Raw genomic sequence first — 57,671 nt, forward strand, 5'->3', positions numbered from 1 at the left:
GGAGCAGGTCGACGTCGACCTGGATCGGCTCGCCGATGCGCTGCAGGACGACGCGGACCTCGCCCGCGTCGCGACCGCGCTCGACCAGGTACGACGGCAGCGCGACGACGCCGTCGAGGAAGCCGACGGCGGGCGGCTGCTCCCCCAGCTCGGGCAGGCCCGGGATCGGGTTGCCGTACGGGTCGAAGTGCGGGTGGTCGAGCAGACCGAGGAGCCGCTCCTCGACCAGCTCGCTCATGACGTGCTCCCAGCGGCACGCCTCCGTGTGGACGTGCTCCCAGTCGAGCTTGATGACGTCGGTGAGCAGGCGCTCGGCGAGGCGGTGCTTGCGCATGACGCGGGTCGCCTTGGCGTGGCCGGTGGGCGTGAGCTCGAGGTGCCGGTCGCCCGTGACGACGACGAGACCGTCGCGCTCCATGCGCGCCACCGTCTGCGACACCGTGGGACCCGAGTGACCGAGACGCTCCGCGATGCGCGCGCGCAGGGGGACGATGCCCTCCTCGACGAGCTCGTAGATCGTCTTCAGATACATCTCGGTGGTATCGATCAGATCGGTCACGTCACGCTCCCCGTTCGCTCGTCGGCTCCGCGCGCCCGGTCGTCGCTCCCCGCGGGCGCCTGCCCGCACCACGGGCCGCCGGGGACAGTCTATGGCGAACCCGTGACCGGGCCTGGGGGCCGTCCGGGCACACCCGTGGCGCACCCGCGGACACGGCTGCCGGCCACGCCCCCGCGCGCGTAGGGTGACCGCGTGCCCGATCCCGCCACCGCCCCGATCACCATCCCCGCCGACCTCCTGCCCGCCGACGGCCGCTTCGGCTCCGGGCCGAGCAAGGTCCGCGCGGAGCAGGTCCGCGCCCTGTCCGACGCCGGCACGTCCCTGCTCGGCACGTCGCACCGCCAGGCGCCCGTCCGGTCCGTCGTGCGGCGCGTGCGCGAGGGTCTCGCCGAGCTCTTCTCGCTCCCCGAGGGATACGAGGTCGTGCTCGGCAACGGCGGATCGACGACGTTCTGGGACGTCGCGACCGCGTGCCTCGTGCGGACCAAGGCCCAGCACGCGGCGTTCGGCGAGTTCGGGGCCAAGTTCGCGGCCGCGACGACGGCCGCGCCGTTCCTCGAGGCGTCGCAGGTGATCGCCGCCCCGCCCGGCACCGTCGCCCTGCCCGCACCCGCCGACGACGTCGACGTGCACGCGTGGCCGCACAACGAGACCTCGACCGGGGCCATGGCGCCCGTCGTGCGCGTCCCGGGGTCGCGCGAGCGCGGCGCGCTGACGCTCGTCGACGCCACGTCGGGCGCCGGTGCGCTGCCCGTGGACGTCGCGGAGACCGACGTCTACTACTTCGCCCCCCAGAAGGTCTTCGGGTCGGACGGCGGCCTGTGGCTCGCGCTGTGCTCCCCCGACGCGCTCGCGCGCGCCGAGGAGGTCGAGTCGAGCGGCACGCGCTGGGTCCCGGAGTCCCTCTCGCTGCGCGCCGCCGCGGCGAACTCGCGCCAGGACCAGACGCTCAACACGCCCGCCATCGCGACGCTCGTCATGCTCGCCGAGCAGGTCGAGTGGATCCTCGGCCACGGCGGCCTCGCGTGGGCCGCGGCCCGCTCCGCCGAGTCGGCCGCGCACCTCTACGGCTGGGCCGAGGAGCGCGAGTGGGCGACGCCGTTCGTCGCCGACCCGGCCGAGCGCTCCACCGTGGTGGGCACGATCGACCTCGACGAGACGATCGACGCGACCGCCGTCGTGTCGACGCTGCGCGCCCACGGCGTCCTCGACGTCTTCCCCTACCGCAAGCTCGGCCGCAACCAGCTCCGCGTCGCGATGTTCCCCGCGATCGACCCCGACGACGTCCGCGCCCTCACCGCCTGCGTCGACCACGTCGTGTCCCGCCTCGCCTGACGACGGCGCGGTCCGGGCCAGCGCGAGGCGGACCGCCTCGGCAGGTGACGGGACAGCGGCGGTCGCGGCGGCCGTGCCCCGTCAGCCCTCCGCGCGACCGCGCGGGCTGTCGCGCACCGGAAACGAGCGCGACGCGGCTCAGGCCGCGCGGGCGATCTCCTCCGCGTCCTCGACCCCGAGCCGGCGTCGCGTCTCGGCGCGGGCGGACCGGTCGACGGGGGTCCCGGCGTCGAGGTAGCGCACGACGAGGTGCGGGCGCTGCAGGACGCGGTAGCGGACCTCGAGGCGCCAGTTGCGGACGGCCCACGCGGCGGCGCCGACGGCGACGAGGCCGGCGGTGATGGAGCCGACGCCGATGGCCCAGCGGGGGCCCCACGCCTCGGCGATCCAGCCGACGAGCGGCGAGCCGACGGGCGTCGCGCCGAGGAACACGATCATGTAGAGCGACATGACGCGTCCGCGCATGACCGGGTCGACGGACATCTGGATCGTGGAGTTGGCGGCGGTCATCATCGTGAGCGACGCGAGGCCGACGGGGATGCACGCGAGCGCGAAGCTCGCGTAGGTGGGCATGAGGGCCATGACGCCGGTGGCGACGGCGAACCCGAAGGCGGAGCCGATGACGAGCCGGACGCGCGGCCGTTCGCGCCGCGCGGCGAGCAGGGCGCCGGTGAGGGAGCCGATGGCGAGGACGGACCCGAGGATCCCGTACTCGCCGGGGCCCATGCCGAACTCGACCTTGGCCATCATCGCGGACGTGAGCTGGAAGTTGAGGCCGAACGTGGACACGACGCCGACGACGACCATGATGACGACGATGTCGGTCCGCCGTCGCACGTACCGGATGCCCTCGCGGATCTGGCCCTTCTCGCGGGGCGCGCTGGGGAGCACGTGGAGCTCGCGCGTGCGCATGGAGGCGAGGGCGAGGATGGTCGCGCCGAAGGTCACGCCGTTGATGATGAACAGCCAGCCGGAGCCGACGGCGGCGATGAGCAGGCCGGCGACGCCGGGGCCGACGAGGCGTGCGGCGTTGAACGACGCGCTGTTGAGCCCGACGGCGTTGGACAGCTTGTCGGCGGGGACCATCTCGGCGACGAACGTCTGGCGCACGGGGTTGTCGAAGGCGGTGACGACGCCGAGCAGGCCGGCGAACACGTAGACGTGCCAGAGCTGGACGTGCCCGGAGAGCACGAGCGCGCCGAGGCCGAGCGCGAGCAGTCCCATGGCGCCCTGCGTGGCCATGAGGAGGCGGCGGCGCGGGAGGCGGTCGGCGAGCAGCCCGGCCCACGCGGACAGCGCGAGCACGGGCGCGAACTGGAGCGCGGTGACGACGCCGACGGCGATGCCGGAGCTGTCGGTGAGGTCGCTGAGGACGAGCCAGTCCTGCGCGACGCGCTGCATCCAGGTGCCGACGTTCGCGACGAGCGCGGCGCCGAACCAGATCCGGTAGTTGTGGTGCTTGAGGGAGGAGAACGTCGCGCTCATCGGGCGGCGATCCGGGTCAACAGGTCACTGGCGCGGGCCAAGGTCTCTCTTTCGTCGGGGGTGAGGGAGGACAGCTGCTGCGTGAGCCACGCGTCCCGGCGGCGGCGGGTCTCCTTGACCTCGCGCACGCCGGCGTCGGTGAGGCGGACGACGACCTGGCGGCGGTCGGTGGCGTGCTCGCCCTTCTCGACGAGGCCCATCTCGGCGAGGGCGTTGACGGCGCGGGTCATGCTCGGCGGGCGGACGCGCTCGTGCGCAGCGAGCTCGCCGGGGGACATCGCGCCGTGCTTGTGGAGCACGGTGAGGACGCCGAACTGGCCCTCGGGGAGGTCGGCCTCGCCGCGCTGGGCGCGCAGTCGGCGCGACACGCGCGTGAGGGCGACGCGGAGCTCGCCGCCGAGGGTCGCGGGCCGGCACTGGTTCCGGGTGGGCGCAGTGGGGTCCGCAGCAGGCATATACTTACCTTAACTCATTACCTTGGGTAATGAAAGAGACGCAGGTCACCCCGGGTGGCGCGGGTGGGCGGCCGCGGGCGCCGTCAGGGCACGTAGGCGACGACGACGCGGCCCTCGCCGCGCACGGCGACCGCACCCGTCGCGTGGGGCACGAACACCGACTCGCCGCGTGCCAGGACGGTCCGGACCGACGCACCGTGGTCGGCCCCGGCGAGCGACACGGAGCCGTCGAGGCACAGCACGACGCGCGGGCCGGCGTCGGGCAGGGGCACGGCCTCGTCGCCCGCCACCCGCCCCGCGCGCAGCGCGAACTCCGCGACGGGCGGGCGGTAGGTCGTGAGCCCCGTGCCGTCGTCGATGACCCGCGGGCGGGCGGCGGGCCCGGGCGTGCACGTCGCGCACTCGAGCAGCGCGTCGACGTCGACGAGCTTGCGCGTGAGCCCGGCGCGCAGCACGTTGTCCGAGCTCGCCATGATCTCGACCGCGCACCCGGACAGGTAGGCGTGCACGTGCCCCGACGGGACGAACATCGACTCGCCGGGCGCGAGGGTCACGCGGTTGAGCATGAGCGAGACGACGGCGCCCGGGTCGCCCGGGTGCTGCTCGGCGAGCGCCAGGACCGTCGTGTCCGCGCGGCGCGACGACCGTCCCCGGCCGCCGTCGTCCGGCCCGCGCTCGGCGCGCGCCCGCACGGACGCGACGGTCCGCGCGAGGTCGGCCGCGAGGTCGGGCTCGGAGCGCGCGTGCAGCGCGAGCGTGAACGCCTCGCGGACGCCCGCCTCCGTCGGGCGTGCCTCGAGCGCCGCCCGCATCCGGGCGACGAGCCCGCCGTCGAGCCCGTCGAGCAGCTCGAGGATGCGCCGGGGCCGCCGGAAGCCCGAGAGCCCCTCGAAGCGCGTCAGCGCGACGACCATCTCGGGCTTGTGCTGGTCGTCGTGGAAGCTGCGCAGCGGCGAGTCGCGCGCGACGCCCTCCCGGTTCTCGCGGTTGAACCCTGCGCGCGCGAGGTGCGGGCGCGGGTGCACCTGGAGCGAGAGCGCGCGCTCGGCGGCGAGCACCTTGAGGAGGAACGGGAGGCGCGGGCCGTACTGGTCGAGCACCCGCTGCCCCAGGACCCGCACCGGGTCCGTGCGCACGAGGTCGACGAGCGTGCCCGGACCGGCGCCGGAGGGCGCGCCCTCGCCGGGGCGCAGCGCGCCGTCGGGCACGACGCGCGACGGCGCGAGCGGGTGCGCGCCCATCCAGAGCTCGGCCGCCGGACGGCCGTCCGGTTCCACCCCCAGGAGGTCCTGGATGGCCGACGTCGAGCCCCAGTCGTACGGCTGGACGGTGTTCTCCAGCCGGTAGAACGCGGGCGGACGAGCCGCGGCGGAGACGTCGACCGACGCCGGTGCGCCGGTCGGCTCGCCGCGCTCGTCCGCCTCGCTCGTCATGTGCCGAGCCTAGAGGCCCAGGACCTCCCGGATCGGGCCGAGGAGGAAGTAGACGAGGAACATCACCGACGCGACCCACATGAGCGGGTGGATCGCACGGACCTTGCCGAGCGCGAGCTTGATGACGACGAACGCGAGGAAGCCCGCGCCGATGCCGTCCGCGATGGAGTACGTGAACGGCATGACGATGATCGTGAGGAACGCCGGGATGGCGATCTCGACGTTCTTCCACGAGATGCCGGCGATCTGCGTCATCATGAGGAACCCGACGAAGACGAGCGCGGGCGCGGCCGCCTCGTAGGGCACGAGCGCGACGAGCGGCGACAGGAACGTCGCGAGGAGGAACGCGACGCCCGTGACGACGGACGCGAGACCCGTGCGCGCGCCCTCGCCCGCGCCGGTCGTGGACTCGACGAAGCTCGTGTTCGACGACACCGAGCCCGCACCTCCCGCGGCGGCGGCGATCGAGTCGACGACGAGGATGGCGCGCGAGCGCGGCGGGACGCCCTCGGCGTCGTTGAGCCGCGCCTCGGCGCCGACGGCGACCATGGTGCCCATCGTGTCGAAGAAGTCCGCGAGCAGCAGCGAGAACACCAGCAGGATCACGGTGACGGTCGCGATGTTCTGGAACGAGCCCAGGAGCGAGAACTGGCCGAGGAGGCCGAAGTCCGGGACCTGCACGACGCCGTCGAACGTCGGGGCGTTGAGGTTGAAGCCGTTCGGGTTCGAGCCGTCGGGCGCCTTGGCGCCGATGTGGAGGGTGTTCTCCAGCGCGACGGCGAGCGCGGTCGCCGTGAGGATCGCGACGAGCAGCGCGCCCTTGACCTTGCGGACCCACAGCACGATCGTCAGCACGAGGCCGACGACGAACACGAGGATCGGCCACGTGCCGAGGTTGCCGAGCGCGAGGAGCGTGCCGCTGCCCGCGGTGACGAAGCCGGCGTTGACGAGGCCGATGAGCGCGATGAAGAGGCCGATGCCCACGCTGATCGCCGTCTTGAGCTCGACGGGGACCGCGCGGAAGACCGCCTCGCGGAAGCCGGTGAGCACGAGCAGCAGGATGATGAGGCCCTCGATGACCACGAGGCCCATCGCGTCGGCCCACGTGACGCCGGGGAGCGAGGCGATCGAGTACGCGACGACCGCGTTGAGGCCGAGCCCGGCGGCCAGGCCGAGCGGGAAGTTCGCGAACACGCCCATGGCGATCGTCATGACGCCCGCGACGAGCGCGGTGGCCGCCGCGATCTTGCCGAAGTCGGGCGCGTCACCCCCGCCGAGGAACTGGCCGGTGCCGTCCTGGACGGTCCCGATGATCAGCGGGTTCAGCACGACGATGTACGCCATCGCGAAGAACGTGACGAGACCGCCACGGATCTCGGTGCCGATCGTCGAGCCGCGCTCGGTGATCTTGAAGAAGCGGTCGATCGCGCCGGTCGCAGGGGGCAGCGCCTGCTCGTCCTCGTGGACGGAGGTGGGGGTGGACATGGGGAGAATGCTGCCAGAACCGTGTCACCGCCACGTAAACGCCCGCACTCCGGCGTGCGGCGCGCGAGGGCGTCTGCCCACGTCAGGCGGCGCCGACGGCGGCGAGCGGCACCCCGGGTGTGCTCGACGCCACGCCCCGCGCGTCGCCGTCGTCCGCGCCCGCGAGCACCGCGTCGCCCGGGCGCGGCGTCCCGTGGCCGTGGCCCAGGTCCTCCGCGGTCGCAAGATCGGTGACGAACCGGGGCGCACCCGTCGCGAGCTGGACGGCGTGGAGCGCGTCGAGGATCGCGCTCGCGCGCTCCCCCGCCGGGCCGTCCGGCACGCCGTGCACGAGGCGGGCCGGCCGCAGGAGGTCGACGACCGCGTGCCCCGGCCGGTGCTCGTCGGGCACCCAGGCGACGGTCGCGCGGACGCCGTCGGCGGCGAGTCCCGCCGCGAGCCGCTCGGCCGTGCCGGCGGGGACGCGCGCCCGCCCCACGACGAGCTCGCCCGGGCCGAGGTGCGGCGCGAGGTCGTCGAGCGCGTCGCGGAGCGCCGCCACGCGCGACGCGCCGTCGAGGCCCGCGCCCGCGCCGACGCACAGGAGGTGCACCCGCGCCCCGGCGACCGCCGTCCGGTCGGTCGTGGGGCGCAGGCGTCCGCTCACGAGGCCCAGCGCGAGGAGTCGGTGGAGCCGCGGCTCGGCGGTGGTCAGGCCGGTGCGGAGCGCGTCGAGCGCGCGGGCGTCCGTGTCGTGGAGGACGACCTCATGACCCGCCGCCGCGAGGCACGCGGCGTGGAGGACGCCCCGACGACCGCATCCCGAGACCGAGACCCGCACGGCGCACCTCCTCCCACCGGTTCCGCACCCTCGGCCGGCCTCAGTAGGCCCCGGATCCGCCGAACACCGCGCGCGCGGTGCGCGCGAGGATGAGGAAGTCGCCGAACATCGTCCAGTTCTCGACGTAGTAGACGTCGAGGCGGACGCTCTCCTCCCACGACAGGTCCGACCGTCCGCCGACCTGCCACAGGCCCGTGAGACCCGGCTTCACGAGGAGCCGCCGGCGGACCTTCTTCTCGTACTTCTGGACCTCGCTCGGCAGCGGCGGCCGCGGACCGACGAGGCTCATGTCGCCGCGCAGGACGTTGAAGAGCTGCGGCAGCTCGTCCAGCGAGTAGCGGCGCAGCACGCGGCCGACGGGCGTGACGCGCGGGTCGTCGCGCATCTTGAACAGCGGCCCCGCGCCCTCGTTGCGCTCGGCGAGCTGCTGGACCTCGCGGTCCGCCCCCACGCGCATCGAGCGGAACTTGTACATGGAGAACGTGCGGCCGTTGCGGCCGACGCGCTCCTGACGGAACAGGACCGGGCCGCGGCTCGTGCACCGGACCGCGAGCGCGACGATCACGAGCACCGGCAGCGCGGCGAGCGTGACGAGGAACGCGCCGGCCCAGTCCACGACCGACTTCACCGCGAACTTCGGCCCGGTGAAGCGCGGGGCGTCCACGTGCAGCAGCGAGACGCTCTCCGCCGGGGTGATGGTGATGCGCGGCCCCGCGACGTCCGCGAGCTCCGCGGTGAGCATGAGGTCGACGCCGTACGGCTCGAGCTCCCAGCCCAGGCGGCGCACGACCTCGGCCGTGATGGCGTCGGAGCCGGACACCGCGACGACGTCGGCACCGACCCGCGTCGCCACCTCGCCCGCGTGCCGCAGCTCGCCGAGGACGGGGACCCCGTGGATCTCCTCGTCGGCACCGAACCCGCCCGACGGGACGCACACGCCGACGACGCGGTAGCCCGACTCGTCGCGCCCGTTGAGGTCGCGGATGAGGCGCTCGGCCTGGTCGCGGTGCCCGATGGCGAGGACGGCCGAGCGCATGCGGCCGCGCGCACGCTGGCCGTGCAGCCACTGCCGCCAGGCGTACCGGCCGACGAGCAGCCCGCCCAGGCCGAGGGGGAACGCGAACGCGAGGTAGCCGCGCGCCTCCGGGAACCGGAAGAGGAAGGCGAGCACGGCGAGGATCGCGAAGAGCCGCCACGACCCGTCGAAGACGCGGTGGTACTCGGTGGGCCCGCTGCCCATGACCCGCGGGTCGCGCGACCGGCTCGCGACGAGCGACACCGACCACGCGACGCCGACGAGAAGGCTCAGCACCACGTACGGGACGCGCGCCTCGCGGACGGGCTCGTTGATGAACTGGTCCCAGCGCAGGAAGTAGGCGACGAGCACGGCGACGACGATCACCGCAGTGTCGGTCAGGACGAGCCGGCGACGGTACGCGACCTCCCAGCCCTGCGCGGCGAACGCGGCGCGCGCGGCCCGGACCCGGGCGGCGGGAGAGCTGGTGAGAAGGGTGCGCAGGCCACGCCTGGCGTCCTCGGTGACGCTGTGGGACATGCGTCCACCTCCGGTTGGCTCCACACCCTGCATGGCGACTCATCCTAGGGTCGAGAAACGGCGATAACGAGACCTGTTGATGGGTTTCACCCGGGTGAGACGACGCGTCGGTCCGCGCCGTCCAGGATGGCCACGACCCGCGGAATCCTGCGGGTCTCGGGACCGCGTCCGTTGCCCGGGGAAAAACATTGGACGGGTGTCCAGATATCGCGTTCTCCGGACGGCGCACGAGCACCCGCAGAAGCTCTGCGTGCGAAACGCGGCACTGCGTGGAGCGCGAGAACCTGGACAGGTGACCACGTGCGAGAGCCCGCAGCGCGGCGCATGCATCCTAGCGTGCGGTTGCGAGAGGACCCGACGTGTGCTCACACCAGGAGGAGAAGCGACGCAGGTCACAGCCGTGACAACGGGGAGCGGGTGAAAAATCCGGGCCTCGCTACGATGCCCTCGTGCCCTCGTTCGTGACGCTCCTGCTCCACCCCGACCGCCGACGCCCGGACCCCGCGCCCTGGCGCGTCGACCTGCGCGTCGTCATCCTCGTCGGCATGGGGCTCTGGGCGGCCGCGCTCGTCGTGTGCGCGGTCCTGCTCGCCACGGGCGCGCTCGGCCCGCGGGCCGTCGCCACGTGCGCCGCGGGACTCGTGCTCGGCCTCCTCGGCCTGGTGTGGGAGCGCCGCAACCGGACCCGTTACCGGGCGACGTCCGGCGACTGAGCGTCGTCCCACGCGGTCCGCGCGAGCACGCCCTCCACGGCCTGAGGCGCGCGCAGGACCTCCTCGACCACGTGCCGCGCGCCGTAGCTGCCCGCCGCGACGGCGAGCCCCGCCGCGAGCCCCGTCGGGTCGGTCGCGTGCACGACCGGGGGCGCGTGCTCCTCGCGCTCGACCCACCACGCGACCTCCGCCCCTCCGACGCGCAGGTCGTCGTGCCGCTGCCAGGTGCGCGGCGCACCGTCCCCGAGGACCGCGACGACCGCGGCCGGCACCTCGACGCGCCGCCCGGGCTCGTCCGGACCGGGCGCGGCGACGGGGACCGTCGCGACGTCGAGGAGGTCGGCGACGTCCTCGACGAGCGCCGGTGACGCCGGGACGACCGGGCGCACAGGAGCCCACATCGGGTCCGGGGCGACCGCGGCGTCGTCCGCGGCCACCACCACGACCGCGCCGCCGCGGAGCGCCGGCACCCGGTCGGGCGCCGGGTCCAGGCGCTCGCCCCGCGCCGCGAGGACGCCGAGCGCACGCCACAGCGCGACGGCCGCGCGCGCGTCGACCGCCTCCCCGACGGCGGGGAGGTCGTCGAGCACCTCGACCCACGTGTCGCCGTCGAGGTCCGCGAGGTCCCGCACCCCGCCGAGCGCGGCCAGCACCTCGTCGTCGAGGCCCGCCACCTCGGGCGGTGCGGGCCGCAGGAACGGGACGGTCGGCGCGTCCTGCGCGAGCGCGAACGGCCCGCCGAGCTCGTCGCGCAGCCACCACGCCGTGTAGGAGAGCGCCGTCGCGACCGGTCCGCCCTCGGCACGGACGGGCGCGAGCAGCGCCTCGCGCGTCTCCCGGTCCGCGGCGACGCGCGCGAGCACCCCGGGCCACGCGTCGTCGGCCACGGCGTCCAGGTCCGCGACCGCGAGCACGTCGCCGACGTACGCCTCGGGCCCGAGCGCCGTCGCCAGGTACGCGAGGTAGCCCGCCCAGTCGGAGAGCCAGCCCTCGGGCGCGTGCGGGTCGAGGTCGGGCTCGTCGTCCTCGGACGGCGGCGTGAGGACGTCCCGCACGCGCAGCACCGTGGGCTCGGCGGCCACCCCGACGGAGCGGAGCACGTCCGTCCCCCACCGGCTCGCGACGTCGTCGTCCACCGCGTCGAGGCCGTCGAGCACGTCGCCCGCCCACGTCCCCGGGAGCACGCAGCCGCGCGCGGGCGACCAGCCGCCGTCCGCCGTCGGGAGCGGCAGCTCGCCCCACCAGAACGGCAGGCCGCCCGGCTCCGCACCCGTCGCGCGCGCGGAAGCCGCGACGAGCGCGAGCAGGCGCTCCACCTCCGCGGCAGGGTCGTCGTCCGCGTCGACCGCGTCGGCGGCGGCGAGGACGCGCTCGCGCACCGCCGCGTCGGCGAGCACGCTCCGCAGGTCCGTCGCGCGGGCACCGAGCCGCTCGAGCAGCGGGTGGGCCGCGCGCGGGTCGACGACGCGCAGGCCGAGTCCGGCCACGTCGCGGGCGTCGAGCGCGGCGTCCTGCGCCGCGACGTCGAGCAGCAGGAGACCGCGCGCGCCACGCATCACGCGCCCGTCGACGAGCGGGACGGGCAACGCACCGAGCGCCTCGACGACGGTCCGGTCGCCCGCGTGCGGCGCGAGCGCCTCGTACAGCGAGCGCCACCGCGCCGGGTCCGCGACGAGCGGGAGCTCGTCCACGACGTCGGCGAGGTCCACGACCTGCGCGCCCAGGGACCGCGCGACGGCGCGCAGCGGCCCGGGGACGTCCACGAGGTGCGCGACGCCGAGCGCGGAGCGCACGCGCGCGTCGCCGACGTCCCCCGCGAGCACGCGCGCCTCCGCGGGCGTGACCAGGCCGTGCGCGGCGGCGCGACCGCCCGCCTCCTCGACCGCCTCCGGGTCGAGTGCCGTGTCGACCGGCACGTCGGGCGCGCCGGACGGCTCGTCGGACGGCGCGTCGAGCGGCAGGAGGGGCGTGCCGGCCAGCGCCGCCTCCGCGGCGTCCCGGACCGCGGCGTCGACCGCGCTCGCCGGGAGACCCGTCGGCACGAGCGCGAGGACGTCGACGCCGCGCACGGGCGCGAGCGCGCCCAGGAGCTCCGCGTAGGCGGCCCCGGCCGCGCGGGCGACGTGCGTCGTCACCGGCCCCGGCGGCACGTGGCGCCGCGCCGGGTCGAGCGGGAACGTCGCGAGCAGCAGCGCCGGGAACGTGAGGCGCTCGTCGGTCGGGGTCGGCGCGTGGAGGACGTCCGGGCCGGCGGGCTCGTGGGGCAGCGCCCACGTGACCGACCACCGGGTCGTCGCACGCTCCTCGACCGGGCGGTCGGCGAGCAGCGCCGGGTCCAGCGCACCCTCGCGCCGCAGGACCGTCCACCGGTCGTCGACGTCCGCGACCCGGCGCTCGGACCCCGCGGCGTCGACCACGACGACCTCGACGAGGGCGGGCAGCGCGAGCAGCAGCGGGTCGCCCACCGCGTCGAGCTCGGCGCGGACCGCGGCGACGGCGTCCGCGTCGCGCAGCTCGACCTCGACGACCGTGTCGTACCCCGCCGGCACGTCGACGTGCGCGGGGAACGGCAGGCGCAGCACGGGGAGGCGGTCCGCGCGGCGCGCCACCTCGGCCGCGAGGTCGGGCCGGTCGGCGACGACCTCGCGCAGCGCGTCGCGCGTCCGGTCGAGCGAGAGCTCCACGGCGCGGTCGCCCGCGCCGACGCGCACGCGGTCCGCGACCGACCGGACGGCCGCGAAGCCCACGCCGAACCGCCCGACGGTCCGCGCCGCGCCCCCGGTCCGGGCACCGCCCGTCGCCGACGCCCGCATCGCCACGAGCGACGCGACCCCCTCGGCGTCGAGGGGCTCGCCCGTGTTCGCCGCGCGCAGCACCCAGGACCCCGCGTCCGGACCGGTCGTGCCCGACGGCGCGTGCAGGCTCAGGCGCAGCCGTCCGGGGACCCCGGCGCGCGCCGCCGCGTCCGCCGCGTTCTGCGCGAGCTCGACGACGACGCGCCCCCGGTACGACCCGTGGGCGTGGTCCTCCTCGGTGTTGGCGTCCTCGCGCAGGCGCGTCGGCGAGGACCGCCACGCCTCCAGGACCGCACGGCGCAGCGCGGCCGTCCCGAAGACGTCGTCCGTCACTCCTGCGGCTCGTCCGGCGCGGCGTCGGCGGCCGGGTCCCCTGCCTCGGCGGGGGCGGGCTGCTCGGCAACGTCGTCCGTGGCCGTCGCCCCGTCGCCCACGGACCCGGCGTCCGCCGGGCCGTCGGCGGCCTCGGCCGTGGTCCCGGTCTCCGCGGCCCCGGCGGCGGGGTCGGTGCCGACGGTCACCTCGACCGTCGAGACGACGGACTCGGTCACCGTCGCGGTCTCGGCGGCACCCGGCTCGGGCGCCGTCCCGTCCGTGGCATCACCGGGCTGGGGCCCGGCGTCGCCGGGCTCGGCCGCGGCGTCCCCGGGCTCGCCGGTCCCGGCCGCCGCGGACTCGAGCAGCGAGACGATCTCGACGTGCAGCTCGTCGACGAGCGGGTCGGGGTCCGGCCACTCGCTGCGCTGCGGCTCGACGTCGGTCTCCGAGTGCGCGCCGCAGCCGTGGTCGAGGCTCACGACCTTGCCGTCGTCGGGCGACCACTCGTTCGCGCACACGCCGAACACCTGTCCGAGGCTGCCCTGGAGCGGCACGAGGAACCCGCACGACCCGCACTCCGCGGCCGACGCCACGGCACCGCGCGCCGTCGGGCCGCGCGACCCGCGGTACCAGCGCTCGGCGGCCTCGTCCCGGCCCTGGGGCGACAGGACGCGCGCCCGTGCGAGCGCGAGCTCCTCGATCGCGACCGCGTCCTGCTCCTCGTCGCCCGTCGGCACGTAGCCCGGCTCGAGGCGCGGGTCGTCGGCGCGGAACGGGAGCACGTCGCCGGGGCCGACGTCGCCCGGGCGCAGGCGCTCGGCCCACGGGAGCCACGGGGGCGCGAGCAGCGCGCCGTCGCCCGGCAGGAGCTCGACCTCGCACACCGTCGCGGTGCGCCCGCGCGGCACGCGGGCCAGCGTCACGGTCCAGTGCCACCCGCGGTAGCCACGCATCGTGCACGCGAACCGGTGCGAGATGAGACGTTCCGCCTCGGCGACCGTCCCCAGGTGCTCACCCACGTCCTGCGGGCTCTCCGCGACCTCCTCGGCCGCGGCGCGCGCGAGCTCGACCGCGCCCGTGAGCACGGCGTCCCGCGCGGCACGGGCGGAGACCCCCCGGACGCGCTCCTCGGCGGCTGCCACGGCGACCATCGTCAGGCCTCGATCTCGTCCGCGACCGCGCGCAGGACCGCGGCGACCTTGGTGGCCTTGCCCTTCTCCGGGTACCGGCCGCGGCGCAGGCCGTTGCCGATCCCGTCGAGCTCCTTGATGAGGTCCTCCACGATGACCGCCATCTCGTCCGCCGAGCGACGCTTCGCCTTGACGACCGACGGCGTCGGGTCGAGGAGCGTGACGGCGAGCGCCTGCGGGCCGCGACGCCCGTCCGCGACGCCGAAGTCGACCCGGGCGCCGGGCTTCGGCGCGGGCGCGTCCGCAGGCAGCGCGGAGGCGTGCAGGAAGACCTCGCCGCCGTCGTCGTTGGCGATGAAGCCGAACCCGCGTTCGGTGTCGAACCACTTGACCTTGCCGGTGGGCACGTGAACCTCGTTCGTGCTCGTAGGAACCAGAACCCCCAGGTTACCGGCCGGACGGCATCATGGCCGCATCCTCGGTGGGGGCGGGGGCGAGGGAGCCGCGCGGCACGCGACGGCGTCCGCCGGTCAGGGCGCCGCGGAGCGCGGCACCACGCCGGCGTCCGCGCCGACCCGCAGGGCGACGGCGTCGAACCAGTCGTCGTAGTCCGCCACGGTGCGGTGCAGGTGGCCGAAGAGCTCGAAGGACACCGTGCCGAACAGCGTGGTCCAGGCCATGAGGGTGCGCGCGACGGCCTCGGCCGGGGCGTCGGTGCCGACGAGACCACGTGCGCTCACGAACACGAGGGCCGGGGCGACCAGCGCGGCCGCGTCGCCGCCCGGCCCGGGCGCGGGCGCGGGGCTCCCGCCGGACTCCCACGAGTCCGCGACGATCCGGACGAGGGCCTGCACGACGCGCGTCGCCGGCTCGACCGTGTCCTGCGGCGCCGCGTACCCGGGGACGGGCGTCCCGTAGAGCAGCGCGAAGTCCCCGGGACGCCGGACGCACCACGCCCGCAGCGCCCGGCACGCCGCGAGCCACCTGCCGGGCAGGTCGTCGCGCGCGACGGCGGCCTCGGCCGTCTCGACCGCGGCACCGAGCTCGTCGTAGCACTCGACGAGGAGCGCGGTGAGCAGCGCGTCGCGGCTGGGGAAGTACCGGTAGACGGCCGACGACACCATGCCGACGTCCCGGGCGACGGCCCGCAGCGAGAGTGCCGCGGGGCCGTCGGTCACCAGCCGCGCCCGGGCGGCGTCGAGGATCTCGCGCGTCAGGGTCTCGCGCGCCAGGGCGCGCGCGGTCCGGGGTGCCGTCATGCCCTCCAGGCTCGCAGAGGAGAGCGCTGACCACAAACGAGAGCAGTGCTCTTGCTCTGCGCGACGTCCCGTGCCAGGCTGCTCTCGAAGCGAGAGCACTGCTCTCGGAAAGGAGCCCCTCATGCCCAGCACCCCGTCCCCCACGGACCGGCACGTCGTCGTCGGCGCCGGACCCGTCGGGCGTCACGTCGCGGCCGAGCTCGCGGCCCGCGGGTCGCACGTCACCGTCGTGACCCGGTCAGGGCGCGACACCGGCGTCGACGGCGTCACGCACGTGGCCCTCGACGCCTCCGACGCCGACGCCCTGACCCGCGTCGCCGACGGCGCCGCCGTGCTCTACAACTGCGCCAACCCCGGCGACTACACCCAGTGGGAGAAGGTCTGGCCGCCGCTCGCCACGGCGCTGCTCACCACCGCGGAACGGACGGGAGCGGTCTACGCGATCACGGGCAACCTCTACCCCTACGGCCCGGTCGACGGGCCCATGACCGAGGACCTGCCGGACGCCGCGACCGACCACAAGGGAATCCTGCGCACCCGGCTGTGGGCCGACGCCCTCGCCGCGCACCGCGCCGGCCGCGCGCGCGTCGTCGAGGTCCGCAGCTCCGACTTCGTCGGGCCCGGGGTCGGCCGCAACGGGCACGTCTCGCGCGTCGTGCCGACCGCGCTGCGCGGCCGGGCCGTGACCATGATCGGTCGGACCGACCAGCCGCACTCGTTCACCGACGTCCGCGACGCCGCGCGCACGCTCGTCGCGGCGGCCGCGGATCCCGGCGCGCTCGGCCGCACGTGGCACACCCCGAGCAACGCGCCGCGCACCCAGCGCGAGGCGCTGACCGACGTCCTCGCGAGCGTCGGGCGTCCGCCGGTCCGGGTCCGCTCGCTGCGCGGCGCCGGGCTCGCCGCCGCCGGGCTGGTCTCGCCCCTGCTGCGCGAGCTGCGCGACCTCGCCTACCAGTGGGAGCGCCCCTACGTCCTCGACGACACCGCCGCGCGCGCCCGCTTCGGCATCGAGCCGACGCCCTGGGACGAGGTCTGCCGCAGCACCGCCCGCGGCTGAGCACCCCGTCGGCACGCCCTGCCCCGCCCGCCAGTCGCACGCGAGGTCGGCAGTCGGGGGTGAGGTCGGCAGTCGCACGTGCCGATGTCGGGTGGAACTGCCGACGTCGGGCACGACTGCCGATCTCGCGTCGTCCACAGATCCCGGCACCGGGTACCGCGACGCCGCGCGGGACGGCACGATCGCTCGTCATGCCGAGACCCGAGCCCGAGCACACCCTGCACCTCGCGCAGGAGCACCTGCCGGACGCCGTCCGACGGCACCTGGCCGACGGCGCGTGGGAACGGGTGCGGCGCGGTGCCTACCGGGACGCGCCACCGCCCGGCGTCCCGCCCGTCGTCGCCGCGCGGACCCTCGCGGTCGACCGGGCGCGCGCGGTCGGCCGTGGCCTGCGCCGCGACCCCGTCGTCAGCCACGCGTCCGCGGCGCTGCTGCACGGGCTGCCCCTGTGGGAGCTCCCCGCGACGACCCACGTGGTCCAGCCGTACCGCCGGTCGGGTTCCGCGGCGCGCGACGTGACGCGGCACGTCGGCGAGGTCGGCGCCGAGGACCGCGAGACCGTCCTCGGCGTCACGACGACCTCGCTCGTGCGCACGGTCGCGGACTGCCTGCGCACGATGCCCGCGCTCGACGGTCTCGTCGTCGCGGACGCGGCGCTGGCGAGGGGCGTGCGACGCTCGGAGGTCACGGCCGTCCTGGACCGCCGGCCGGGCGGTCGGGGGTCCCGCCGCTCCCGGCACGTGCTCGGGCTCGCGGACCCGGGCGCGGAGTCGGCCCGCGAGACCTGGCTGAGATACGTCCTCCTGCGGAGCGGTCTGCCACGACCGGAGACGCAGGTGCCGCTGCGCACCGAGGTCGGCCCGGTGCGGGCGGACCTGGGGTGGCCGCGCTGGCGCCTGCTGCTGGAGTTCGACGGCCTCCTGAAGTACCGCACCGGGCCGGGCGGCGTCGCACCGCACGAGGATCCGGGCGCGTGCTCGTGCGGGAGAAGCTGCGGCAGGAGGCGATCGAGCGCACGGGGCACCGTCTGCTGCGCGTCACGGCGCGCGACCGGCCGTCGGACGTCGTGGCGCGGGTGCTCCGGCACGTCCCGGTCGACGTCGTCCGCGGCCTGCGACCCGACCCTCGCCTACCCCCGGCGTGAGATCGGCACTCCGGTCCGACGTCGGCACGCGCTGCCGAGATCGGCGGTCGGGACTGCCGATCTCGCTCGCGACCACCGATCTCGTGGGACCCGGCCGACGCGTAGCATCGGACGGATGGCCTCTTCCCGGCCCGAGCGGGCTCCGACGTACAGCGAGTCGCTGCGCCAGCGCGACGACGCCGCGCTGGTCGCCCTGCTCGCACGCCGTCCGGACCTCGCGACGCCGTCGCCCTCGACGCTGCTCTCCCTCGCCGCGCGCGCGATGAACCGCACGAGCCTCGAACGGGCGCTCGCGTCGCTGGACGAGCTCGCGCTGCACGTCCTCGAGTCGGTCCTGGTGCTCGACTCGGTGGGCACCGCCGCGACCGCCGCGGCCGTCGCGCGCGCGACGGGGGTCGACCGGACGACCGTCGCGACGACGCTCGGACAGCTCGACGAGCGGGCGCTCGTCTGGTCACCGGGGCCGCGGTCGGCCGGGTTCCGCCCGGCACCGGGGATCGCGGAGGTGCTCGGCCCGCACCCCGCCGGTCTCGGTCCGGTCGACGCACCCCCGGGCGGCGCGTCGGCACCCGGCGGCGGGGCGCCGGGCACCCGGCCCCCGGGCGGCACGCGCGCGACACCGGACGGCGACCTGCCCGACGACGCGCCGCCGGGTGCGCGCGCGATCCTCGACGCCTTGGCCTGGGGCCCGCCCGTCGGCGTGGCGCCGCGCTCGGACCCGGCGGCCCGCCGCGCGACGGAGTGGCTCGTGGAGCACGGGTACCTGCGCGCGACGGACGAGCGGCACGTCGTGCTCCCGGGGGAGGTCGGGCTCGCGCTGCGCGGCGGCCGCACCCACCGCGACGTGCGCACGACGCCGCCCGTCCCCGAGGTCCGGGAGCTCCCCGCGGCGACGGTGGACGCCGAGTCCGCGAGCGCCGGCATCGAGGCCGTGCGGCTCGTGGCGCGCCTCGTGACGCTCTGGACCGAGCACCCGCCGGGCGTCCTGCGCGCGGGCGGGCTCGGCGTGCGCGACCTGCGCCGCGCGGCCGTCGCGCTCGAGGTCGACGACCCGACGGCGGCCGCGGTGGTCGAGCTGGCCGCCGCGGCGGGCCTCGTCGCGGACGACGGCGACGACCCGCCGACGTTCGCCCCGACGCTCACGGCGGAGGACTGGCTCGACGACGACCTGGGCGACCGGTGGGCGACGCTCGCGCGCGGCTGGTGGCGCTCGCGCCGCACGCCGTGGCTCGTGGGGAGCCGCGACGAGAAGGGGGCGCTGCGCGCCGCGCTGGACCCGGAGCTGTGGCGCCCGTGGGTGCCGCGGCTGCGCCGCTCGGTGCTCGACGTGCTCGCGCTCGCGCCGGGGCGCCCGCTCGCGGCCGCGGACGTGGTGGCGGTCCTGCGGTGGCGCACGCCGCGCGCCGTGCCGCCCGAGCAGGCGGTCGCGGGCCTGCTGCGCGAGGCGGCGCTGCTCGGGGTGACGGGCGCGGGAGCGCTCGCTCCCCCGGGCCGCGTGCTCGTCGCCGGCGACGACCCGGCGTCGTCGGAGCCCACGGACCTGGGCGCGGCGTTCGAGGCGGTGCTCCCGCCGGAGGTCGACGACCTCCTGCTCCAGGGCGACCTCACCGGCATCGTCCCCGGCCGCCCGTCCCGGGCGCTGGAACGGCTCGTGGAGGTCGCGGCCGACGTCGAGTCGCGCGGCGCCGCGACGACGGTGCGGTTCACCGCCGAGTCCGTGTTGCGTGCGCTCGACCGCGGTGCGACGGCCGACGAGCTGCTCGCCGACCTCGCCTCGCACTCGCGCACGCCGGTACCCCAGCCGCTCGAGTACCTGGTGCGGGACACGGCGCGGCGGCACGGGCGCGTGCGCGTGGGGACGGCGTCGTCGTACGTGCGTGCGGAGGACCCGGTGCTGCTCGCCGGGATCGCGGAGGACCCGGCGCTGCGCGGACTGGGGCTCGTCCTTCTCGCGCCGACCGTCCTCGTGTCGTCCGCCCCGGCGGGCGAGCTCCAGGAGGTGCTGCGCGCACGGGGCGTGCCGTCCGTCGTCGAGGGTCCGGACGGCCGCGTGCTGGTCGCGGAACGGGCGGGGCGCCGCGACGCGGCCGACGGCGCGGGGTCGGCCCGGCGGGGCCGGGTCGGTCGGCGCACGGCGGGGCGTTCGCGGACGGGCGTCGTCCCGGGGTCGGGCGTGCGTGCGGAGGAGCCGGCGGGCACCGGCGAGCAGCGGTTCGCCGACCTCGTCGCGCGCCTGCGCGCCGCCGACGCGCGGGGGGCCGAACAGGCCGGTCCGGGCCGCGCGGGCGAGGCCGGGAACGGTGCCGCCCGGTCGCGCGGGCTCGCGGCGGGCGGCGGTGGCCGCACCGCGGACCCCGGCCCCGAGGGAACAAGCGACCCGGTCGCGGCGTTGGGGCTGCTGCGCGAGGCGATCGCGGACGGGGCGATGGTCTGGCTCGAGGTGGTCGGGCCGACGGGCTCGCCGGACCGGCGCCGCGTGCGACCCCTGACCCTCGACGCGGGGCGCCTGCGCGCGCAGGACCCGGCGCGCGACGCCGAGCTCACGGTCGCCGTGCACCGCATCGCGTCGGTCACGCCCGACGCCCCGCCGCGCTAGCGACCCCACCGACGACCGCCCCCTCCCGGGCACCACGGCTCGACCTCGGCAAGGAGACACATGACCGACGGACCCCTCATCGTCCAGAGCGACAAGTCGCTCCTGCTCGAGGTGGACCACCCGCGCGCCGACGACGCGCGCCGGGCGATCGCGCCGTTCGCCGAGCTCGAGCGCGCCCCGGAGCACGTCCACACGTACCGGCTCACGCCGCTGGGTCTGTGGAACGCGCGGGCCGCCGGGCACGACGCCGAGCAGGTCGTCAACACGCTCATCGAGTACTCGCGCTACCCGGTGCCGCACGCGCTGCTCATCGACGTCGCGGAGACGATGTCCCGCTACGGGCGGCTCACGCTCGCGCAGCACCCGACGCACGGGCTCGTGCTCGAGGCCACCGACCGCGCCGTGCTCGCCGAGGTGCTCAAGTCCAAGCGCACCGCGGGCCTCGTGGGCGACCGGATCGACGACACGACCGTCGTCGTGCACCCGTCCGAGCGCGGCCACCTCAAGCAGGTCCTCGTGAAGCTCGGCTGGCCCGCCGAGGACCTCGCGGGGTACGTCGACGGCGAGAAGCACCCCATCGCACTGAGCCCGACGACGCCGCCGCGCGCCGAGGGCGAGGAGCCGAAGCCCTGGGAGATGCGGCCGTACCAGGCGCAGGCGGTGGACGGGTTCTGGCACGGCGGGAGCGGCGTCGTCGTGCTCCCGTGCGGTGCGGGCAAGACGATCGTCGGCGCGGGCGCGATGGCGAGGTCCGGGACGACGACCCTCATCCTCGTGACGAACACCGTGAGCGCGCGCCAGTGGCGCGACGAGCTCGTGCGGCGCACGACGCTCACCGAGGACGAGATCGGCGAGTACTCCGGCGCGCGCAAGGAGATCAAGCCCGTCACGATCGCGACCTACCAGGTGCTGACGACCAAGCGGAAGGGCGTGTACACGCACCTCGAGCTGCTCGACGCGCGTGACTGGGGCCTCGTCGTCTACGACGAGGTGCACCTGCTGCCCGCGCCGATCTTCCGCATGACCGCGGACCTGCAGGCGCGCCGCCGCCTCGGGCTCACCGCGACGCTCGTGCGCGAGGACGGCCGGGAGGACGAGGTGTTCTCGCTCATCGGGCCCAAGCGGTACGACGCGCCGTGGAAGGACATCGAGGCGCAGGGGTACATCGCGCCCGCCGACTGCGTCGAGGTGCGCCTCACCCTGCCGGAGTCCGACCGCATGACATACGCCGTCGCCGAGCCGGAGGACAAGTACCGCCTCGCCGCCACGGCCACGGGCAAGCACCGGGTCGTCGAGCAGATCGTCGCGCAGCACCCGGACGACCAGGTGCTCGTCATCGGGCAGTACCTCGACCAGCTCGAGGAGCTCTCGAACCACCTCGACGCGCCGCTCATCACGGGCGCGACGACCGTCCGCGAGCGCCAGCGCCTGTTCGACGCGTTCCGCACGGGCGAGATCTCGCGGCTCGTCGTGTCGAAGGTCGCGAACTTCTCCATCGACCTGCCCGAGGCGTCCGTCGCGATCCAGGTCTCCGGGTCGTTCGGGTCGCGCCAGGAGGAGGCCCAGCGTCTCGGCCGCGTCATGCGCCCCAAGGCCGACGGCCGGACGGCGCACTTCTACGCCGTCGTCGCGCGCGACACCGTGGACCAGGACTTCGCGGCCCACCGGCAGCGGTTCCTGGCGGAGCAGGGGTACGCCTACCGCATCGTCGACGCGGAGGACCTGGGCGTCGTGCAGTAGAGGGTGGGGGCCGCAGCGGAGCAAGGCACCCGCCCGGCACGGAACGACGCCCGGTCCGACCACGAGCCCGAACCGCTGAGCACTGACGGCCCGCCCCCTCTCCGGGGCGGGCCGCGGCGCGTCCGCAGCGATTGCGGGACCTGGGAGCGTGGGAAAGGATCGGGCCGTGAGCACGGCCGAACGTCCCTCGCGCCCCCGCACGGCCGCGGATCGAGGCGCCCCTGCGGCCCTGGTGCTGCTCGTGGCGCTGCTGGCTCTCCTCGCGCTCGTGGTCCCGGCGGGCTCGGCCCGCGCCGTGCCACCGATGGACGTGGCGGGTGAGATCACGGACCCGGACGGCGTGCTCGGCGACCGCACGGGCGCCGTGCAGGACGCGCTCGACCGTCTCGCCGAGGACACCGACCTGCAGCTCTTCGTGGTGTACGTCCCGAGCTTCGACGGCATGGACGGCGTCGACTGGGCGAACGCGACGGCCAACGCGTCGGGGCTCGGGGTGGACGACCTCCTTCTCGCCGTCGCGACCGAGGAGCGGCGCTACGGGCTGTCGTACGACAACAACGTGTCGCTGTCGGACGCGGAGCTCGACCGGATGGTGTCCGCCGTCGAGGACGAGCTGCGCGACGACGACTGGGCGGGTGCCGCGATCGCCGCGGCGGAGGTCGCGCGCGGCGCGGGCCAGGGTTCCGGCGTCTCCTGGTTCTGGGTGCTCCTGGGCCTCGGCGCCGTCGTGCTGGTCGTGGTGCTCGTCGTGCGGGCGGTCGCGAAGCGGCGCCGCACCGGGTCCGCGGCGGCTCCGGACGGCGACGAGCTGGCGGCCCTGCCCACCGACGAGCTCAACCGCCGGGCGAGCGCGGCGCTCGTCGCGATCGACGACGCCGTGAAGACCTCCGAGCAGGAGCTGGGGTTCGCGCAGGCGCAGTTCGGCCTGGAGGCGACGCGGCAGTTCTCCGCGGTGCTCGCCGAGGGCAAGCAGAAGGTCTCCGAGGCGTTCGCGCTGCGCCAGCAGCTCGACGACGACCAGCCGGAGACGGAGCCGCAGGCCCGGCAGATGATGGCGCGCATCGTCGCGCTGTGCGACGAGGTCGCGGACGCGCTCGACGCCGAGTCCCGGACGTTCGACGAGCTGCGCGACCTGCAGGCCCGCGCGCCCGAGGTGCTGGAGGAGACCGACCAGCGCGCGGCCGAGGTGCTCGCGCGCGTCGAGCCTGCGCGCGCGACGCTCGAGGGTCTCGCTCGCACGTACCCGCCGGCGTCGCTCGCGTCCGTCGTGCAGAACCCGGAGCAGGCGCAGGCGCTCGTCGCGGGGGCGCGCGAGTCCGTCGCCCGCGGGCGCGAGGCGCTCGCCGGCAAGGACCGCGCGACGGCGGTCGCGCTCGCGCGGGCCGCGCAGAACGCCGTCGGCCAGGCGGTGACGCTGCTCGACGCCGTGGACCGCGCGGGCTCCGACCTCGCCGAGTCGGGCCCTCGCCTCGACCGGGGGCTCGCGTCCATCACGTCGGACATCGCGGATGCCGGCCGGCTCGCGCCCGGCGACCCCGGGGTCGCGCCCTCGCTCGCCGAGGCGCAGGACGCCGTCGCGGAGGCGCGTGCCGCGCGCGAGGGCGGTGACCCGCTCGCGGCGTTGCGCCGCCTCACGGAGGCCGAGGCGGCGCTCGACGCGGCGCTCGCCCCGTTCCGTGAGCGCGCGGAGCAGGCCGCGCGCGCGAACGCGCTCCTGCGCGACACCCTCGCGCGCGTCGACTCGCAGGTCCGCGCGACGAACGACTTCATCGAGACGCGGCGCGGCGCCGTCGGGCCGGAGGCGAGGACGCGCCTGTCCGAGGCGATCCGGCTGCTGGGCGAGGCCCGGGCGCTCCAGCCCACCGACCCGGTCGCCGCGCTGGAGCGCGCGCAGCAGGCCGACGCCCAGGCGCAGTCCGCGGCGCAGCGCGCCCAGCAGGACGCGTCGAGCTGGCAGTCGTCCCAGGGCGGCAGCGGCATGTTCGGCGGGGGCGGCGGGAGCAACGTCGGCGGCATGGTGCTCGGCGGGATCCTGCTCGACTCGATCCTGCGGGGCGGCGGGGGTGGTGGCCGCTCCGGCGGGTTCGGCGGCGGCAGCTTCGGCGGCGGCTACGGCGGCGGCGGGTTCGGCGGCGGACGGTCGGGCGGACGCTCCGGCGGCCGGTCGTCGGGCGGACGCTCGGGCCGTGGCGGTCGCTTCTGACACCACGACGCACGGCCCGGACCACGACCTACCGACGGACGGCACCACACAGCACCGACCAGCACGAGACGGTTCACCAGAGAGGGACGACCATGGCGGAGAAGCAGAGCATCTTCGGACGGATCGCGCAGCTCGCGCGCGCGAACATCAACGCGCTCCTCGACAGCGCGGAGGACCCGCAGAAGATGCTGGACCAGCTCGTGCGGGACTACACGAACAACATCGCCGACGCGGAGCAGGCGGTGGCGCAGACCATCGGCAACCTGCGCCTCGCGGAGCAGGACTACAACGAGGACGTCGCCGCCGTCCAGGAGTGGGGCCAGAAGGCGGCCGCCGCGTCCGCGCAGGCGGACCGCTACCGCCAGCAGGGCGACGCGGCGAACGCGGACAAGTTCGACAACCTCGCCAAGGTCGCGCTCGGCAAGCAGATCGCCGCCGAGGCCGAGGTGCGCCAGGCCGAGCCGCTCATCGCCTCGCAGCGCGAGTCGGTCGAGAAGCTCAAGTCGGGCCTCGCGATGATGAAGGACAAGCTCGGTGAGCTGAAGTCGAAGCGCGACTCGCTCGTCGCGCGGCAGAAGAGCGCCCAGGCCCAGCAGACCGTGCAGGGTGCGATCAGCTCGATCAACGTGCTCGACCCGACGAGCGAGATCTCACGCTACGAGGAGATCGTGCGCCGCGAGGAGGCGCAGGCGATCGGTCAGGCCGAGGTCGCGGCGTCGAGCATCGACGCGCAGTTCGCCGAGCTCGAGACGTCCGGCGAGGCCGTCGAGATCGAGGCCCGTCTCGCGGCCCTCAAGCAGGGGTCGTCGCCCGCGCCGCAGGTGTCCCCCACCCAGGTCACGCCCGCGATCGAGTCGGGCACGAGTGCGCAGGACGCCCCGACCAGCGACTGGTGACCACCGACACCGCACCACCCTCGCGCCGAGCATGCGGTTCTCGCCCGTCCTGACCGCAGGACGGGCGAGAACCGCATGCTCGGCCGTGTCGTGAGGGGGCGTCAGACGAGGATGCGGTCCTCGGCCCGGGCGCGGACCTCCGCCACGAACGCCTCGGCGAGCCGACGCCCGCCGCCGAGGAGGTCGTCCGCGTGCTCGTCGAACGTCGCGAGCGTCGCCGCGGTGTCCACGTCGTCGTCCGCGTCGCACCACGCCGCGAGACTCGCGCGCGTCGTCTCGGGGTGGAACTGCACGCCGAGCGCCGAGCCGAGGCGGAACGCCTGGTAGGGGTACACGTTCGAGGACCCGAGCCAGACGGCGCCCGGCGGCAGCTCGACGACCGCGTCCGCGTGCCTGCTCGTCACGTGGCGTGCCGGGTCCTCGCCCGCGGCGAGCGCCGCGAGCACGGGGTCGGTCTCGGCCTCGGCGCGCCAGAAGACGCGCGTCACGCCGACCTCGCGCCCGGGCGGTGCCGCGACCGCGACCTGCCCCCCGCCCGCCACGGCGAGGAGCTGTGCGCCGAGGCCGATGCCGAGGGTCGGGACGCCGGCCGTCGCGGCGGCGAGCAGCGTCTCGCGCAGCGCGGGCAGCCAGGGCGCACGCTCGTCGTCGTGGGCGGACACGTGCCCGCCGAGGACGACGAGGCCGTCGCCGAGCGCGTCGACGCCCGGGACGGCGTCGCCGTCGTGCGCGCGCACGACGTCCAGGTCGGCGGCGAGGTGCCCCGCGAAGGCGTCGAGCGTGACGTCCGGGGAGTTCTGGACGACCGTGATCCGGACGGTTCCGGTCGCGGCCGTGGCGTCGGTGTGGTAGGTCACGAGGTCCGACCGTACCCACTCCGGGGCGCGGTCACGCAACCCCTCACCTCGTGGACGCTCCGGCGCGGGCCCCACCGCCCGAGCGACGCGCCCCCGCCCCACGGATAGGCTGACCGGCATGTCCGACCTCCAGACCCCCGACGGCCGCTCGCTGACGACGCCGCGCCGCACCTACCTCGTCGTCGACGGCGAGAACATCGACGCGACGCTCGGCATGAACGTCCTCGGGCACCGCCCCGCGCCGGACGAGCGCCCGCGCTGGGACCGCATCGTCGAGTTCGCGCGCCAGGCCTGGGGGCAGGACGTCACGCCGCTGTTCTTCCTCAACGCGTCGTCGGGCCAGATGCCGATGTCGTTCGTGCAGGCGCTGCTCGCGATGGGCTACCGCCCGATCCCGCTGGCCGGGTCGGGCAACGAGAAGGTCGTGGACATCGGCATCCAGCGCATGCTGGAGGCGATCGCGGGCCAGCCGGGCGACGTGCTCCTCGCGAGCCACGACGGCGACTTCCTGCCGCAGGTCGAGACGCTGCTCGACGACCCGGACCGGCGCGTGGGCGTCCTGGCGTTCCGCGAGTTCGTCAACGTGCGGCTCGGCGAGCTCACCGGCCGGGGACTCCAGGTGTTCGACCTCGAGGACCACGCGGGCGCGTTCACGACCGTCCTGCCCCGCGTGCGGATCATCCCGCTCGAGGAGTTCGACCCGATGCGCTACCTCTGACGCGCCGGCCGCGGGCTGCGCGTTCTCAGGCGTGCAGCTCGCGGTACAGGGGCGTGGGGAACGACGCCGTCACGCCGTCGCCGCCGAGGAGCGACGCAAGGCGCGCGGCCTCTGCGGCGACGGCGCGCTCGGCGTCGGCGCCCACGTCCTCCAGGAGGCGGAACGCGGGTTCGCCGCCCGGCCGCACGGCCCACGCCCCGACGATCCGGCCCTCCCACCAGACGGTCGCGCCCGCGTTGCCGATGGTGTCGAAGATCGCCGCCTTGTGCGGGCCGAGGTACCAGCCGCGCTCGGCCCAGCCCATCGTCGTCGGGTCGAGCGACGGCAGCAGCGCGACGCTCCCCTCGAGCGGCGACTCCGCGGCGCCCGGCAGGTCCGTCCCGACGAGCATGACGCCGGGCTGCGGGGCCGGGTCGTCCGGCGCGCCCGTCTCGACCTCCACGTCGACGACGTCGAGCTCCGCGAGCGCCGCCCGCGTGTCTCGCTGGTTCCAGCCCGTCCACCACGCGAGGTCCTTGACCGTCGCCGGGCCGAACACCTCGAGCCAGGACCGGGCGAGCTCGGTGCGCGCGGCCGCCTCGTCCATCGCGGGGATCCCGCCTGGGAACCAGTCCTCGACCGGGGACCAGACGTGCCGGTTGGACGACCACGACCCGCGCGGCTCGCCCCGCACGACCGCGCCCTCGGCGGAGAGGAGCGCCGTGAGCGGGGACGTCAGGGTGCGGCGCACGTCCCAGGTCTTGGCGGTGGTGGGCAGGAACGCCGTCCGCAGCAGCGGCGCGGCCCGCGACAGGCTCGCGCCGTCGAGCGGTCCCTGCGATGCGAGCGCGTCGTGCACCTGCGCCTCGACCGCGGCGAGGAACGCCTCCGCGTCGTCGACGGGAGGGTCCGTGGGCAGCGTCGCGAGCTCCTTGAGCAGCCGGGTGCGCAGGCGGCGCGCGACGGCGAGCGCCGCCGCGGCGTGCACGACCGGCACCGTCTCGCGGCGCACGACGAACATCGTGCGCCGCATGGCGAGCACCTTGACGAGCGTGCGCCGCCCGAACAGGGCGTCGCGGACGTCGTCGAGCACGAGGCCGGGCACGCGCGCGAGCACCGAGAGGTAGACGCTCGGGGCGTCCGTCGCGTGCAGCGCGAGGAGCCGGTCGACGACGTCCTCCGGGCTCCGTGCCGCGGGTCGCCCGGGCAGGTCCGCGGCGAGCGCGAGCTGCTGGGCGACCAGCCGGCGCCGTCTCTGGTCCACCGTGATCCGCACTCCGTCATCCTGCCGCGGGCCACCCACGGCGGGCCGCGGGGCGCGCCGCGCCGGCCCGGGACGGTCGAGCCCCCTCCCAGGCGCCTCCCAGACCGGGGGAGGACACTGGGACCCATGAGCACCACCCCCGAGGCACGCCTCGTCGTCGTCGACGACGAGCCGAACATCCGCGAGCTGCTGGCGACGTCCCTGCGCTTCGCCGGGTTCGAGGTGCACGCCGCCGCGGACGGGCAGAGCGCCCTGCGGCTCGTGCGCGACGTCGACCCCGACCTCGTCGTGCTCGACGTCATGCTGCCCGACATGGACGGGTTCACCGTCACGCGCCGCCTGCGTGAGAAGGGGCAGCACACGCCCGTCGTCTTCCTCACCGCGAAGGACGACACGCGCGACAAGGTCACCGGCCTCACCGTCGGCGGCGACGACTACGTGACGAAGCCGTTCAGCCTGGAGGAGGTCGTCGCGCGCATCCGCGCGGTGCTGCGCCGCACGCACGCCGAGCCCGTCGACGACGCCGTGCTGCGCTTCGCCGACCTCGAGCTCGACGAGGACTCGCACGAGGTCCGGCGCGCGGGCGTCGACGTCGACCTGTCCCCCACGGAGTTCAAGCTCCTGCGGTACCTCATGCTCAACGCGGGGCGCGTGCTGTCCAAGGCGCAGATCCTCGACCACGTGTGGCAGTACGACTGGGGCGGAGACGCGAACATCGTCGAGTCGTACATCTCCTACCTGCGCCGCAAGATCGACAACCTCACCGTGCCCGGCCCCGATGGCGAGCCCGTCGCCCTGCCGCCCCTGATCCACACGAAGCGCGGCGTCGGCTATCTCCTGCGCCAGCCGCCGACGGCGACATGACGACCGGTCCCGACCGCACGACGTCGGGCTCCCGCCCGGTCCCGCCGCCCCCTCCCCAGCCGCCCGGGTCGCGCGCGGGCGACCCCGCGCCGTCGGGCACGGGCGGCACCGCCCCCGCGGCGGCGACGCCGGCAGGACCGGGCGACGGCGGGCCGACGGCGGAACGCCCCTTCGGACGCCCCGTCCCCACCGAGGGGTGGGGCTGGTTCGCGCGCGTCCCGCTGCGCGCCCGGCTCGTCGCCATCACCGTGCTCCTCCTCGCCGCGGGCCTCGGGCTCGCGTCGGCGGTGACGACGACCGTCGTGTCGAGCTACCTGGTCGGGCAGGTCGACTCGCAGCTGCGCACGTCGGCGGGCGGCATCGGGGCGTCGCTGCTCAACAGCCCGTCCGCGGCGAGCCAGCTCCCGAGCGACTACTTCGTGCTGTTCCGCGACCCGTCCGGCACCGAGCAGGGGCTGAGCTGGAAGGCCACGATCTCCCGCTTCGGCGAGCCCACGATCCCCGCGCTCTCCGACCAGGAGGTCGAGCTCCTGGCCGGCGAGCCGTTCACTGTGCGCTCGACCGGGGGCACGGACCCCGCGGAGTGGCGCGTCGTCGCGCAGCCGTTCTCGGTCGGCAGCCAGAACGTGGGCACCGTCTTCGTCGCGCTGCCGCTCACCGGCATCCACGAGACCGTCAAGGTGCTCGGCCGGGCGCTCGCGCTCTCGGCGCTCGGGATCGCGCTCGTGGGCGGCGCCGTCGCGTACCTCGCGGTGCACCGCGCGCTGCGGCCGCTGCGCGAGATCGAGGAGACCGCGGCGGACATCGCCGCGGGCGACCTGTCGCGTCGCGTGCGACCCGCTCCGCCGACCACGGAGGTCGGGTCGCTCGCGCTGTCCCTCAACGCGATGCTCACCCAGATCGAGGAGGCGTTCGCCGTCCAGGAGGCGTCCGAGGAGCGGATGCGGCGCTTCGTGTCGGACGCGAGCCACGAGCTGCGCACACCGCTCGCGACGATCCGTGGCTACGGCGAGCTCTACCGGATGGGCGCGCTCGACACGCCCGCGAAGGTCGACGACACGATGGGTCGCATCGAGGACTCGGCCACGCGCATGGGCACGCTCGTCAACGACCTGCTCGCGCTCGCGCGCCTCGACGAGGGCCGCCCCCTGCGGCACGAGCCGGTCGACCTCGTCTCGCTCGCGCGCGACTCCGCGCAGGACCTGCACGCGCTCGACCCGACGCGCGAGGTCGGGCTCGTGGGACTCGCCCCCGGCGCGTCCGCGCCGGCGACGCTCCGCGCCGTCGGCGACGAGGACCGGCTGCGACAGGTGCTCGCGAACCTCGTCGGCAACGTCACGCGCCACACTCCCGCGGGCACACCGGTCGAGATCGCGCTGGGCACGGTCGGACCGGCCGCCCCACCGGACGCGCGCAAGGACGGCGCGGCCGTCGACGCGGTCGCCGTGCTCGAGGTACGGGACCACGGGCCGGGCGTCCCCAGCGAGCAGCGCGGCCGGGTGTTCGAGCGGTTCTACCGCGCGGACTCCTCGCGCAACCGCGCGTCGGGGGGCTCGGGCCTGGGTCTGGCCATCGTCGCCGCGATCGTGGGCGCGCACCGGGGACGAGTCTCGGTGAGCGAGACGACGGGCGGCGGGCTCACCGTGCGCGTCGACCTCCCGCTCGCCCCCTGACGGTCCGCACCGCGCCCCACCTGCGCGTCCGCCGAGCGCCCGGCCAGGCATGCCCCGAGCGCCCGGCCAGGCATGCCCCGAGCGCCCCGACGGCACCGGTCCCGTGCACCGCCGAGTGCGGGCTACGATGGCGGGTCGTCCCGCGCGACCTAGGCTGGTGGTGAGGCCACGCGGCGACGCGGGGGCCTCCGCGTCAGGTACCACCCTGGCGACGACGACCTCCGTCATCTCCTCGTCACCGTCGAAGAAGGCTGAAGTTCATGGGCGTCAACAGCGCCGACGCACCGCAGTGGTTCCTCTCCTCGTTCGTCCGCAGCGCCCGTGGCGCAGGGGCGACCGCCCCGGACGACGAGATCCGCGCCGTCGGGCAGGGGCTGCTCGACCGCTGGGACCAGCCGGACCGCCACTTCCACAACCTGCGCCACCTCGCGGACGTGCTCGGCCGGGTCGACGAGCTCTCCCAGGAGACGCACGACCCCGACCTGGTGCGCCTCGCCGCCTGGTACCACGGCGCGATCTTCGACGCGAAGGGACGAGCGACGTACGCCAACAAGGGCGGCGAGGACGAGTCGGCGAGCGCCGCGCTCGCCCACACGGAGCTCACCTCGCTCGGGGTCCCGGAGCCGGCCGTCCGCCGCGTCGCCTACCTCGTCAACGCGCTCGTGCGGCACGCACCCGACGCGTCGGACTTCGACTGCGCGGTGCTGTGCGACGCCGACCTCGCGATGCTCGCCGCGGAGCCGCAGCGCTACAAGGAGTACCTCAAGGACGTGCGTGACGAGTACGCGCACATCCCGAAGCCCGACTACGTGCGGGCCCGCATCGCGATCCTCACCAAGCTGCTCGACCGCCGGTCGCTCTTCTCGAGCCCGCTCGGCGCGGCGTGGGAGGAACCGGCGCGGCAGAACCTGGACGCGGAGCTCCAGCGGCTGCGCAAGGAGCAGCTCAAGCTGGCGGAGGCATCCACGCCGTCCACAGGCCCCACTTCCTGATCTGCCGTCCACAGGGGCGTCGCCGTGCACACGCCGCCCGGCGTCCCGTGGCTAGCGTCGTCGTCGCACCGGCGCCCGCCGCGTGCAGGGCGGTCCGCGGACCGAGGAGACGACGGAGGACGACATGAGCCGGTACGAGGTCGACAGCGCACGGGTCGCCCAGGCGAGCGCGGCGGTGAACGGGTCGGTCACCGCGATCCGGGCGGAGGTCGGCGCCATGATGCGCCACCTCACCGACCTGCAGGCGTCGTGGCGAGGCGGCGCGGCGACGTCCTTCACGGGCGTGATGGCGCAGTGGCAGACCACGCAGAACCAGGTCGAGCTCGCGCTCGACGACATCACGGCCGCGCTCGGCGCGGCCGCCCAGACCTACGCCGACGCCGAGTCCCAGGCCGCGCGGCTGTTCACCACGCGATAGCCGCACCGGGCGACGACGCTCCGCGTCACGCGTCGAGGTGCACGACGGCGAGCGGATCGCCGGCGCGCACGTGGTCGCCGGGACGTACGGGGACGTCGACGACACGGCCGCCGGACGGCGCCAGGACCGGCAGCTCGAGCTTCATCGCCTCGAGCACGACCACGGGTGCGCCCTCGGTGACGCGCCGCCCCGGCGGCGACTCCACGCGCCACACGACTCCGCCCAGTGGCGCGCGCAGCACGACGCGGGACGGGTCGTCGACATCGGTGGAGCCGCCTCGGGCGCCGTCCGTGCCGGTGGCCGCCGCGGCCGGTCCGCCGCGCGCGGTCGCGCGGGCGGGGGACCCGACGAGCTCGCCCGCTTCCGCCCAGGCGGCGGCCTCGCGCTCGAACGCCGCGCGGCGCGCCGCCGCGACCGCGGCGATGTCGTCGGCCTCGCGCGCGAGGAGCGCGGCATGCTCCCGGCCGGAGAAGACCCCGTCCTCGACCGGGACCTCCAGGACTCCCGCGCGCGCCGCCGCGCGACGTTCGCCTAGCTCGTCCGGGTCGACCGGTTCCCACACGATCCGGTCGAAGTATCGGAACAGCCACGGGACGCCCGGGCGGAACGGCGGGCGCTGCACGTGGGCCGACCAGACCGGGACGGTCCGGCCCACGAGCTGGTAGCCCCCGGGGCTCGCCATGCCGTACACGCACAGAAACGCCCCGCCCAGGCCGACCGCGTCCGACGGGGTCCAGGTGCGTGCCGGGGTGTACTTGGTCGTGAGCAGGCGGTGCCGAGGGTCGACCGGCACCGCGAGCGGGGCGCCGAGGTACACGTCGCCCAGCCCGAGGACGAGGTACTCGGCGTCGAGGACGGTACGCCGCACGTCCTCGACGCTCGCGAGCCCGTTGGCGCGCCGGACGAAGTCGACGTTGGACGGCAGCCACGGCGCGTCGGACCGGACCCCGGCCGCGTACCGTTCGACGGCGTCCCGGATCGCCGGGTCGTCCCAGCTCAGCGGCAGGCGGAGCACACGGCTCGGGACCTCGATCTCGGTGCTCGGGGGGAGGTCCACCTCCAGCTCGCGGAGCAGCCCCACCAGGGTGGGTACCGGCAGCACGTCGGGGTCGACGTGCAGGTGGAGCGTGCGCACCCCCGGCGTCACGTCGCGCACCCCGCGCGGAGCCGCCGCCTCGAGCCCTCGCGCGAGAGCGTGGACGCGCAGGCGGTCGTGCAGGTCCAGTCCGCCGCCGCCGTCGTACTCGACGAGCACCGCGTCGTCCGCGCCGCGCAGGTAGCGGACCGCGGGCCGGCCGTCGGCGGGCGACGTCGGCCCGCCCGTGGCGCGGACGTCGTCACCGTCGAACGCCACGGCGTCGCGACCGCGCGCGGCGCGCACCTGCGTCGGGACGCGTGCCGCCGCCCGGGCCGTGTCGTCGCGGCGCAGCCGGTCGGCGCCGTCGTCGTGGACGGTGACGAACCGCACGACGTCGCCGGGCCGCATCTGTCCGAGCTTCCACCGGGAGCCGGCGACGACGGTGAGGGCGCACACGAAGCCGCCGAGGCTGGGCCCGTCCGGGCCGAGCAGGATCGGGGTGTCCCCGCTGATGTTCAGCGCGCCGACCGAGTACGGGTTGTCGAGCACGGTGGACGGATGGAGGCCCGCGTCGCCGCCGTCGGGCCGCGCCCACGTGAGCGGGGGCCCGGCGAGCCGCACGCCCGTCCGGTCGGCGTGCGGCAGGACGCGCCACCACGACGTCCGCAGCCGCCCGAGGGCGGCGGCGGTGAGCGCCGCGGACTGCGGTCCCGTCGTCACCGCGAGCTCCCACGAGTGGCCCATCCGGGGGCGGGCGTCGGGCGGCACCGCACCGGCCGCATCGAGCCCGGGAGCGCTCGCCACCTCCTCGCCCCTGCGACGTGCCGTCCCTGGACCGGTGGTGCGAGGGTGCAGCGCGTCGCCCGCGACGAGCGCGCGCCCGGCCGGGCCGCCGACGGCGCCGAGGACGAAGGTCGCCGCCGACCCGAGGTACTCCGGGACGTCCAGACCGCCCGCCACGAGCACGTACGTCCGCAGCCCGACGGCGTGCGGGGCCCCGACCGCGAGCACGCCGCCCGCGGGGACCGCGACCGGCTCCCACTGTCGCACGGGCTCGCCGTCGACCGTCACCGGCGCAGGCGCCCCGGTGACGCACACCGTCGCCTCGTGGGAGAACCGCAGGGTCGGACCGGCAAGGGTGCACTCGAGCCCCGCCGCGCCCTCGGGGTTGCCGAGCGCGCGGTTGCCGGTCCGGAACGACAGGTCGTCCATCGGACCCGAGGGCGGGATGCCCACGCCCCAGTAGCCCGTGCGTCCCGGCCAGTCCTGGACCGTCGTGAGGACTCCCGGGTCGAGCACGTCGATCCAGGGTGCGGGGTCCCGCACCGTGGCGAGGGTCGCCGTGGTCGCCGTGCCTGCGACCACGGCAGGGTCCGCGAGCGCCGCGCGCAGCAGCGACACGTTCGTCGGGACGCCGTCGACGCCCACGTCGCCCAGCGCGTCGCGCAGCCCCGCGACCGCGGCCTCGTGCGACACGGCGCGCACGACCACCTTCGCGACCAACGGGTCGGCGTGCGGACCGAGCTCGTCGCCCACGCTCGCGCCGGTCTCGACCCGGACCGCGGGCCGCCGGTCCGCGGTGGTGCCGCCGTCGTCCGTCGCCGCGCGCCCGGCCGGGAGGTCGAGCCGCGCGAGCGTGCCCGCGACGGGTTGGCCGTGCCGCACGTCCTCGGCGTAGACGCGCGCCTGCGCCGCCGCCCCCCGGACCGCGGGTCCCGACGGCGGCACGTCGTCGAGCACGGTCGTGTCGCCGAGGGCGAGGCGCAGCATCCAGCCCATCAGGTCGACACCGGTGACCTCCTCGGTCACGGTGTGCTCGACCTGGATCCGCGGGTTCACCTCGAGGAACGTGACCTCGCCGGAACCGACGTCGAGCAGCGCCTCCAGCGTCGCGGCGGAGCGCAGCCCGACGCGCGCCGCGAGGCGACGTGCGCCGTCGTGCAGGGCCCTGCGGACGCCGGGGTCGAGTCCGGGCGCGGGCGCGACCTCGACGACCTTCTGGTGGCGGCGCTGGAGCGAGCAGTCCCGGTCCCCGAGCGAGACCACACGACCCGCGCCGTCGCCGAAGAGCTGCACCTCGAGATGCCGCGCCCGGTCGACGTGGCGCTCGACGAACAACCGCCCGGACGACCCCGGGCGCGACGACTCCCGCCGCCACGCCGCGGCGAGCGCCTCCGCGTCGCGGCACACGTGCACGCCCGTCCCGCCCCCGCCGCCCGCGTCCTTGAGCACGAGCGGGAAGCCGATCTCCTGCGCCCAGCCGAGCGCGTCCTCCAGCCCGCCCAGCACCGGCGACCCGGGCAGCACCCGGAGGCCGCACTCCTGCGCGAGCACCCGGGCGCGCGCCTTGTCGCCGAGGACGCGGAGCTGCTCGGGCGTCGGCCCCGCGAACGCCACACCCGCCGCCTCGACCGCCGCGGCGAAGTCGGCGTCCTCCGCGCGGAACCCGTAGCCCGGGTGCAGGAGGTCCGCGCCCGCGGCGAGCGCCGCGTCGAGCAGCCGGCGACCGTCGTCGTAGGACTCGGCGACCGGAGCGGGACCGATCCGCACCGCCTGGTCCGCGAGCCGGACGTGGCGGGCGCCGCGGTCCGCGTCGGAGTGCACGGCGACGGTGCGCAGCCCGAGCCCCCGCGCGCTGCGCAGCACGCGGCAGGCGATCTCGCCGCGGTTCGCGACGAGCAGCGTGGCGGCCATCGCCCTCCCCGGGCCGGTGCGCGGACGAGGCCGCGCCTCGCCGTCGGACAGAACGGCCCCAGCCTAGAACCCGTCCGTGCCGCCCGGGCGTCGTCCGCACGACGTCAGGTCACCACGTCCGAACAGGCGACCCGGCAGGCCGAACAGGCGATCCCGGCGCGTCGGCCGAGCAGGAGGAGCCCGGACCACCTGTTCGGCGCAGGGCCCTCAGACCGCGAGGGCCATGCGGGAGAGGGCTCGGGCCGCTCGTTCCATGACGACGGCGAGCGACTCGCCCACGTGCAGGTGGAGCGCGGTGCGGGCCTCGGGGAGGCGGTCGGCGAGCGCGAGCTCCAGGATCTCGATGTGCTCGTCGATGGTGATCCGGATGCGCTCGGACTCGACGAAGTCGTACATGCGCACCGCGCGCACCTTCTCGTTGACCTCGACGAGCGCCTCGGTCAGCCGCTCGTTCCCCGCGGCCCGGGACAGCACGGTGTGGAAGCGCTCGTCGAGGAGCACGAAGCTCGGGTCGGGCTCGGGCGGCGCGGCGCGCAGCTCGACCCACCGGGCGAGCTCGTCGCGCAGCGCGTCGGCGTCGTAGCGCAGCTCGGTGTTCTCGATGATGCGCTCGACCCCGCGCAGCTCGAGGGTCACGCGCAGCTCGTAGAGGTCGCGCAGCTCGGCGAGGCTCGGCACGACGACGGCGTACCCGAAGTCGGTGCGCTGGATGAGCCCGTCGGACAGGAGCCGGGACAGCGCCTCCCGCACCGGCGTGCGCGACACCTCGAACCGCCGGCTCAGCTTGGGCTCGGTGAGCCGCTCGCGCGGGTCGACCCGGCCGTTGAGGATCTCGGCACGCAGCCGCGTGTAGACGGCGTCGCGCAGCGAGGTCGCGGCGGGTTCCGGCGCGGTCACGATGTCCATGCGGGGTCTCCTGGTCGTCCGTCCCGTGCGTCGTCGTCCTGCCCTGCCATCATCCCGCACCGCGGCCCCGCAGCGGTGCCGCCGGCACGCCCCACGGATCGACGCGACGTCCCCTACACGGCCATCGCCGCACGGACGCTCTCCTCGGCCGCCTCCCCGCCCGCACCCCGGCTCGTCACGCGCCCGGACTGCAGCACGACGTAGTCGCGCGCGGCGCCGAGCGCGAACCCGACGTGCTGCTCGACGAGCAGGACGGACAGCCCGCCGGCGTCGGTGAGCGTGAGGATCGCGTCCTCGATCTCGGTGACGACGGACGGCTGGATGCCCTCGGTCGGCTCGTCGAGCACGAGCACGCGCGGGCCGGTGATGAGGGCGCGCGCGATGGCGAGCTGCTGCCGTTGGCCCCCGGACAGGAGCCCGGCGCGACGGCCGAGGAGGCCGCGGAGCGCCGGGAACAGGTCGAGCGCCTCGTCGAGGCGCCGCGGCCCTTCGCGCGACGTGTCGGCGACGAGCTGCAGGTTCTCGCGCGCCGTGAGGTCGCCGAACGACTGCTGCCCCTGCGGCACGTACGCGAGCCCGCGCCGCACACGCTGGTGGGTGGGCAGCCGGGTGACGTCCTCGCCGTCGAGCACGACGCGCCCCGACCGGGCCTTGAGCAGCCCGAGCGCGGTCCGCAGGAGCGTCGTCTTGCCGGCGCCGTTGTGCCCCAGCACGGCGGCGACGCCGCCCGCGGGCACGGTGAGGTCGACGTCGTGCAGCACCATCGTCCGGCCGTAGCCCGCGTGCAGTCCCGTCAGCTCGAGCATCACGCCTCCTTCTCGTCGGTCGTCGTGCGCGGCGACGCGTGCGCGCCCTCGGTCGTCGACGCCGAACCTCTCCGTCTGGCGCCGCGGGTCGCGCCCGCGCTGCCGAGGTAGACCTCCTGCACGCGCGGGTCGGCCTGGACCTCGGCGTACGTGCCCTCGGCGAGCACCTGACCCAGGTGCAGCACGGTCACCGAGCTCGCGAAGGCCCGGAGGAAGTCCATGTCGTGCTCGACGACGACCACGGTCCGCTGGGCGCCGATGCGCTGCAGCAGCTCGCCCGTCTGCTCGCGCTCGGCCTGGCTCATGCCGGCGACGGGCTCGTCGAGCAGCAGCAGCCGGGCGTCCTGGACGAGCAGCATCCCGATCTCGAGCCACTGCTTCTGCCCGTGCGCGAGGATCCCGGCCTGGACGTCGCGCAGGTGCGCGAGCCCGACGGTCTCGAGCGCCTGCTCGACGGCCTCGGGCGTCGAGGACCGGCGGCGCAGGAGCGTCAGCGGACCGCGCCGAGCGCCCGCCGCGATGTCGAGGTTCTGCAGCACGCTGAGCTCCTCGAACACGCTCGCCGTCTGGAACGTGCGCCCGACACCGGCCCGCGCGATGCGGTGCGTCTTCCTGCCGAGCAGGTCGACCCCGCCGAACTGCACCGATCCCGACGCCCTGGCGAGACCGGTGATCGCGTCCACGATCGTCGTCTTGCCCGCACCGTTGGGCCCGATGAGGAACCGGAGGTCGCCCGCGGTGACGGTGAGGTCGACGCCCTGGACGGCGACGAACCCGTCGAACTCGACGCGCAGCCCGCGCACCTCGAGGTAGTCGTGCCGGAAGCGCGAGTCGTCGACGCCCAGGACGGACTGCGCGGCCTCGAGGTCGAGCCCGTCGCCCGCGACGCCGGTCTCGAGAAGCGTCTCTCCGGTGCCCGGCACCGGCCCGGTGGGTTGCGTGGTCATGCGGTCCTCCCGGAGGTCGCAGGGTCGTGGTCGACGGCGGTCTGTGGTTCGACCGTCGGGTCGCCGCTGCCCGGCTCACCCGTGCGCGCCGCGCCCGGGCGACTCCCGTCGGAGGTGCCGTCGTCCCCTGGGGCGGGCGCACCGCCGTCGGGCACGGAGCCGCGGCGCGAACGGCGCCACCGCGTGAACAGCTCGGCGAGCCCGCCGGGCAGGAAGGCGACGACGAGGATGAACAGAGCACCCTGGGCGTAGATCCAGCCGGACGGGAACGCCTCGGAGAGGCTCGTCTGCGCCCAGCTCACGGCGATCGACCCGAGCACCGGGCCGAGGAGTGTCGCCCGACCGCCGATCGCGACGCCGATGAGGAACCCGATGGACGGCACGACGCCCACGTCGGCCGGCGAGATGATGCCGACGATCGGCACGAACAGCGCGCCGCCCACCGCGGCCATGAAGGCCGCGACCGCGTACGCGACGACCTTGACCTGCGCCGGGTCGTAGCCGAGGAACCGCACGCGGTTCTCCTGGTCGCGCACGGCGACGAGCAGCTCACCGAACCGCGACACCATGAGCTGGCGCGCGACGGCGACCATGACGAGCAGCGCGCCTGCGGCGAGGAAGAAGAGCATGCGCTTGTTCACCGGGTCCGCGAGGTCGTACCCGAAGAACGACCGGAACCCGTTGAGGCCGTTGGTGCCGCCCGTCGTCGCCTGCTGGCCGATGAGCAGGATCGCGAACGCCGCCGCGAGCGCCTGGGAGAGGATCGCGAAGTACGCGCCGCGCACGCGCCGCGTGAAGACGGCGAACCCGAGCAGCGCCGCGAGACCGGCAGGCACGATCGCGATGGCGAGGATCGTCACGACCGGCGACCGGAACGGCTCCCACCAGCCCGGCACCTCGCCCGAGCCGTACAGCATCATGAAGTCCGGCACGCCACCGGATCCCTCGACCGGCCCGGCGTCGGCAAGCTTGAGGTGCATCGCCATGAGGTAGGCGCCGAGGCCGAAGAACACGCCCTGCCCGAGCGTGAGCATCCCCCCGCGGCCCCACGCGAGGCCGATGCCGACGGCGACCATCGCGAGGCACAGGAACTTGCCGAGCAGGCCGAGCCGGAACGTGGAGAGCGTCGCGGGCGCGACGGCGAACAGCAGGACCGCGGCGACGGCGAACCCGACGATCACGCGGGCGCGTGACGAGCGGTACAGGGCGGAGAGCCGCGACGGGCTCTCGGTGGTGACGGCGCTCATGCGAGGCTCCTCGTCCGGACCGACACGAGGCCCTGGGGTCGCACCTGGAGGAAGACGACGATGACGACGAACACGAGCACCTTGGCGATGCTCGCCGTCGTCGAGTACTCGAAGGTCGCCTGGAGCAGCCCGAGCGCGAACGCCGCGATGACCGTGCCCTTGATCTGCCCGATGCCGCCTGCGACGACGACGAGGAACGCATCGACGATGTAGCTCGTGCCGAGCGTGGGGCCGATGGACCCGAGGAGCGTGAGCGCGACCCCCGCGATGCCGGCGAGACCGGACCCGATGAAGAACGTCAGGCGGTCCGTCGCCCGCGTGGAGACGCCGCTCGCCTCGGCGAGGTCGCGGTTCTGCACGACGGCGCGGATCCGCCGCCCGAGCGGCGTCACCTTGAGCACGACGGCGAGAGCGACGACCGCGACGACCGCGAGCGCGAGGATGAAGAGGCGCGTCTTGGGCACGGCCAGGCCGAACAGGTCGACGGCGCCGCTCAGCCAGGCGGGGGCCCGCACGTCGACGTTCGGGGCGCCGAACACGTCGCGCGCGACCTGCTGCAGCACGAGCGCGACGCCCCAGGTGACGAGGAGCGTGTCGAGCGGCCGCTTGTACATGCGGTGGATGAGCGTCGCCTCGAGGAGCAGGCCGAGCAGACCGCCGACGAGGAACCCGAGCGGCAGCGACACGAGCAGCGAGACGCCGGCGTTGCCGACGACCCCCTGCACGACGAACGCCGTGTAGGCGCCCGCCATCATGAACTCGCCGTGCGCCATGTTGATGACGCCCATCTGGCCGAACGTGAGCGCCAGCCCGAGGGCGGCGAGGAGCAGGACCGAGCCGAGGCTCAGCCCCGCGAAGAGCTGCGAGAACAGCACATCCATGGGCGTCGTGCCTTCCGGTGGGTGCGTAGCAGGACGGGTGACGTGACCGCCGAGGTGGGGGCCGGGGGTGTGCGTGCCGGGTCGTGGCGGGACTGGCGGGAGCCCGCGAGGAACGAGCGGGCGGATGGTAGACCCTGCACGCACACCCCCGGTCCCCGCCGGACTCAGCGGGTCGGGAGCGACGAAGTCGTCAGGAGAGGCCCTCGGCCCAGTCGTAGCCCTCGAGGTACGGGTCGGGCTCGATCGGCTCGCCCGAGCTCCACTCGGTGTAGATGAGGCCGTCGGGGCCGATCTTGCCGATGAGGGCGGTCTTGGCGATGTGGTGGTTGTCGCCGTTCACGGTGACGGAGCCCTCCGGCGCGTCGAACGTGACGCCGTCCGCGGCCTCCTGGACGTCGGCGACGTCGAACGACTCCGCCTTCTCGACCATGCCCTTCCACAGGTAGAGCGACGTGTACGCCGCCTCCATCGGGTCGGACGTCACGCGGTCGGCGCCGTACTTGGCCTGGAACGCCTCGACGAACGTCGCGTTCTCCGGGCTGTCGATGGTCTGGTAGTAGTTCCAGGCCGTGAACTGGCCCTCGACGTTCTCGACGCCGACGCCGCCCACCTCCTCCTCCGCGATCGACACCGACACGACGGGCATGGTGTCCGGGCCCAGGCCCGCGTTCTTGTACTCCTTGAAGAACGCGACGTTGGAGTCGCCGTTGAGCGTGTTGAACACGGCGTCCGCCCCGGCTGACTTCACCTTGTTGACGATCGTGGAGAAGTCGGTGTGGCCGAGCGGCGCGTACTCCTCGCCGAGGACCTCGATGCCGTTCGCCTCCGCGTAGGCGTTGATGATCTTGTTCGCCGTGCGGGGGAAGACGTAGTCGGAGCCGACGAGGAAGATCGACTCGACCCCCTGCTCCTTCAGGTAGTCGAGCGCGGGGACGATCTGCTGGTTGGTCGTGGCGCCGGTGTAGAAGATGTTCGGCGACGACTCGAGGCCCTCGTACTGGACCGGGTAGAAGAGCAGCGAGTCCTGCGCCTCGAAGACGGGGAGCATCGCCTTGCGCGACGCGGACGTCCAGCCGCCGAACACCGCGGCGACGCAGTCGCTCGTGATGAGCTTCTCCGCCTTCTCGGCGAAGACCGTGGGCTCGGACTGACCGTCCTCCTGGACGATCTCGAGCTGCTTGCCGAGCACGCCGCCGTCGGCGTTGATCTCCTCGGCCGCGAGGGCGAGGGAGTCGGCGACGGTCTGCTCGGAGATCGCCATGGTGCCGGACAGCGAGTTGAGGAAGCCGATCTTGACGGTGTCGCCGGAGGTGTCGACGCAGCTCTCGGCGGCGCTGGTCGCGGCGCCCGCTCCGTCGCCGGTCGCCGTCCTCGCGCCGCACGCGGTGAGCGTGAGCGCGAGGGCGACGAGAGCGGCAGCCGGGGCGAGACGGGTCGTGGCGCGTGAAGGTGTCACGAGAGTCCTTTCAGCGAGGGTCGCACAGCGGGAGTTCTCCGCAGGTTTCTCAGCAGGGAGCCGGCGGCCGCCGGGCAGGCGGTCGCTCGCCGCGAGCACCGGGTACAGGCATGTATACGTTGATGTGCCCGTAGCGGTGCCCACTGATGTCGACGCTAGTGACGCCGTGTTTCGGCCGATCTGCCCGTCCTGTTAACGGCACGTGTCACACGGTCACGATCCGGTCACGCGCCCGAGAACGTCTCTCGAGGCAGACTCCCCGGTCGGCCGAGGTAAAGCCCTGGTCTGCCGAGGTAGAGCCTGGGTCTGCCGAGGTAGAGCCGTGGTCGTGGAGCGTTCTCGAACCTCGTCTCTACCTCGCGGGACCGGAGCTCTACCTCGCGACTACGCTCGCCCCGTACTGCTCCGATCCGCCGAGCCCGACGACGCCACGCGTCTCGCGCTCGTGCACCACACCGTGTGGCGCGCGACCTACGCCGACCTCGTGCCCGACTCGTTCTGGCAGACCGCCACCCTCGAGGAACGCACCTCGTCGTGGAAGCGCCGGCTCGGGCCGGAGGCTCCGCCTGGCCGAAGCCGGATCATCGTCGCGGAGGTGGACGACGCGGTGGTCGGGTTCGGCATCGGCGGCCCGTCGCGGGAAGTCGGCGGCCACGCGCCTGTGCGGGACGTCGAGCTGTACGCCCTGTACGTGCTGCCCGAGCCCCACGGGACGGGGACGGGACAGGCCCTGTTCGACGTCGTCGTCCCGCCCGGGCCGGCACAGGTCTGGGTGGCCGAGGAGAACCCGCGCGCGCGGCGCTTCTACGCGCGCAACGGGTTCGAGCCCGACGGGCCTCGGCATGCCGACACCCGCTTCGGCGGGATCGTCGAGCTCCGGTTGGTCCGGTAGGGCGAGGCCGAGGAGCGGCAGCGCGGGGGCGCCAGGTGCAGCGTGCTCATCAACCGATGCCGACCAGGGCTCTCCCTCGGTGGTCTTCCGCGGGTGCGCACGCTCGTCAGGCGGCCGGTGCGGTCGCCGCGCGGCGGGTGGTCGCGCGCAGGGCGGTGGCGAGGAAGCCGGCCGTGAGCGCGACGACGAGGGCCACGCCCACGAGGCCCGCCACGCCGACGAAGATCCCGCCGGCCTCGCCGTAGTCGGCGAGCGGCATCCCCGCGAACGCGTGGTCGCGCGCCGCGTCGGCGAAGCCGACCGACGCGGCCGTCGCCTCGAGGCCGTCCGGCGTGGCCGCCGCGAACGACGACACGACGACCGCGGCGAGCAGCGCGCCCGAGCCGAGCGCGAGGACGGCGCGGCGCACCGCGCCGGCGGGTGCCGCCGCGAGCGACCCGACAGGACGAGGCGAGATCGCTGTACCCGGCGAGGCCGCGGCGTCGGGCACGACGGCGCGGCTCGCCGCGGAGCGCGCCACGCCCTCGACCGCCGCGGCTCCCGGGGCGACGGCGAGCACGAGCCCGACGACGCCAACCGTGATGAGCGCCTCGCCGAGCCCGATCACCGCGTGCACGGAGAGCATCTGGCCGACGAGCTCGCCCACCGGGACCGGCACCGTCCCGCCGACGGCGAACAGCCCGGCGAACACCGCCGCGGACACGGGGACGCTCACAAGCGCCCCGACGCCCGCGGCACCGGCCGCGCCCCGGCCGCGCGTCAGGCGCAGCACCCCGCGCGTCGCCGCCCAGCCGACGAGGGTCCCGACCACCGCCATGAGCAGCACGTTCGTCCCCAGCGCGGTGAGTCCGCCGTCGGCGAAGACGAGGGACTGGACGAGCAGCACGAGCGTCACCGAGAGCACGCCGAGCCACGGCCCGACGAGCGCGGCGGCGAGCGCCCCGCCCATGAGGTGCCCGCTCGTGCCCGCCGCGACGGGGTAGTTGAGCATCTGGACGGCGAAGACGAACCCGGTCGTCGCCGCCGTGAGGGCGATGCGGCGCGGGGTGAGGTCCTCGCGCGCCCGGTACGCGGCGTAGCCGACGGCGGCGAGGGAGACGACGGCGGTCGTCGCCGACGTGGGGTCGTTCAGGAAGTGGTCGGGGACGTGCATGTCAGGCTCCTGTCGTCAGCAGTGTCGTGCGGGGGTCGGTGTGGTCGGTGTCCACGGGTGCGGCGACGCTCGGGGACGGCGTGGCGTCGCGTGGCGGGCCGGCGACTGCGGCCCGGGCCTCCCGAGCCGCCGTCGTCCAGGCCGCCACCACGACGTCGATGCCGGCGTCGTGGGTGCTCGCGCCGAGGTGGCGGGCGACCGCGCCGGGTCCGTCGAGGTCGAGCCGCAGAGGCCCGAAGGGTGCGGACGTCCGCGGCGGTGGACGGCGAGGCGCGGTGGTCTCCTCGGGGACCGAGGCGGGCGCGGGCGGCCGGGTGCCGAGGCACAGCACCGAGTCGACGACGCGAGCGTCGCCGAGGATCCCGGGCAGTGCGCGGTCGTCGCCGAGGTCGAGGTCCTCGACGAAGAGCTCGCGCACGTGCTCCGGCCCTGCCGGGTCGTTCTGCCATGGAGGTCCCGACCCCTCCGGCGCCGCCAACTCACCGGTCCCGCCGACACCACCGGATGTCCGGGTGGCACCCGGCGCCGACACGTCGACGCGCGTGCGCGAGCGCAGCCGCCCTCCTGCTTCTCCGGAGCGGCCCAGGACGAGCGTCTCGCGCAGCAGCGCGGCGCCCCCTGCACCGTGCGCGTCGCCCGCGGCGAGCGCCACGCCCGTGGAGCGCGCGACGTCGGCCCCGTCCGCGACGACGAACGGCAGCGCGTCCCACACGAGGAGGCCGCGGGCGTCGACCCGCACGTCGACGTCCCACGACGCCGACCGGCCGCGCCCGGCGTACGCGACGGTGCCCGACACCTCGACGAGCTCGAGCTCGACGCCCTCCCCCACGTGCACCTCGACCCGCACGTGGTCGCCCCCGAGGAGCAGCGCGCGCGTCGCCACGAGCGCCACCCGCGCGGTGCCGCGCCCCGCGGACAGGACGCGCGGGCTCAGCGCGCCGGGACGCAGGTCGCACCGCACGCGACCCGCCTCCCGGTACGCGCCGACGCGCGTCACGTCGTCCATCGGCGCCTCGCCGCCGTGCCTCAGTCGCGCCCGGCGGCGGCCACCGGCTCGGCCGCGGCGCCGTCGTGCTCGTCGGCGTGGGAGTGGTCGTGCGCGTGCGACGCGTCGCCCTCCTCGTGCGTGTGGAGGAACCCGTTGCCGTCCTCGTCCGCGTGGAAGTGGGGCGCCATCGGCCCCGGATCCTGCGGCACGTGCGCGCCCGCGCGGTGCGCGGCGAGCAGCGTCTGCACCCACGTGGTGAGCGCGTCGATCGACTCGCGGTCGAGGCGCGAGAGGGCGAGCACCGGAGCGCCGTCGCGCGCGGCCGTCGCGTCGAGGACCATCCGCGGCACGTCGACGCCCACGTAGGGCGCGAGGTCCGTCTTGTTGACGACGAGCAGGTCGGCCCGCGCGATGCCGGGGCCGCCCTTGCGGGCGACGTCCCCGCCGCCCGCCACGTCGAGCACGAAGATCTGCGCGTCGACGAGCGCGGGCGAGAACGTGGCGGTGAGGTTGTCGCCGCCCGACTCGACGAGCACGACGTCGAGCGGCGCGAAGTCCTCCTCGAGGTCCTCGACCGCGAGCAGGTTGGCGGTCACGTCGTCGCGGATCGCGGTGTGCGGGCACGCTCCGGTCTCGACGGCGCGGATGCGCTCCGGGTCGAGCACGCCCGCAGAGCGCAGGAAGCGCGCGTCCTCGTCGGTGTAGATGTCGTTGGTGATGACGCCGAGCTGCAGCACGCCGGACAGCTCGCGGCACAGGAGCGCGATGAGCGAGCTCTTTCCCGTGCCGACGGGTCCGGCGACGCCGAGGCGCAGCGAGCGGGTGTCGGGAGTGGTCTCAGGCAGGATGTCAGGCACTGAACAGCCTCTCGGTGGTGCGGGAGTGGAGCTCGGCCCACTGCTCGACGAGCGGTGCGCCGTGCGCGGGGATCGCGCGGGGGTCGGTCAGGTCGGCCACGGCGCGGGCGAGCGCGTCGATCGCGGGCTGGGCGGCGACGACCCAGCCGGTCGCGACGACCGGGTCGACGGGCTCGAGCTTGAGGGTCGCCGCGGCGACGGTCTGCACGTCCTCGTACCCGACGAGGCGCGCGACCTGCCGCGCGGACAGCCCCGCGCACGCGGCCGTCACGCCGAGCACCACAGGTCGTGGAGGTTGCGGCGCCCTGCGGCCCGTCGCCGCCCGGCCGCCCGGGTCTGTTCCGGCGCCCGGCACCGCTCGCGCGGCCGACGTGGCGCCCGCGCCCGGGTCCGGCACCCCGTCGGCACGGGGTGCGTCGGCGACCAGCACCGCCGCCTCGTCCAGCGCGACGACGGCGGGATGCCCCTCCGACAGCCGGCGCAGGAGCCGGAGGTAGCCGCGGCCGAGCCGTCGCGACGTCTCGCGGAGCGCGGACGACGGCGTCCGGGCCGTCCAGGCGAGCCACGTGTCGGCGAGGCCGCGCGCCGCCGACGCGACGCCGTCGGGCACCCCGGCGGACGACGCGCCGCCCGCGGGAGGCGACCCCGCGCCGTCGGGCACAGGACCGGCCGCGAGCGCGACGTGCCGCGCGACGACCGCCGTGGCCGCCTCGACGCGCGTGACCGTGGCGAGACGCGCCCGCACGTAGTCGGGCACCTGCGCCGCGGGCATGCCCGCCCGCAGCGCGGGCTCGAGGCCCGCGGACTGCGTGTGCCCGCCGGTGGGCAGGCGCGCGTCCGCGAGCAGCGCGAGCATGAGCTCCGCGCGTCCCTCCCCGTCGACCTCCGGCATCGCGCTCATGGCTAGAACAGCGAGTAGAGCTGCGCGAGGGGCAGCCGGTCGGCGGGAGCGGGGACGACGAGCTCGCCGTCGACCTCGATCGCGAACGACTCGGGGTCGATGTCGATCTGCGGCAGGTAGTCGTTGTTCCTCATCTGCGCCTTGCCGACGTCGCGCGTGTCCGCGACCGGGAGGAGCTGCCGGGCGAGCCCGAGCCGCTCCTCCAGGCCGTCGTCGAGCGCGGCGGGCGAGACGAACGACATCGACACGTCGGCGCCGATCGCGTCGGCGAGCGCCGGACGCATGAGCACGGGCTGCGGCGACGGGATGGACGCGTTGGGGTCGCCGAGCGCGCCCCACACGAGCGCGCCGCCCTTCATGACGACGCTCGGGCGGACGCCGAAGAGCTTCGGCTCCCACAGCACGAGGTCCGCGACCTTGCCCGGCTCGACCGACCCGACGTACGCGTCGATCCCGTGCGCGACCGCGGGGTTGATCGTGTACTTCGCGACGTAGCGCCGGGCGCGCAGGTTGTCGGCCGGGAGCTCGGGCCCGCGCGCGCCGCCGGGGTGCGCGCCGCGCCGGGCCTTCATGACGTGCGCGACCTGCCACGTGCGCGTGACCACCTCGCCGATGCGGCCCATGGCCTGCGCGTCGGACGACGTGATGGACATGGCGCCGAGGTCGTGGAGCACGTCCTCGGCCGCGATGGTGGTGCCGCGGATGCGCGACTCGGCGAACGCGAGGTCCTCCGCGACCTGCGGGTTGAGGTGGTGGCACACCATGAGCATGTCGAGGTGCTCGGCGACGGTGTTGACCGTGTGCGGGAGGGTCGGGTTCGTCGAGCCGGGGATGACGTTCGGGTGGCTCGCGACGGTGAGGATGTCGGGCGCATGGCCACCGCCCGCGCCCTCGGCGTGGAACGCGTGGATCGAGCGTCCGCCGATCGCGCGCAGCGTCGACTCGACGAACCCGGCCTCGTTGAGCGAGTCGGAGTGCAGCGCGACCTGGAGCCCCCAGTCCTCGGCGGCGCGCAGCGCGGCGTCGATCGCGGCCGGGGTCGAGCCCCAGTCCTCGTGCACCTTGTAGCCGCCCGCGCCGGCCATGGCCTGCTCGCGCAGGCCCTCGGCGCTCACCGTGTTGCCCTTGCCGAGCAGCAGGACGTTCACGGGGAGCCGGTCCAGCGCGCGGTGGATCGCCTCGAGGTGCCAGGCGCCGGGCGTGACCGTCGTGGCCTTCGTGCCCTCGCTCGGCCCGGTCCCGCCGCCCGCGACGGTCGTGATGCCCGTCGCGAGCGCCTCGACCACCTGGGACGGCGAGATGAGGTGCACGTGCGAGTCGATGCCGCCCGCGGTGAGGATCTTGCCCTCGCCGCTCACGACGTCGGTCGACGGGCCGATGTGCAGGTCCGGGTGGACGCCGTCCGCGACGTCGGGGTTGCCCGCGCGGCCGAGCGCGACGATCCGCCCGTCCCGGATCCCGACGTCGGCCTTGACGATCCCCCACCAGTCCAGGACGACGGCGTTGGTGATCACCGTGTCGAGCGCGCCCTCGGCGCGGGTCGTGGTTCCCTGCGCCATCGACTCGCGGATCGACTTGCCACCGCCGAAGACGGCCTCCTCGCCCCCGAACGTGCGGTCCTCCTCGACCTCGATCCACAGGTCGGTGTCGCCGAGGCGCACCTGGTCCCCCGTCGTCGGCCCGTACAGCGCGACATAACGCTCGCGCGAGATCGCGACCATGAATCAGTCCTCCTCGGAAGTGCTCCGCCCGCCGAACCCTGGATCTCTCCCCACGCCTGCGGGGTCCTGGGGAGCGACCCCGGGTTCGACGGGCTCGGTCGGGCGGTCCAGGGCGCCGCCGTCGGGCTTGCCGCGCTGGAGGCCGGGCACGCGGCGTCGGCCCCGGAGGGCGACGGCCTCGACCTCCGCGGACGCGCCGGGCTCGAAGCGGCGCGACGTGCCGGACGGGACGTCCAGCCGGAAGCCGTGCGCGGCGGCGCGGTCGAAGGAGAGCGCGGCGTTGGCGTCGGGGAGGTGCAGGTGGGAGCCGATCTGGACCGGGCGGTCTCCGGTGTTCGTCACGACCAGCGTCACCCGCTCGTCGTCGGTGCGGTCGGCGTTGAGCACGACCGGCACGCCCTCGGTGCCGCGCTTGAGCCGGACCGCGCCCGGGCCGCTCGTACGGATGCCTGCCATGTGTCGCCTCGCTCTCGCTGAGCCTCGTGCGTGCGCCGGACCGGTCCGGCTCAGGCGATCGGCTGGTGGATGGTGACGAGCTTGCGCCCGTCGGGGAAGGTCGCCTCGACCTGGACGTCGGGCAGCATCTCCGCGACGCCCTCCATCACCTCGTCGCGCCCGAGCACCTCGCGCCCGGCGACCATGAGCTCCTCGACGCCCGCCCCCTCGCGAGCGCGCTCGATCACCCACGTGGTGAGCAGGGCGACGGTCTCGGGGTAGTTGAGCAGCACGCCGCGCTCGCGGCGGTCGCGCGCGACCATGCCCGCGACGGCGAGCAGCAGTTTCTCGGTGTCCGCGGGCGTCAGGTGCATGGCGGCGATCCTGCCGGGCGTTCGTTTCCGGCGTGTATACACGGCGTTATACGTGCGTGTACCGCGACTCCCCCGGGCCCGGCGGCGACGGGAGGAGGACTCCCGCGGGCACGACGAAGGCCGCCGACCGGGCGAACCCGGCCGACGGCCTTCGATGTCCTGCGGCCTCCCGGACCAGCCGGGAGAGGGTCAGGCGTGGATCAGAAGTCCATGCCGCCCATGCCACCGTCGCCACCGGGGGCGGCCGGAGCCTTCTCCGGCTTGTCGGCGACGACGGCCTCGGTCGTGAGGAAGAGCGCCGCGATCGAGGCGGCGTTCTGCAGCGCGGAGCGCGTGACCTTGACCGGGTCGTTCACGCCGGCGGCGAGGAGGTCCTCGTACTCACCGGTCGCGGCGTTGAGGCCCTGGCCGGACGGGAGGTTGCGCACCTTCTCCGCCACGACGCCGCCCTCGAGGCCGGCGTTGATCGCGATCTGCTTGAGCGGGGCGTCGATCGCGGCGCGCACGATCTGCGCACCGGTCGCCTCGTCGCCGTCGAGCTCGAGCTTCTCGAACGCCACGGCACCGGCCTGGATGAGCGCGACGCCACCACCGGCGACGATGCCCTCCTCGACGGCCGCCTTCGCGTTGCGCACGGCGTCCTCGATGCGGTGCTTGCGCTCCTTGAGCTCGACCTCCGTCGCGGCACCCGCCTTGATGACGGCCACGCCGCCGGCGAGCTTCGCGAGGCGCTCCTGGAGCTTCTCGCGGTCGTAGTCGGAGTCCGACTTCTCGATCTCGCCACGGATCTGGTTCACGCGACCCGCGATGAGGTCGGCGTCGCCCGCACCCTCGACGATCGTGGTCTCGTCCTTGGTGACGACGACCTTGCGCGCCTGGCCGAGCAGGTCCAGCGTCGCGTTCTCGAGCTTGAGGCCCACCGTCTCGGTGATGACCTGGCCGCCGGTGAGGATCGCGATGTCCTGGAGCATAGCCTTGCGGCGGTCGCCGAAGCCCGGGGCCTTGACGGCGACGGACTTGAACGTGCCACGGATCTTGTTGAGCACCAGGGTCGCGAGCGCCTCGCCCTCGACGTCCTCGGCGATGATGAGGAGCGAGCGGCCGGCCTTCATGACCTGGTCGAGGACCGGGAGCAGGTCCTTCACGTTCGAGATCTTGGACTCGACGATGAGGACGTACGGGTCCTCGAGCACGGCCTCCTGGCGCTCGGGGTCCGTCTCGAAGTAGCGCGCGAGGAAGCCCTTGTCGAAGCGCATGCCCTCGGTGAGCTCGAGCTCGAGGCCGAACGTGTTCGACTCCTCGACCGTGATGACGCCCTCCTTGCCCACCTTGTCGAGGGCCTCGGCGATGAGCTCGCCGATCGCGGGGTCGCCGGCCGAGATGGCGGCCGTGGCAGCGATCTCGTCCTTGGTCTCGATCTCCTTGGCAGCGTTGAGCAGCTGCTCGGTCACCGCGTCGACGGCCTTCTCGATGCCGCGCTTGACGGCGATCGGGTTGGCGCCGGCCGCGACGACGCGCAGGCCCTCGCGCACGAGCGCCTGGGCGAGGACGGTCGCCGTGGTGGTGCCGTCACCCGCGACGTCGTCCGTCTTCTTGGCGACCTCCTTGACGAGCTCCGCACCGATCTTCTCGTACGGGTCCTCGAGCTCGATCTCCTTGGCGATGGAGACGCCGTCGTTCGTGATGGTCGGCGCGCCCCACTTCTTGTCGAGCACGACGTTGCGGCCCTTGGGGCCGAGGGTGACCTTGACGGTGTCGGCGAGCGTGTTGAGCCCGCGCTCCATGCTCCGACGAGCCTCCTCGTCGAAGGCGATGATCTTGGCCATGGGGAATGATCCTCCGCTGGTGGCGTATGGCGGTCGGCCGGCGCCCGCGACGGACGGCCCGCGACGGGCGGCGTTCATGTCACGCCGCCGGGCGGGCCTCACCTGTCGACCTGGTGGTCTGCGCCGCACCCGCGGAACGGGTGCCTGCGCTGGTCACTTCTGTCACTCTCATGACGCGAGTGCTAACGCCATTATTGGCACTCGCAGGGTGCGAGTGCAAGACAGCGCGTGACGCGCGTCCCCGGTATCGCGACGGGCGAAACCCGGGCTGCGCGGCGCCCTCGTAGGATGCGCGGTGTGATCCGCGCAACACCGACGTGGCGCCTCGCAGCAGCCCGTGCCGGCTTCCTGCTGGTCCCTGCCCTCGGCCTGACCGCGGCGACCGCCGTCGCCGCGCCGACGGGCGAGCACATCGACCTCTACCAGGACGGCGTCGCCGTCACGACCGCCCCCGACGGCGGGACGGCGCTCCTGCGCCTCGCTCCCGGCGCCGGTGCGACGTACCTCGACGGCAGCCGCGTGCTCGACCCGGCCGCGCTCGACCGGGCCGCTCTCGCCGAGGGCGTCGACCCCGCGGACGGCGAGGCCGACCGCCTCGCCCAGGTCGCGGGCGAGCCGATCGCGGCGGCCGGCCTCCTCGACCCCGACCGCGCGCACGACGCCGCCGCCGCGTCCCGCGCCTGGCTCGCGTCCGGTGTCGTCCCCGGTGCCGACGGGCCGTTCGCCGCGCTCGGCGAGGCCGCGCTGCTCGACCTGCGCGCGCTGACCCTCGACGACGGCGCAGCGCTCGCCGCCCCCTCCCCCAGGTGGCGGTACGTGTGGCCGCGCGACGCGTCGTTCACCGCGGCGGCGTTCGCCCGCACGGGGCACGTCGCGGACGCGCGCGACGTCCTCGGCTTCCTCGCGCGCGTCCAGGAGGACGACGGCTCGTTCCACGCGCGCTACCTGCCCGACGGCTCCGGCGTGCCCGACGACCGCGGCCTCCAGTCCGACGGCGTCGGCTGGGTCCTGTGGGCCGCGGACGTCGTCCTGGAGGAGACGCCCGCCGCGGACCGCCGCGAGGTCGCCGCCGAGCTGCGGCCGCTCGTCGACGCCGCGACCGACCACGCGCTGTCGCTCGTCGACGGCGAGGACCCGCTGCCGCCCGCGTCGAGCGACTACTGGGAGGTCGAGCCCACGTCCCTCACGCTCGGGACCGCCGGCCCGCTGCTCGCCGGGCTCGAGGCCGCGGCCGACGTCTACGCCGTCGCGGGCGAGCCGGACCGCGCCACCGAGGCGACGCTCGCCGCCGCGCGCCTGCGCATGGCCGTCGAGCGCTCGTTCGGCTCGCAGGGCTTCCCGCGGCACGTGACGGGCGGCGCGCGCGACGCGTCGACGGCGTTCGTGCTGCCGCCCTTCCAGCCCGAGCCGCTCGCGGGCGCGGACGCCGCCTGGCGCGAGTCGGTCACCGAGATGCTGCGCCCCGCGGGCGGTCTCGCGCCCGGCGCGGGATGGCGCGACGACGGGATCTCGTGGACCCCGCAGACGACGCTCTACGCGCTCGCCGCGGCGTCGTCGTCGGACCCCGACGACCGGGCCGACGCGCGCGAGTGGCTGCGCTGGGTCGACGACCACCGCACGGCCTCCGGGGCGATCCCCGAGAAGGTCCTCGCCGACGGTTCGCCCGCGGCGGTGGCGCCGCTCTCCTGGAGCTCGGCCCTCGTGGTGCTCGCGCTCGTCGAGCTCGACGGCGCCGACGCGCCGGGCGGGGACCCCGTCACCGCCGGGTAGCGGGCCGGGCTACCGCGCGGCCGCGTCCGACGGCTCGGGCGCGAGCGACGGGTCCGCGCGCACGTCGAACTCGCGGCGCAGCACGCGGCGCGCGGCGTGCCAGCCGCCGAGCCCGTGCACGCCGGGCCCCGGCGGGGTCGACGCCGAGCACAGGTACACGCCCTCGAGGCCGACGGCGTACGGGTCGAGGCGGGGCGTCGGGCGCGCGACCATCTGCCACATGCTCACGGCGCCGCCCGCGATGTCGCCGCCGACGTAGCTCTCGTCGTGGGCCGCCATGTCCGCCGCGGGCACGCAGCGCGACGCGACGACGAGGTCTCGGACCCCCGGGGCGAAGCGCTCGAGCTGCGCGAGGACGTCCCGCGTGACGTCGCGCGTCGAGCCCGCGGGCACGTGCGCGTACGTCCACAGCGGGCGCAGACCACCGACCTCGCGCGCCGGGTCGACGACGGTCGGGTCGCTGACGAGCACGACCGGCCGCTCCGCGTGACGGCCCGCCGCGACGTCGGCCTCGGCGCGCGCCATCTCGGCGCGCGTGCCCCCCACGTGCACCGTGCCGGCGCGCCCCACCTCCGGGTCCGCCCACGGGACGGGCCCGGAGAGCACGAGGTCCACCTTGGCCGCCGCGTCCCCGTGGCGGAAGCGGCGCAGCGCCGTCTCGGCGCGCGGGGCGAGACGGTCGGCGAACACGTCCGCGACGACGCGCGGCGCCGTGTCGAACACGTAGGCGCGGGCGCGCGGCAGGTCGGCGAGCGAGCCGACGCGGTGCCCGGTGACGACCTCCCCGCCGTGCTCGCGCAGGTCGTCCACGAGCGCCGCCGTGATCGCGCCGGACCCGCCGCGCGGCAGCGGCCAGCCGCCCGGGGCGTGCCCGAGCGACGCGAGGAGCAGGGCGGTCCCGGCCGCGGCCAAGGACGGGAGCCGCGAGATGGCGTGGGCGGCGACGCCCGTGAGCAGGGCCCCGGCCTCCTCCGTCCGGAACCGCCGCCCCCAGGCCGCGCTCCCCTGCTCCAGGACGGCAGCCCCGAAGCGGGCGGCGACCGCCGCCCCGCCGGGCGTGAGCGCGCGCCCGGGGATCGAGCGCTTGTCGCCGAGCGCGACCGCGACGACGTCGCGCCAGCCGTGCGCGAGAGGGCCGAGGAGGCCGCGCCAGGCGTCGCCGTCGACGCCCAGACGCTCCACCGTGCGGTCGAGGTCGTGGTACGCGATGCCCGCCCGCCCGCCGTCGAGCGGCTGGGCGAACGACACCTCCGGCACGCGGAGCTCGACGCCGCGCGCGCCCAGGTCGAAGGCCTCGAAGAACGGCGACGCCCAGGCCATCGGGTGCACGGCCGAGCAGACGTCGTGCACGAGCCCGTCGGCCAGGCCGAGGTCCAGCGTGCGGGCACCGCCGCCCCACGTGGGCTGCCCCTCGAGGACGCGCACCGAGAGGCCCGCGCGCGCGAGGGTCACGGCGGCGGCCAGGCCGTTGGGACCCGAGCCGACGACGACTGCGTCGAGGTTCTCCGTCACGCGACCCTCGGGGGCCGCGTCAGAGCGGCCGCACCTGCTCGGCCTGCGGGCCCTTCGTGCCCTGACCGAGCTCGAACTCGACCTCCTGGCCTTCCTCCAGCGTGCGGTAGCCGTCCGTCTGGATCGCGCTGAAGTGCACGAAGAGGTCCTGACCGCCGGAGGCGGGGGTGATGAACCCGTAGCCCTTCTCGGCGTTGAACCACTTCACGGTCCCCTGAGCCATGTACGTCTCCTGGTGCGTCGTCGCCCCCGAGGCGACCTCCGCCCCGTGGTAGCCCGAGCCTAGCCCTCGCACGGCGGTCGCGGAAGGTCGGGCGCGCGCGGGTCCGGTCGAGGCCGCAAGGGCGAACGTCCAGGTCAGCGCGCGGGTGGAGGCGAAGCGCACGCCGCCGGGTCGCGGAGCGTCAGCCGACGGGCGAGAGCTCGGACTTGACGATGACCACGACGTCGCCGGAGCGGAGCGGCTGCTGGCTCACCTGCTCGGCGGGGATCCCGAGGATCGCCGCCACCGCGGCGGCGCTGTCGCTGCGGTCCTCGGCGTACCAGACGGTCGTCGCGGAGACGTCGTCGGGGCTGCCCTCGTAGTCAGCCGCCTCGACGTTGGTGAACCCCTGGCCCGACAGGGCGTCGCGGCCCTTGCCGGCCTCGCCGCCGATGCCGCTCGCGTTGAGCACGCGCACGTACGCGCTCGGGTCGGCCGCGGCCATGAGCGACGCGAGGTCGGGGGTCTCCGGCGTCTCGTCGGCCGGGGGCTCCTCCTCCTGCGCCGGGGGCTCGTCCGCCGGAGGCTCCTCGGTCTCCTCGGCGGGCGGCGTCTCCGTCTCCTCGGCGGGCGGCTCGGTCGACTGCGCCTGCGGCGGGTTGTCGGTCGCGCCGTTGTCCGACAGCAGCGCGACGCCCCCGTACGCGAGGCCGGCGAAGACGACGGCGACCAGGAGGAACGGCCACGTCTTGCTCCACCCGCTGCGCGGCGTGCGGTGCACCCCCACGGGCGCACCCTGCGGCGCGGGCGCGTCGAACTCGTCGGGCGCGTAGGGGTAGCGGCTCTTCGTCACGGCTGACAGGGTAGCCCGGCCGGGGCCGTTGACTAAACGCCCAGTTCGCCCGGACTTCACGGGCGACGGGACCCGGTGCGGTCAGAGACCTTCGAGCCGGCGGGCCGTGCGGGCGCGCTGCCGGGTGGAGCGCATCCGGCGCAGCCGCTTGACCAGCATCGGGTCGTGCGCGAGCGCGGCCGGGGAGTCGATGAGCGCGTTGAGCACCTGGTAGTAGCGCGTCGCGGACATGTCGAACAGCTCGCGCACCGCCTGCTCCTTGGCGCCCGAGTACTTCCACCACTGCCGCTCGAACGCCAGGATCTCGCGGTCCCGCTCGCTCAGGCCCGACGCCGGGTCCTCCTGAGCGGTCCGGTCGCCGACCGCGTCGGGTCCGTCGAGCACGTACGCCGCCTCGCTCATCGTTCCCCTCCTGCACTCTCTCGTCACGGGACCTGCGCACGACGGTGCGCGGGACCGCCTCACAGCGTACGCACGAACCACACCGGTGTCATTCGTCCGCGCCGCGCGGCGCGGGCCTGCGAGTGCGGCCGTTAGGCTCGGGACCGTGGAGAGCGCACCCGCCCAGCCCGTCGCCGTCGACCCGGCCACGCCCGCCCCGGCGGCGAGCGCACGTCCCCCGCTCGCGAGCATCATGGCGCCCGACTGGGCGCAGGCCCTCGCGCCCGTGGAGCCGCAGCTCCACGCCCTCGGGGACTTCCTGCGCGCCGAGGTGGCGGCGGGCCGCGCGTACCTGCCCGCGCCGCCGGCCATCCTCAACGCGTTCTCGCGGCCGCTCGCGGACGTGCGCGTCCTCGTCGTCGGGCAGGACCCGTACCCGACGCCCGGGCATCCCATGGGCCTGTCGTTCTCGGTGCAGCCCCACGTGCGCCCGGTGCCCCGCTCGCTGCAGAACATCTTCGCCGAGCTCAGGGACGACGTCGGCGTGCCGACGCCCGCGCACGGCGACCTGTCCGCGTGGGCCGACCAGGGCGTCATGCTGCTCAACAGGGTGCTCACCGTGCGGCCCGGCGAGCCCGGCTCGCACCGCGGCCAGGGCTGGGAGGCCGTGACGGAGGCCGCGATCCGGGCGCTCGTCGCGCGCGACGCCCCGCTCGTCGCGATCCTGTGGGGGCGCGACGCCGCGACCCTGCGCCCGATGCTCGGTGACACGCCCGTCGTCGCGAGCGCCCACCCGAGCCCGCTGTCGGCGCGCCGCGGGTTCTTCGGCTCGCGCCCGTTCTCGCGCGTCAACGAGCTCCTCGCGGCCCAGGGCGCGGATCCGGTCGACTGGACGCTCCCCACCGCGTGACGCTCGCCCGCCGGGCCCCGCGCCGAGCATGTGCTTCTGGCCCGTCCGCGTCGCCTGACGCGCCCGGACCGCATGCTCGACCCGTCGTGGGCGACCGGTCGGCGGCGCACGGTTCCGGCAGGAGCACAATGGGGCGGGTGACGACGCAGAACCCGACGACCACTCCCCTGGCCGGAGACACCGCCGACGCACGCCGACCCGACGACGCCCCGCCCCGCTGGACGAGCTACGTCGCGATCGGCGACTCGTTCACCGAGGGCCTGTGGGACCCGTACCCCGGCGAGCCGGACCACCAGCGCGGCTGGGCCGACCTCCTCGCCCAGCACCTCGCGGCGCGCCGCGTCGAGGCCGGCGAGGAGCCGCTGCGCTACGCCAACCTCGCGATCCGCGGCCGCAAGCTGCGCTCGATCCTCACCGAGCAGGTCCCGGCCGCGCTCGCGCTGCAGCCGGACCTCGTGAGCCTCGTCGGCGGTGGCAACGACATCCTGCGCCCCAACGCCGACGTCGACCGGCTCGCGCGCAACCTCGAGCACGCCGTCGTCCGCCTGCGCGCGTCGGGGGCCGACGTCCTCCTGGCGACGGGGTTCGACGCCTCGCAGTCGCCCCTCGTGAGCCTCACGCGCCCGCGCGTCGGGGTCTACAACGCGCACATCTGGGCGATCGCGCGCCGGCACGGCGCGTACGTGCTCGACCTGTGGGGCATGCGCGCGCTGCAGGACTGGCGCGTCTGGTCCGACGACCGCATCCACCTCACGCCCGAGGGTCACCGCCGCGTCGCCCAGGGTGCCCTCGTCGGGCTCGGCCAAATGCCCGACGACGCGGCGTGGGACGACCCGCTGGCGCCCCTGCCGCCGACCCCGGCCGTCGACCGGGCGCGACAGAACGCGCAGTGGGTGCGCACGCACGTCGTGCCGTGGGCCCAGCGGCGGCTGCGGGGGACGTCGTCGGGCGACGGCCGGCTGCCGAAGGCCCCCGAGCTGCTGCCGGTCCCGCTCGCGCAGGACTGACGCGGGCCGGGCCGGCGACCACGTCGCCGGCCCGGCCCCGTCACGCGGACGTCACCCGGGCGTCAGCAGGTCCGCGCCGGGTAGGCCACCTCCTGCGTCGCCCGCGGTCCGCCGCCGGACGGCACCGC

Annotated in this window: 49 protein-coding genes (2 of these 49 cut by a window edge); 16 read left to right on the plus strand and 33 right to left on the minus strand. The window is 75.4% G+C overall.

Translation table 11 applies throughout. The features are described 5' to 3' along the window. Nucleotides 1–559, minus strand: partial view of a metal-dependent transcriptional regulator gene (locus GJV82_RS00505; protein ID WP_115943158.1) — the 5' portion only. It extends 182 nt beyond the left edge of the window; only the first 559 of its 741 coding nucleotides appear in the window; its start codon is at nt 557–559; its stop codon lies beyond the left edge, outside the window. Nucleotides 560–751: 192 nt separating this feature from the next. On the opposite strand from GJV82_RS00505, the gene serC reads away from it, so the two are divergent. Beyond that, nucleotides 752–1,894 carry a phosphoserine transaminase gene (gene serC, locus GJV82_RS00510; RefSeq protein ID WP_024841287.1) on the plus strand — a complete coding sequence of 381 codons (1,143 nt, stop codon included), beginning with the start codon at nt 752–754 and terminating at the stop codon, nt 1,892–1,894. 138 nt (nt 1,895–2,032) lie between these two features. Here the strand turns inward: serC and GJV82_RS00515 are convergent, their stop codons facing one another. From GJV82_RS00515 to GJV82_RS00540, 6 genes are all read right to left on the minus strand, one after another. Beyond that, a complete protein-coding gene (locus GJV82_RS00515; protein ID WP_155097860.1) occupies nt 2,033–3,379 on the minus strand; it encodes an MFS transporter in 1,347 nt (448 codons plus the stop codon). Then, on the minus strand, nt 3,376–3,834 hold the full coding sequence (locus GJV82_RS00520) for a MarR family winged helix-turn-helix transcriptional regulator (RefSeq protein WP_024841993.1): 459 nt from the start codon (nt 3,832–3,834) through the stop codon (nt 3,376–3,378). The genes GJV82_RS00515 and GJV82_RS00520 overlap by 4 nt, the downstream gene beginning before the upstream one ends. An 83-nt stretch (nt 3,835–3,917) precedes the next feature. Then, complete coding sequence (gene manA, locus GJV82_RS00525) at nt 3,918–5,267, minus strand: mannose-6-phosphate isomerase, class I (protein WP_155097861.1); 1,350 nt, start codon at nt 5,265–5,267, stop codon at nt 3,918–3,920. A gap of 9 nt (nt 5,268–5,276) precedes the next feature. Then, nucleotides 5,277–6,752: an NCS2 family permease gene (locus GJV82_RS00530; RefSeq protein WP_155097862.1), complete on the minus strand. Its 1,476-nt coding sequence runs from the start codon at nt 6,750–6,752 to the stop codon at nt 5,277–5,279. An 82-nt stretch (nt 6,753–6,834) separates the two neighbouring features. After that, nucleotides 6,835–7,572 carry a hypothetical protein gene (locus tag GJV82_RS00535; RefSeq protein WP_155097863.1) on the minus strand — a complete coding sequence of 246 codons (738 nt, stop codon included), beginning with the start codon at nt 7,570–7,572 and terminating at the stop codon, nt 6,835–6,837. Between the two features lie 40 nt (nt 7,573–7,612). Continuing rightward, on the minus strand, nt 7,613–9,127 hold the full coding sequence (locus GJV82_RS00540; protein WP_155097864.1) for a sugar transferase: 1,515 nt from the start codon (nt 9,125–9,127) through the stop codon (nt 7,613–7,615). A 449-nt stretch (nt 9,128–9,576) separates the two neighbouring features. Here GJV82_RS00540 and GJV82_RS00545 point away from each other — a divergent pair, with 449 nt between their 5' ends. Beyond that, nucleotides 9,577–9,840: a DUF2530 domain-containing protein gene (locus tag GJV82_RS00545; protein WP_318657122.1), complete on the plus strand. Its 264-nt coding sequence runs from the start codon at nt 9,577–9,579 to the stop codon at nt 9,838–9,840. Here the strand turns inward: GJV82_RS00545 and GJV82_RS00550 are convergent. The 4 genes from GJV82_RS00550 to GJV82_RS00565 all read right to left on the minus strand — a co-directional run bounded on the left by GJV82_RS00550 (nt 9,816) and on the right by GJV82_RS00565 (nt 15,342). Continuing rightward, nucleotides 9,816–12,968 carry a sacsin N-terminal ATP-binding-like domain-containing protein gene (locus GJV82_RS00550; RefSeq protein ID WP_196217154.1) on the minus strand — a complete coding sequence of 1,051 codons (3,153 nt, stop codon included), beginning with the start codon at nt 12,966–12,968 and terminating at the stop codon, nt 9,816–9,818. The two genes, GJV82_RS00545 and GJV82_RS00550, sit on opposite strands and share 25 nt — an antisense overlap. Next, a complete protein-coding gene (locus GJV82_RS00555; RefSeq protein ID WP_155097865.1) occupies nt 12,965–14,104 on the minus strand; it encodes a DUF3027 domain-containing protein in 1,140 nt (379 codons plus the stop codon). Before GJV82_RS00555 ends, GJV82_RS00550 begins: the two co-directional genes overlap by 4 nt. A 2-nt stretch (nt 14,105–14,106) precedes the next feature. After that, complete coding sequence (locus tag GJV82_RS00560; RefSeq protein WP_024841985.1) at nt 14,107–14,490, minus strand: cold-shock protein; 384 nt, start codon at nt 14,488–14,490, stop codon at nt 14,107–14,109. A 123-nt stretch (nt 14,491–14,613) separates the two neighbouring features. Continuing rightward, nucleotides 14,614–15,342: a TetR/AcrR family transcriptional regulator gene (locus GJV82_RS00565; RefSeq protein WP_155097867.1), complete on the minus strand. Its 729-nt coding sequence runs from the start codon at nt 15,340–15,342 to the stop codon at nt 14,614–14,616. A 121-nt stretch (nt 15,343–15,463) separates the two neighbouring features. On the opposite strand from GJV82_RS00565, the gene GJV82_RS00570 reads away from it, so the two are divergent. The 5 genes from GJV82_RS00570 to GJV82_RS00590 all read left to right on the plus strand — a co-directional run bounded on the left by GJV82_RS00570 (nt 15,464) and on the right by GJV82_RS00590 (nt 24,981). Next, complete coding sequence (locus tag GJV82_RS00570; protein WP_155097868.1) at nt 15,464–16,402, plus strand: NAD-dependent epimerase/dehydratase family protein; 939 nt, start codon at nt 15,464–15,466, stop codon at nt 16,400–16,402. 191 nt (nt 16,403–16,593) lie between these two features. Beyond that, nucleotides 16,594–20,142: a helicase-associated domain-containing protein gene (locus GJV82_RS00575; RefSeq protein WP_225872958.1), complete on the plus strand. Its 3,549-nt coding sequence runs from the start codon at nt 16,594–16,596 to the stop codon at nt 20,140–20,142. A 60-nt stretch (nt 20,143–20,202) separates the two neighbouring features. Next, nucleotides 20,203–21,882, plus strand: a complete 1,680-nt coding sequence (locus GJV82_RS00580; protein WP_155097869.1) for a DNA repair helicase XPB — start codon at nt 20,203–20,205, stop codon at nt 21,880–21,882. A 166-nt stretch (nt 21,883–22,048) separates the two neighbouring features. Then, nucleotides 22,049–24,085, plus strand: coding sequence for a TPM domain-containing protein (locus GJV82_RS00585; RefSeq protein WP_318657124.1), 2,037 nt, complete (start codon nt 22,049–22,051; stop codon nt 24,083–24,085). 92 nt (nt 24,086–24,177) lie between these two features. Then, complete coding sequence (locus tag GJV82_RS00590; protein WP_024841980.1) at nt 24,178–24,981, plus strand: PspA/IM30 family protein; 804 nt, start codon at nt 24,178–24,180, stop codon at nt 24,979–24,981. Nucleotides 24,982–25,082: 101 nt separating this feature from the next. On the opposite strand, the gene GJV82_RS00595 is transcribed toward GJV82_RS00590, so the two are convergent. Then, nucleotides 25,083–25,838 carry a type 1 glutamine amidotransferase gene (locus tag GJV82_RS00595; protein ID WP_318657125.1) on the minus strand — a complete coding sequence of 252 codons (756 nt, stop codon included), beginning with the start codon at nt 25,836–25,838 and terminating at the stop codon, nt 25,083–25,085. A 118-nt stretch (nt 25,839–25,956) separates the two neighbouring features. On the opposite strand from GJV82_RS00595, the gene GJV82_RS00600 reads away from it, so the two are divergent. Continuing rightward, nucleotides 25,957–26,556, plus strand: coding sequence for an NYN domain-containing protein (locus GJV82_RS00600; protein WP_115943166.1), 600 nt, complete (start codon nt 25,957–25,959; stop codon nt 26,554–26,556). 25 nt (nt 26,557–26,581) lie between these two features. Here GJV82_RS00600 and GJV82_RS00605 read toward each other — a convergent pair whose 3' ends face one another. Then, the gene (locus GJV82_RS00605; RefSeq protein ID WP_318657126.1) at nt 26,582–27,811 is read right to left on the minus strand and encodes a winged helix DNA-binding domain-containing protein; all 1,230 of its coding nucleotides are present in this window, start codon (nt 27,809–27,811) and stop codon (nt 26,582–26,584) included. A 114-nt stretch (nt 27,812–27,925) separates the two neighbouring features. Between GJV82_RS00605 and GJV82_RS00610 the strand changes: the two genes are divergently transcribed. From GJV82_RS00610 to GJV82_RS00625, 4 genes are all read left to right on the plus strand, one after another. After that, nucleotides 27,926–28,663: a response regulator transcription factor gene (locus GJV82_RS00610; protein ID WP_155097871.1), complete on the plus strand. Its 738-nt coding sequence runs from the start codon at nt 27,926–27,928 to the stop codon at nt 28,661–28,663. Next, nucleotides 28,660–30,336 carry a sensor histidine kinase gene (locus GJV82_RS00615; protein WP_225872959.1) on the plus strand — a complete coding sequence of 559 codons (1,677 nt, stop codon included), beginning with the start codon at nt 28,660–28,662 and terminating at the stop codon, nt 30,334–30,336. The genes GJV82_RS00610 and GJV82_RS00615 overlap by 4 nt, the downstream gene beginning before the upstream one ends. A 260-nt stretch (nt 30,337–30,596) precedes the next feature. Beyond that, nucleotides 30,597–31,328, plus strand: a complete 732-nt coding sequence (locus tag GJV82_RS00620) for an HD domain-containing protein (protein WP_155097872.1) — start codon at nt 30,597–30,599, stop codon at nt 31,326–31,328. Nucleotides 31,329–31,452: 124 nt separating this feature from the next. Continuing rightward, the gene (locus tag GJV82_RS00625) at nt 31,453–31,746 is read left to right on the plus strand and encodes a WXG100 family type VII secretion target (RefSeq protein ID WP_047232478.1); all 294 of its coding nucleotides are present in this window, start codon (nt 31,453–31,455) and stop codon (nt 31,744–31,746) included. Nucleotides 31,747–31,771: 25 nt separating this feature from the next. On the opposite strand, the gene uca is transcribed toward GJV82_RS00625, so the two are convergent. From uca to urtA, 7 genes are all read right to left on the minus strand, one after another. Further along, entirely contained in the window at nt 31,772–35,518 is a 3,747-nt protein-coding gene (gene uca / locus GJV82_RS00630; protein WP_155097873.1) for an urea carboxylase, read from the minus strand. 207 nt (nt 35,519–35,725) lie between these two features. Beyond that, complete coding sequence (locus GJV82_RS00635) at nt 35,726–36,424, minus strand: GntR family transcriptional regulator (protein ID WP_155097874.1); 699 nt, start codon at nt 36,422–36,424, stop codon at nt 35,726–35,728. A gap of 113 nt (nt 36,425–36,537) precedes the next feature. Continuing rightward, nucleotides 36,538–37,230 carry an urea ABC transporter ATP-binding subunit UrtE gene (gene urtE / locus GJV82_RS00640; protein ID WP_155097875.1) on the minus strand — a complete coding sequence of 231 codons (693 nt, stop codon included), beginning with the start codon at nt 37,228–37,230 and terminating at the stop codon, nt 36,538–36,540. Continuing rightward, nucleotides 37,230–38,177, minus strand: coding sequence for an urea ABC transporter ATP-binding protein UrtD (gene urtD, locus GJV82_RS00645; protein ID WP_155097876.1), 948 nt, complete (start codon nt 38,175–38,177; stop codon nt 37,230–37,232). Before urtD ends, urtE begins: the two co-directional genes overlap by 1 nt. Continuing rightward, a complete protein-coding gene (urtC, locus tag GJV82_RS00650; RefSeq protein WP_155097877.1) occupies nt 38,174–39,424 on the minus strand; it encodes an urea ABC transporter permease subunit UrtC in 1,251 nt (416 codons plus the stop codon). Before urtC ends, urtD begins: the two co-directional genes overlap by 4 nt. Continuing rightward, nucleotides 39,421–40,305, minus strand: a complete 885-nt coding sequence (gene urtB, locus GJV82_RS00655) for an urea ABC transporter permease subunit UrtB (protein WP_155097878.1) — start codon at nt 40,303–40,305, stop codon at nt 39,421–39,423. Before urtB ends, urtC begins: the two co-directional genes overlap by 4 nt. Nucleotides 40,306–40,495: 190 nt before the next feature. Beyond that, nucleotides 40,496–41,761: an urea ABC transporter substrate-binding protein gene (gene urtA, locus GJV82_RS00660; RefSeq protein WP_318657127.1), complete on the minus strand. Its 1,266-nt coding sequence runs from the start codon at nt 41,759–41,761 to the stop codon at nt 40,496–40,498. Nucleotides 41,762–42,206: 445 nt separating this feature from the next. Here urtA and GJV82_RS00665 point away from each other — a divergent pair, with 445 nt between their 5' ends. Then, nucleotides 42,207–42,653: a GNAT family N-acetyltransferase gene (locus GJV82_RS00665; protein WP_318657128.1), complete on the plus strand. Its 447-nt coding sequence runs from the start codon at nt 42,207–42,209 to the stop codon at nt 42,651–42,653. A gap of 106 nt (nt 42,654–42,759) precedes the next feature. On the opposite strand, the gene GJV82_RS00670 is transcribed toward GJV82_RS00665, so the two are convergent. From GJV82_RS00670 to groL, 8 genes are all read right to left on the minus strand, one after another. Next, nucleotides 42,760–43,806 (minus strand): energy-coupling factor ABC transporter permease, encoded by a 1,047-nt coding sequence (locus GJV82_RS00670; RefSeq protein WP_155097879.1) that lies wholly within the window; start codon nt 43,804–43,806, stop codon nt 42,760–42,762. A gap of 1 nt (nt 43,807) precedes the next feature. Further along, complete coding sequence (locus GJV82_RS00675) at nt 43,808–44,812, minus strand: urease accessory protein UreD (RefSeq protein WP_155097880.1); 1,005 nt, start codon at nt 44,810–44,812, stop codon at nt 43,808–43,810. Nucleotides 44,813–44,832: 20 nt separating this feature from the next. Beyond that, on the minus strand, nt 44,833–45,651 hold the full coding sequence (gene ureG / locus GJV82_RS00680; protein ID WP_396039546.1) for an urease accessory protein UreG: 819 nt from the start codon (nt 45,649–45,651) through the stop codon (nt 44,833–44,835). Then, nucleotides 45,644–46,552, minus strand: a complete 909-nt coding sequence (locus tag GJV82_RS00685) for an urease accessory UreF family protein (RefSeq protein WP_225872960.1) — start codon at nt 46,550–46,552, stop codon at nt 45,644–45,646. The genes ureG and GJV82_RS00685 overlap by 8 nt, the downstream gene beginning before the upstream one ends. Before the next feature lie 2 nt (nt 46,553–46,554). Next, the gene (locus GJV82_RS00690) at nt 46,555–48,273 is read right to left on the minus strand and encodes an urease subunit alpha (protein WP_225872961.1); all 1,719 of its coding nucleotides are present in this window, start codon (nt 48,271–48,273) and stop codon (nt 46,555–46,557) included. 3 nt (nt 48,274–48,276) lie between these two features. Further along, nucleotides 48,277–48,729 (minus strand): urease subunit beta, encoded by a 453-nt coding sequence (ureB, locus tag GJV82_RS19750; RefSeq protein ID WP_225872962.1) that lies wholly within the window; start codon nt 48,727–48,729, stop codon nt 48,277–48,279. Nucleotides 48,730–48,779: 50 nt separating this feature from the next. After that, the gene (locus tag GJV82_RS00695; RefSeq protein WP_155097881.1) at nt 48,780–49,082 is read right to left on the minus strand and encodes an urease subunit gamma; all 303 of its coding nucleotides are present in this window, start codon (nt 49,080–49,082) and stop codon (nt 48,780–48,782) included. Nucleotides 49,083–49,282: 200 nt separating this feature from the next. Continuing rightward, nucleotides 49,283–50,908 (minus strand): chaperonin GroEL, encoded by a 1,626-nt coding sequence (gene groL / locus GJV82_RS00700; protein WP_155097882.1) that lies wholly within the window; start codon nt 50,906–50,908, stop codon nt 49,283–49,285. Between the two features lie 288 nt (nt 50,909–51,196). Between groL and GJV82_RS00705 the strand changes: the two genes are divergently transcribed. Then, a complete protein-coding gene (locus tag GJV82_RS00705) occupies nt 51,197–52,678 on the plus strand; it encodes a glycoside hydrolase family 15 protein (protein WP_404812902.1) in 1,482 nt (493 codons plus the stop codon). Nucleotides 52,679–52,687: 9 nt separating this feature from the next. On the opposite strand, the gene GJV82_RS00710 is transcribed toward GJV82_RS00705, so the two are convergent. The 4 genes from GJV82_RS00710 to GJV82_RS00725 all read right to left on the minus strand — a co-directional run bounded on the left by GJV82_RS00710 (nt 52,688) and on the right by GJV82_RS00725 (nt 55,647). Next, nucleotides 52,688–54,190, minus strand: a complete 1,503-nt coding sequence (locus GJV82_RS00710) for a phytoene desaturase family protein (protein WP_318657129.1) — start codon at nt 54,188–54,190, stop codon at nt 52,688–52,690. 19 nt (nt 54,191–54,209) lie between these two features. Then, a complete protein-coding gene (locus GJV82_RS00715; protein ID WP_024841969.1) occupies nt 54,210–54,413 on the minus strand; it encodes a cold-shock protein in 204 nt (67 codons plus the stop codon). A 181-nt stretch (nt 54,414–54,594) separates the two neighbouring features. After that, a complete protein-coding gene (locus GJV82_RS20575) occupies nt 54,595–55,245 on the minus strand; it encodes a LytR C-terminal domain-containing protein (RefSeq protein ID WP_155097884.1) in 651 nt (216 codons plus the stop codon). An 81-nt stretch (nt 55,246–55,326) separates the two neighbouring features. Then, nucleotides 55,327–55,647 (minus strand): DUF3263 domain-containing protein, encoded by a 321-nt coding sequence (locus tag GJV82_RS00725; protein WP_024841967.1) that lies wholly within the window; start codon nt 55,645–55,647, stop codon nt 55,327–55,329. Between the two features lie 145 nt (nt 55,648–55,792). Between GJV82_RS00725 and GJV82_RS00730 the strand changes: the two genes are divergently transcribed. After that, nucleotides 55,793–56,536: a uracil-DNA glycosylase gene (locus tag GJV82_RS00730; RefSeq protein WP_318657130.1), complete on the plus strand. Its 744-nt coding sequence runs from the start codon at nt 55,793–55,795 to the stop codon at nt 56,534–56,536. 128 nt (nt 56,537–56,664) lie between these two features. Continuing rightward, nucleotides 56,665–57,543, plus strand: coding sequence for an SGNH/GDSL hydrolase family protein (locus tag GJV82_RS00735; protein WP_155097885.1), 879 nt, complete (start codon nt 56,665–56,667; stop codon nt 57,541–57,543). 62 nt (nt 57,544–57,605) lie between these two features. On the opposite strand, the gene GJV82_RS00740 is transcribed toward GJV82_RS00735, so the two are convergent. Further along, nucleotides 57,606–57,671, minus strand: the 3' end of a protein-coding gene (locus GJV82_RS00740; protein ID WP_155097886.1) for a GH92 family glycosyl hydrolase. Its footprint extends 6,132 nt past the window's final position; the window shows 66 of its 6,198 coding nt (coding positions 6,133–6,198); its start codon lies off the right edge, out of view; its stop codon occupies nt 57,606–57,608.

The sequence above is a fragment of the Cellulosimicrobium composti genome, assembly GCF_009711085.1.
Lineage (GTDB): Bacteria > Actinomycetota > Actinomycetes > Actinomycetales > Cellulomonadaceae > Cellulosimicrobium > Cellulosimicrobium composti.

Coding starts and splice junctions, on each gene's coding strand:
- GJV82_RS00515 (WP_155097860.1), bottom strand. CDS start 3,379: ATGAGCGCGACGTTCTCCTCCCTCAAGCACCACAACTACCGGATCTGG.
- GJV82_RS00520 (WP_024841993.1), bottom strand. CDS start 3,834: ATGCCTGCTGCGGACCCCACTGCGCCCACCCGGAACCAGTGCCGGCCC.
- manA (WP_155097861.1), bottom strand. CDS start 5,267: ATGACGAGCGAGGCGGACGAGCGCGGCGAGCCGACCGGCGCACCGGCG.
- GJV82_RS00530 (WP_155097862.1), bottom strand. CDS start 6,752: ATGTCCACCCCCACCTCCGTCCACGAGGACGAGCAGGCGCTGCCCCCT.
- GJV82_RS00540 (WP_155097864.1), bottom strand. CDS start 9,127: ATGTCCCACAGCGTCACCGAGGACGCCAGGCGTGGCCTGCGCACCCTT.
- GJV82_RS00555 (WP_155097865.1), bottom strand. CDS start 14,104: ATGGTCGCCGTGGCAGCCGCCGAGGAGCGCGTCCGGGGGGTCTCCGCC.
- GJV82_RS00565 (WP_155097867.1), bottom strand. CDS start 15,342: ATGACGGCACCCCGGACCGCGCGCGCCCTGGCGCGCGAGACCCTGACG.
- GJV82_RS00570 (WP_155097868.1), top strand. CDS start 15,464: ATGCCCAGCACCCCGTCCCCCACGGACCGGCACGTCGTCGTCGGCGCC.
- GJV82_RS00575 (WP_225872958.1), top strand. CDS start 16,594: ATGCCGAGACCCGAGCCCGAGCACACCCTGCACCTCGCGCAGGAGCAC.
- GJV82_RS00580 (WP_155097869.1), top strand. CDS start 20,203: ATGACCGACGGACCCCTCATCGTCCAGAGCGACAAGTCGCTCCTGCTC.
- GJV82_RS00590 (WP_024841980.1), top strand. CDS start 24,178: ATGGCGGAGAAGCAGAGCATCTTCGGACGGATCGCGCAGCTCGCGCGC.
- GJV82_RS00600 (WP_115943166.1), top strand. CDS start 25,957: ATGTCCGACCTCCAGACCCCCGACGGCCGCTCGCTGACGACGCCGCGC.
- GJV82_RS00610 (WP_155097871.1), top strand. CDS start 27,926: ATGAGCACCACCCCCGAGGCACGCCTCGTCGTCGTCGACGACGAGCCG.
- GJV82_RS00615 (WP_225872959.1), top strand. CDS start 28,660: ATGACGACCGGTCCCGACCGCACGACGTCGGGCTCCCGCCCGGTCCCG.
- GJV82_RS00620 (WP_155097872.1), top strand. CDS start 30,597: ATGGGCGTCAACAGCGCCGACGCACCGCAGTGGTTCCTCTCCTCGTTC.
- GJV82_RS00625 (WP_047232478.1), top strand. CDS start 31,453: ATGAGCCGGTACGAGGTCGACAGCGCACGGGTCGCCCAGGCGAGCGCG.
- uca (WP_155097873.1), bottom strand. CDS start 35,518: ATGGCCGCCACGCTGCTCGTCGCGAACCGCGGCGAGATCGCCTGCCGC.
- GJV82_RS00635 (WP_155097874.1), bottom strand. CDS start 36,424: ATGGACATCGTGACCGCGCCGGAACCCGCCGCGACCTCGCTGCGCGAC.
- urtE (WP_155097875.1), bottom strand. CDS start 37,230: ATGCTCGAGCTGACGGGACTGCACGCGGGCTACGGCCGGACGATGGTG.
- urtD (WP_155097876.1), bottom strand. CDS start 38,177: ATGACCACGCAACCCACCGGGCCGGTGCCGGGCACCGGAGAGACGCTT.
- urtC (WP_155097877.1), bottom strand. CDS start 39,424: ATGAGCGCCGTCACCACCGAGAGCCCGTCGCGGCTCTCCGCCCTGTAC.
- urtB (WP_155097878.1), bottom strand. CDS start 40,305: ATGGATGTGCTGTTCTCGCAGCTCTTCGCGGGGCTGAGCCTCGGCTCG.
- GJV82_RS00670 (WP_155097879.1), bottom strand. CDS start 43,806: ATGCACGTCCCCGACCACTTCCTGAACGACCCCACGTCGGCGACGACC.
- GJV82_RS00675 (WP_155097880.1), bottom strand. CDS start 44,812: ATGGACGACGTGACGCGCGTCGGCGCGTACCGGGAGGCGGGTCGCGTG.
- GJV82_RS00685 (WP_225872960.1), bottom strand. CDS start 46,552: ATGAGCGCGATGCCGGAGGTCGACGGGGAGGGACGCGCGGAGCTCATG.
- GJV82_RS00690 (WP_225872961.1), bottom strand. CDS start 48,273: ATGGTCGCGATCTCGCGCGAGCGTTATGTCGCGCTGTACGGGCCGACG.
- ureB (WP_225872962.1), bottom strand. CDS start 48,729: ATGGCAGGCATCCGTACGAGCGGCCCGGGCGCGGTCCGGCTCAAGCGC.
- GJV82_RS00695 (WP_155097881.1), bottom strand. CDS start 49,082: ATGCACCTGACGCCCGCGGACACCGAGAAACTGCTGCTCGCCGTCGCG.
- groL (WP_155097882.1), bottom strand. CDS start 50,908: ATGGCCAAGATCATCGCCTTCGACGAGGAGGCTCGTCGGAGCATGGAG.
- GJV82_RS00705 (WP_404812902.1), top strand. CDS start 51,197: ATGCGCGGTGTGATCCGCGCAACACCGACGTGGCGCCTCGCAGCAGCC.
- GJV82_RS00715 (WP_024841969.1), bottom strand. CDS start 54,413: ATGGCTCAGGGGACCGTGAAGTGGTTCAACGCCGAGAAGGGCTACGGG.
- GJV82_RS00725 (WP_024841967.1), bottom strand. CDS start 55,647: ATGAGCGAGGCGGCGTACGTGCTCGACGGACCCGACGCGGTCGGCGAC.
- GJV82_RS00735 (WP_155097885.1), top strand. CDS start 56,665: ATGGGGCGGGTGACGACGCAGAACCCGACGACCACTCCCCTGGCCGGA.